Consider the following 57071-nt stretch of genomic DNA (forward strand, 5'->3'; position numbering starts at 1 on the left):
CCCCGAAGAAGCTGGTCTCCGAGTACCTCATCGAGGGCGACGGCGAGGAGGTCGCCGAGGGCGACACCGTCATCGCGCACTACGTGGGCGTCAAGTGGTCCGACGGCGAGACCTTCGACTCCTCCTACGAGAACGGCGCCCCCGCGTCCTTCCCGCTCGACAACGTCATCGAGGGCTGGCAGGAGGGCCTGGAGGGCAAGAAGGAGGGCTCCCGCGTGATCCTCTCCGTGCCCGTCGGCCAGGCCTACGGCACGGAGAAGGACCTGGGCGAGGACTCCGACTACCCGGCCGGCAGCCTGCTCTTCGTCGTCGACATCCTGGCGGCCGTGGACACCCCCGAGGCGCCGGCCGAGGACGAGGCCTCCGCCTCGCCGTCCCCCTCCGCGACCGAGGAGTAGCCCCGGTCGGCTAAGGTGGCCCGGTGGGCCCCCGAGGCCCCTCCGATCCCGACGACCACCGGTCGACGACCCGACGAACAGGAGCACCCATGTCCTTCGGAGAGCGCAAGCTCGACCGCAGCAAGCCCGAGATCGACTTCCCCGAGGGGGAGGCCCCGACCGAGCTCGTCAGCACCGACCTCGTGGAGGGCACCGGCGCCGAGGCGACCCCCGGCAAGCAGATCTCCTGCCACTACGTGGGCGTGACGTTCTCCGCCGGCGAGGAGTTCGACGCCTCCTGGAACCGCGGCCAGCCCCTCGACTTCACCGTGGGCATCGGCCAGGTCATCGAGGGCTGGGACAAGGGCCTGCTGGGCATGAAGGTCGGCGGCCGCCGTCGGCTGGAGATCCCCGCGGACCAGGCCTACGGCTCCAGGGGCGCCGGCGGGGTCATCGGCCCGGACGAGGCCCTGATCTTCGTGGTGGACCTCCTGGACGTGCGCTGAGGACCCACCGGATGGCAGCCCGATCGACGGAGCGGCTCCTCAACCTGCTCATCGCCCTGGTCTCCCGCGAACGCGGGTACACCCGCGCCGAGCTCCGGGAGGCCGTTCCGTCGTACGCGGAGTCCGCGTCCGACGAGGCGTTCGAGCGCATGTTCGAGCGCGACAAGGCGGAGCTGCGCGACCTCGGCTACCCCATCGAGGAGGTCTCCGAGGACCCCCTGTTCCCGGACGACACGCACGGCCACCGCTACCGGATCCCGCGCGGGTCCTTCACGCTGCCGCCGCTGCAGTTCACGGCGGAGGAGTCCGCGGTGCTCGCCCTGGCGGCCAACGCCTGGACCGACGCCTCCCTCGGGGAGCTCGCCCGCCGGGCCCTGCGCAAGCTCGAGCCCGCCATCGGCGGCCTGCCGGAGGACGACGCCCCGCCGCTGCTGCAGCCCACCCTCACCGCCCACGAGCCGTCCTTCGAGCCGCTGCTCTCGGCCGTGGTGCGCCACCGCGAGGTCCGCTTCGACTACCTCGCCCGCAGCACCGACCAGCTCACCACCCGGCGGCTGCGGCCGTGGGGCATCGGCTCCCGCTACGGCAACTGGTACGTGGTCGGCTGGGACCTGGACCGCAAGGACTCCCGCACGTTCCGGCTGTCGCGGATCATGTCCGACGTCACGGTCACCCGCAAGGAGTTCGACCCGCCCGAGGGCTTCTCCATGAACGAGTCCCTGTCCCAGATGGTTTCCCACGCCCCCGCGCGCACCGTGGAGGTGCTGGCCCGGCCCGGCCACGCGCACATGCTGCGCCGGATGGCCGCCCGGCAGGAGCCCGGCGTCGGCGCCGGGGACGGCGTGGACCGGTGGGACCGGCTGCACATCCCCTTCGCGGAGACCGAGATCCTCGCCGAGGAGATCGCCGCGGCGGGCCCCGGCGTCGTCGTGCCCCGGGACGGGGACGGCACCGCCCCCACCATGCAGGCCGAGGTGCGCGCCGCGGTGGTGCGCCGGCTGCGGAGCGCCGAGTCCGCCGTGGCACGGTTCCGCGGCGTGCAGGTCGACTGGAACAACAAGTCCCGCAAGGGCACGCGCAACAAGCTCTCCACCGCGGACCACCTCTCGCGGCTGCTCGAGATCGTCCGCTGGGTCTACGCCCACCAGGGCGCGGAGCTCGAGGAGACCGCCCGCCGGTTCGGGATCACCGACCAGGAGCTGATCGCGGACCTCAACACCCTGTTCGTGTGCGGCAAGCCCGGGCACATGCCGGACCAGCTGATCGACGCGTCCTGGGACGACGGCCACGTCTACCTGTCCAACGCGGACGAGCTCTCCGACCCCGTGCGCCTCACGCAGCCGGAGGCCTCCGCGCTGCTCGTGGGGCTGCAGACGCTGCGCACCGTGCCCGGCGGGGACTCCGAGGCGGTCGCGTCCACGATCGCGAAGGTCGCCGGCGCCGCGGGGGACGCCGGGGTGCTCGCCAACGCGGTGGGCGCCCGCCCCATCACGGACACGCCCGCGCCCGCCCTCGCCGACGTCATGTCCGCGGTGCGCCGCGCCGTGGAGCAGCGCCGCCGGATCCGGATCGGCTACGTGGTCCCGTCCCGCGACGAGCTCACCGAGCGGGTCGTGGACCCCGTCCAGGTGTTCTCCTCCAACACCCACTGGTACGTGCGCGCCTGGTGCCTCGGCTCCGAGGGGATGCGCAACTTCCGGCTGGACCGGATCTCCGCCGTCGAGGACGCCGGGCCGGCGGGGGAGCGCCCCGCCGCCCAGGAGGCCGCCGCCGCGTCCCCGCCCGCCCCCGGCACCCCGGACACCGTGGAGGTCGTGCTCGTCACCGACCGGCGCAGCCGGTGGATCGCCGACCAGTACCACGCCGCCCGCACGGCCGTGGTCCGGGTCCCCGGCGGGGCCCGCACCGGGCCGGCGGCCGACCACGAGGCCGCGCTCATCGGGTTCCAGACGGCCGAGGCCGTGTGCGCGCTCGTCACCCGCTACGGCGGCCAGCTCGCGGTCATCGGGCCCGACGACGTCGTGGCGCAGGTGGAACTCTGGGTGAACTCTGCGCTCGGCGCCTACGGGGCGTCCGAGCCGGCCTGATCCGCCCGCCTATACTGGAGGGCATGCTCTGGTGGTCCTGGGTCCTGCTGTGGACGGTCCTCGTCCTGCTCGGCGCGGCGTTCCTCGGACTGATGCTGTGGCGGCTGGTGAAGACCTTCTTCGTCCTGCTCCGGGACACCGAGACGGTGGCCGGGGAGTTCGCCCAGCGGTGGGACGACGCGGCCGCCGGGGTGCAGCGCCCTGTCCGGGCCGCCCCGGACCCGGCCCTGTTCACACCGGTGGGGCAAGCCGTGGCCGACTACCGGGTCGGCCGTGACCAACGAGAAACCGCCCGTCTGAGACGCCGCATCGAGCGCAAGGACCGGATGGGCCAGCCGCAGCGGATCAGCGACCTCCGCCGGGCTGAACGGAAAGGAATGTTCCATGGGTAGGCTCTTCGACAGCCCCTTCATGATCCTGATCATCCTGCTGGTGATCCTGCTGCTGTTCGGCGCGCCCAAGCTCCCGGGCATGGCCCGCAGCCTCGGCCAGTCGCTGCGCATCTTCAAGTCCGAGGTCAAGGAGATGAAGAAGGACGACCAGGCGGACGGCTCGGACGTGGTCATCGACGGCAAGGCCGTGGCGCCCGGCCGGGACGGCACCGCCGACCGTGACCCCGGCGCCACCGGCACCGCCTCGGGCACGGACACTCCGCGCGACCCCGAGCAGCACCCCGGCCGCCCTCCGGCCTGACCCCCGCCCCGATCCGCCGCACCGGCCGGTCCGCGCCCCCGACCGGGGAGCGGGCCGCCCGACCGGCCCCGCCGCCCCGGGCGGGCCCCGAGTCCCGAAGGTCCCCATGTCCTCGCAGTCCCCCCGCGGTCCGAAGAAGCGCCGGACCGCGCGCAAGGCCAATCCGCAGGCGCAGATGGCCCTGGCCGAGCACCTGCGGGAGCTGCGCAACCGGCTGATCAAGTCCGCGGTGGCCACCGTGGTGGGCATGGTCGGCGGGTTCTTCCTGTACATCCCGTTCATGGCCTACATCACGGAGCCCCTGCAGCGGCTGGCCTCCGCGGAGGGCAGCGAGGCCTCCATCAACTACTCCGCGGTGGGCTCGTCCTTCAACATCATGGTGGAGGTCTCCCTGGTGCTCGGCCTGGTCCTGGCCAGCCCCGTGTGGCTCTACCAGCTCTGGGCGTTCGTCACCCCGGCCCTGCACCGGACCGAACGGCGCTACGCGGTCGGCTTCCTGGCCGCGGCCGTCCCGCTCTTCCTGGGCGGGATCGCGGTCGCCGTGCTCACCCTGCCCACCGCCGTCTACGCCCTCACCGCGTTCACCCCGGCGGGCGGGACCAACTTCATCTCCGCGGACGTGTACCTGCGGTTCTTCCTCCAGCTGATCCTGACCTTCGGCGTCGCCTTCGTGCTGCCCGTGTTCCTGGTGGGCCTGAACATGCTGGGCGTGCTCTCCGGGCGCACGGTGCTCAAGAGCTGGCGGATCGTCGTGGTCCTCGTGATGGTGGTCTCCGCGATGGCCGCCCCGGGCCCTGACCCGATGACGATGTTCTACCTCGCGGTGCCCCTGCTCACGCTCTTCTTCGTGGCCGTCGGGCTGTGCCTGCTCCTGGACCGCCGGCGGGCCCGGAAGGAGGCCCGCCTCGCGGCGGGCACGGGGGCGTCGGCCGACGTCGCGACCCCCGCCGACGAGCTCGGCCGCCTCGGCCACGACCCCGAGGGCGGGTTCCGCACCTGACCCGCTCGGCCCGTCGCGAACGGGCCCCCGGTGGACCCGGCCACGTCCGGGTCGAGCAGTAGGCTGGACGCATGTCCTCCTACGCCGACCGATACCTGGCCGCCAAGCAGCGCGCCGCCCACGCGAGGACCGAGCTCGCCGTGTTCCAGCACCGGCTCGAGTTCGAGATGGACGACTTCCAGACGACCGCCTGCGGGGCCCTCGAGGAGGGCCGCGGGGTGCTCGTCGCCGCGCCGACCGGCGCCGGCAAGACCGTGGTGGGGGAGTTCGCCGTCCACCTGGCCCTGTCCCGCGGGCAGAAGGCCTTCTACACCACGCCCATCAAGGCGCTCAGCAACCAGAAGTTCCACGAGTTCTCCCGGGCCTTCGGCGCCGAGCGGGTCGGCCTGCTCACCGGCGACACCTCGGTGAACTCCGAGGCGGACGTGGTGGTGATGACCACCGAGGTCCTGCGCAACATGCTGTACGCGGACTCGCCCACCCTGCTGAACCTGGGCTTCGTGATCATGGACGAGGTGCACTACCTCGCCGACCGCTTCCGGGGCGCCGTGTGGGAGGAGGTCATCATCCACCTGCCGGACAGCGTCCAGCTGGTCTCCCTGTCCGCGACCGTCTCCAACGCCGAGGAGTTCGGGGCCTGGCTGGACACGGTGCGCGGCGACACGGACGTGGTGGTCTCCGAGCACCGGCCCGTGCCGCTGTGGCAGCACGTCCAGGTGGGCGGGCGGCTGCTCGACCTGTTCCTGGACGACACCACGGTGGAGGAGGCCGCCGAGCGGCTCGAGGGGCCCGGCAGCGACGAGCCCGACGTCAACCCCGAGCTGCTCCAGCTCGCCCGCGCCGAGCACCCCCGCGGGGGCCGCCGGGGTGGCCGCGGGCCCGGGGGACGCTCCCGGGACCGGTTCTCCCGCCGCAACGGCGGCGAGGGCTTCCGGCCCAGCCCCGAGACGCGCCGGGTGTCCCGCCCGCAGCTGATCCGCCGCCTCGACGCCGAGGGCCTGCTGCCCGTCATCACCTTCATCTTCTCCCGGGTCGGGTGCGACGCCGCCGTGCAGCAGTGCGTCGCCGCGGACATCCGGCTGACCGGCGAGAAGGAGCAGCAGACCATCCGCGCCCGGGTGGCCGAGACCGCCGCCTCGCTCGAGGCCGCGGACCTCAACGTCCTCGGCTTCTACGAGTGGCGCGACGGCCTGCTGCGCGGCGTGGCCGCCCACCACGCGGGGATGCTGCCGGCGTTCAAGGAGCTCGTGGAGGAGCTGTTCGCCGAGGGGCTCGTCAAGGCCGTCTTCGCCACGGAGACCCTGGCCCTGGGCATCAACATGCCGGCCCGCTCCGTGGTGCTCGAGAAGCTCGACAAGTTCAACGGCGAGTCCCGGGTGGACATCACGCCGGGGGAGTACACCCAGCTCACCGGGCGCGCGGGGCGCCGGGGGATCGACGTCGAGGGCCACGCCGTGGTGCTGTGGCAGCCCGGGATGGACCCGCACGCCGTCGCCGGTCTCGCCTCCAAGCGCACCTACCCGCTGAACTCGAGCTTCCGGCCCACCTACAACATGTCCGTGAACCTGGTGGCCCAGTTCGGCGCCCACCGCTCCCGCAAGATCCTCGAGTCCTCCTTCGCCCAGTTCCAGGCGGACCGCTCCGTGGTGGGCCTGGCGCGCCGGGTCCGCTCCCAGGAGGAGTCCCTCAAGGGGTACGAGAAGGCCATGACCTGCCACCTCGGGGACTTCTCCGAGTACGCCGCCCTGCGCCGCGAGCTCAAGGACCTGGAGCGTGCCGAGGAGAAGGCCGGCTCCCGGCAGCGGCGCTCGGACGCCGTCGCGTCCCTGCACGACCTGCTGCCCGGGGACGTCGTGGAGATCCCGCGGGGACGCAACGCCGGCTACGCCGTGATCCTGTCCACCGACCCCAACCGGGACGACCCCCGCCCCTCCATCCTCACCCTCGACCACCAGCTGCGCCGGGTGGGGGCCCAGGACCTGGACGGGCCGCTCGAGCCGGTCTCGCGGATCCGGATCCCCAAGCAGTTCACGGGCCGGACCCCCAAGGAGCGGCGCGACCTCGCCTCGTCCGTGCGCAACGCCCTGCACGAGCACCGGCCCCCGCGCGGCGGCGGCCGCGGGCACACCATCCAGTTCGACCGCGGCACCAGCGCCGCCGAGCGGCGCATCACGGAGGTCCGCAAGGCCCTGCGCGGCCACCCCTGCCACGGCTGCTCGGACCGCGAGAGCCACGCCCGCTGGGCCGAGCGCTGGTGGACGCTGCGCCGGGACACCGACGGGCTGCTGCGCCAGATCGAGAGCCGCACCAACACGATCGCCAAGACCTTCGACCGCGTCTCCGAGGTGCTGGGCTCCTTCGGCTACCTCGAGACCCTCCCGGACGGGGAGGTCCGGCCGACCCGCGCCGGCGAGCAGCTGCGGCGGATCTACGGGGACCGGGACCTGCTCCTCGCCCTGAGCCTGCGCGACGGCTTCCTCGACGACCTCGACCCCGCCGCCACCGCGGGGCTCGTGACCCTGCTCGTCTACCAGGCCAAGCGCGAGGAGCAGGGGATCCAGCCGGTCCTGCCGACCGCCGCCATGGACCGGGCCGCACAGACCGTGGTGCGCAACTGGTCCCTGCTCACCGACCGCGAGCAGGAGCACCATCTCCCGGCCACCGCGGAGCCGGAGTTCGGGCTCGTGGAAGCCATGCACCTCTGGGCGCGCGGGGCGACCCTGAGCGCGGCCCTGTCCGGCACGGAGCTCGCCGCCGGCGACTTCGTGCGCTGGACCAAGCAGGTGATCGACATGCTCGACCAGCTCGCCAAGATCGACCTGCTCGACGCCGGCACGCGCGCCCAGTGCCAGCGCGCGATCGCGCTGGTGCGCCGCGGCGTGGTGGCCCACTCCGCGTTCGAGGACTGAGCCGCGCCATCCCGCCCCGCGCCGCCCCGTCCACCGGCACGACCGCCCCGCACGACCCCCGCGCACCACCGCCCCCGAACAGGAGACCCGTGAGCACCACTGTCCCCGCCCGTCCCGTCCTCTACCGCAACGGCTCCGTCTACAGCCCCGCGGACCCGTTCGCCACGGCCCTGCTGGTCGACGGCACCCGCGTGGCCTGGGTCGGCTCCGAGGAGGCGGCGCAGTCCCTGCAGGACTCCTCCATGGACGTGGTCGACCTCGACGGGCGGCTGCTGGCCCCGGGATTCGTGGACTCCCACGTGCACGTGACCGAGACCGCCCTGGCGCTGTCCACCCTGGACCTCACGGCGGCCGGCTCCCTGCACGAGGTGCTCGACGCCGTGGCCGGTGCCGCGCGCACGAGCACGGGCCCGGTCCTCGGCTCCGGCTGGGACGAGTCCGTGTGGCCGGAGCGCCGGGCGCCGACGGCCGAGGAGCTCGACCGGGCCGCCGGCGGGCGCGAGGTCTACCTGACCCGCATCGACGTCCACTCCGGGGTGGTGTCCTCGTCCCTGGCCCGGCGGCTGGGCCTCGCCGGGACCGACGGGTGGCTCGGCGACGGCCGCGTGGAGAACCTGGCCCACGACCGGGTGCGCGCCGCGGCGCTCGACTTCGACGCCGGGCGCCGCGCCCAGCTGCACCGGCTCGCCCTGCGGCACGCCGCGGCCCAGGGCTACGTGGCCCTCGTCGAGGCCAACGCCGAGCAGGTCGCCCCCTTCGAGGACCTCGTGCGGCTGACGGCCCTCGCCAACCACGGGGTCGGAGCCGAGGGCGCCAGTCCCCGCGTGCTGCCCTACCGGGGGGAGCTCGTGGCCACGGCCCAGGAGGCGCTGGCGGTGGCGGAGCGGTTCGACACCGCCCTGGCGGACCTGCTCGGACGCGCCGTGGAGCGGCGGGAGTCGCTCGTGGGGCTCGCCGGGGACCTGTGCGTCGACGGCGCCCTGGGCTCCCGCACCGCCGCGCTGCGCGCCCCCTACGCCGACGCCCCCGGCGACCTGGGGGACCGCTACCTCGACGCCGCGGCCGTGGCCGCCCACCTCGCCGCGACCACGGAGGCCGGTCTGCAGGGCGGCTTCCACGTCATCGGGGACGCCGGGATGGACATCGTCCTCGACGGCCTCGACCGCGCCGAGGCGCTCGTGGGGGAGCGGGCCCTGCACAGCGCCGGCCACCGCCTGGAGCACGCCGAGATGATCGACCCGGTGGGCATCGAGCGGCTCGCCCACCACGCCGTGACCGTGTCCGTGCAGCCGGGCTTCGACGCCGCCTGGGGCGGACCGGGCGGGCTCTACGAGCAGCGCCTCGGGGCCGACCGGGCGGCCGCGATGAACCCGATGGCCTCCTTCTACCGCGCCGGGGTCCCGGTGGCCCTCGGCAGCGACGCCCCCGTGGTGCCGCTGTCCCCGTGGGAGACCGTCCGCGCCTGCCTCCAGCACCACGACCCGGACCAGCGGATCTCCGCGCGGGCCGCGTTCCTCGCCTCCACCCGGGGCGCGTGGCGGGCCGCCCGGCACCCCGACCCCATGCAGGGCCAGCTCGCGCCCGGCACCCCTGCCACGTTCGCCGTCTGGGAGGTCGAGGCCCTCATGGTGCAGCAGGCCGAGGGGACCGGCTCCGCCTGGAGCACCGACCCGCGCGCCCGCACCCCCCTGCTCCCCGCGCTCGACGGCGCGTCCCTGCCCGTGTGCCGCCAGACCGTGCTCGACGGCGTCGAGCTGTACCGCTCCGCCGGGTTCTGAGCCGCGGGGCGCCCGGCCGCGCCGCGCCGGGAGGATCTTGGTCGCAGGCGCGGGGCAGGTTAGGCTGGGCAACTGCTGCCGGGTGGGCTCGCTCGTCCTTAGAAAACAGGCCGGCATCCCCTCAGGGCCGGACTGGTCCGAAGACGAGGGAGCCTGCCCTGTGGTGCGGCAGGCAGACCTCGAAAGGAACCACCCGGTGCGCGTACTGACCGTCATCCCCACCTACAACGAACACGAGTCCCTCCCGACCGTGATGGACCGGCTCCGCCAGGCCGTCCCGGACGGGCACGTGCTGGTGGTGGACGACAACAGCCCGGACGGGACCGGCCGTCTCGCCGACGAGATGGCCGCCGCGGACGGGAACATCCACGTCCTGCACCGCACCAGCAAGGAGGGCCTCGGCGCCGCGTACATCGCCGGCTTCCGCTGGGGCCTGGCCCGGGACTACGACGTCCTGGTCGAGATGGACGCCGACTGCTCCCACCAGCCCGAGCAGCTCCCGCTGCTGCTGGACGCCGTGGAGCGCGGCGCCGACCTGGCCATCGGCTCCCGCTACGTCCCCGGCGGGCGCACCGTGAACTGGCCCCTGCAGCGCCAGCTGCTCTCGCGCGGCGGCAACCTCTACGCCCGGACGCTCCTGGGCTCCCGGATCCACGACATCACCGCCGGCTACCGCGCCTTCCGCCGCGAGACCCTCGAGCGGATCGGCCTCGAGACCGTCGACTCCAAGGGCTACTGCTTCCAGATCGATCTCGGCTGGCGCACGGAGCGGGCCGGCCTGAGCGTCGTCGAGGTGCCGATCACCTTCGTGGAGCGCGCCGAGGGCGAGTCCAAGATGAGCCCGGACGTGACCCGGGAGGCCGTCGTGCGCGTGGCCCAGTGGGGGCTCACCGCCCGCGCCAGGACCCTGGCGGGCAAGCTCACCCGCCGCTGAGCCTCTGGCGGGCGCGCTGCCCGGCACATGCGGAGGGCCCCACCCGGTTCGGGTGGGGCCCTCCGCATGTGCCGGGCGACGGGATCAGATCGCGTGCTTCTCCCGGTAGAACTCGACGCGCTGGGCGAGGATCTCCTCCAGCTCGTCCGTGCTGCGCCGCTCCAGGAGCATGTCCCAGTGCGTGCGCTGGTGCTTCTCGTTGGGGTTCACCGGCTTCTCGCCGTTGACGATGATCGCTTCCTTGCCGGTCTTCGACACCCACACCGGCGGGATCTCGGCCTCCGCCGCGAAGGTGACGGTGACCTTCTCGCCGTCCGCGGTGCGGTACTCGACGCGCTGGCGCGGGGCCGGCTCGACACCGGCCTCGGTCTCCATGGACTGGGAGCCCAGACGCATTCCCCTGAGGCTGCGGTCGCTCATTGTGGTGGTTCCTCCATAACTGACGGTGGCCACGGCAGTGGCGCACGCTCGGGCTGACGGCGGGTCGCACCGACCCGGGATCCGCTGGGTGCAACGCACGGGCCCCCGGGGTTGTTCCCCGGGGCCCGGGCCCGCCGCGTCAGCGGGCGGCCGGGCCGTCCTGCGGCGGCATCGGGTCGTCGAGGCGCACGAGGGCCTCCGGGTCGATGGTCGAGGGCCGGGGGATGGTGAACTCGTCCGGGTCGACGGTGGTGCGCTCCAGGTTGGGCTGCAGGTCCTCCTCCGTCACCCGGACGGCGTCCGGCTTCACGAGGGGCTCGTCCGCGGACTCGGGCTCCGGCATCTCGTCCGCGTCCGACCAGGTCCGGTCCGGGCCGTCCTCGTCCGGCTTGGAGAGGAAGTCGCCCACGCCCCGCAGGGCGTCGCCGAGCTCGGCGGGGATCATCCACACCTTGTTGGCGCTGCCCTCGGCGACCTTGGGCAGGGTCTGGATGTACTGGTAGGCCAGCAGCTTCTGGGTCGGCCGGGCCCGGTGGATCGAGTCGAAGACCTTCCGGATGGCCTGGGCCTCGCCGTCCGCGCGCAGGATCGCGGCCTTCGCCTCGCCCTCCGCGGACAGGATGGCCGCCTGCCGCTGACCCTCGGCCATGAGGATCCGCGACTGCTTGTCGCCCTCGGCCGTGAGGATCACCGCGCGGCGCTCCCGCTCGGCGCGCATCTGCTTCTCCATCGAGTCCTGGATGGACGGCGGGGGAGTGATCTCCTTGATGTCCACCCGCGACACCCGGATGCCCCAGCGTCCCGTGGTGGAGTCCAGGACCCCGCGCAGCTCGGCGTTGATCTTGTCGCGGGAGGTCAGCGCCTCCTCGAGATTCAGACCGCCCACCACGTTGCGCAGGGTCGCCGACGTCAGCTGGTCGGCGGCCTGGATGTAGTCGACGATCTCGTAGGTGGCGGCCCGCGGATCCATGACCTGGAAGTAGACGACCGTGTCGATGCCGACCACGAGGTTGTCCTCCGTGATCACGGACTGCGCCGGGAAGGACTGGACCTGCTCGCGCAGGTCGATGAGGGGCAGGAGACGGTCCACGAACGGGATGAGGAAGTGCAGACCGGGGGTGAGGGTGCTCTGGTACTTGCCGAGTCGCTCGACGATCCCGGCCCGGGCCTGCGGGATGATCCGCACCGACCTCAGCAGGATGATGAAGACCAGGACGACCAGGATGGCGAGCAGGACGATGACGGCTAGGTCCACGGGTGCCTCTCTCGGTGGTGCCGCTCCGGGCGGCGTTCCCGCCGGGCCGGTGCGGTCTTGGGGGTCAGAAGGACGGGCGCGGCGCCGGCCCGCCGTCGGCGGCCGGAGCGGGGTACGGGGCCACGAGAACGGTCGCGCCCTCGATGTCGTGGACGAAGACGTCGGTGCCGGGGGGCAGCTGCTCGCCGGTGACCGAGCGGGCGCTCCAGGTGTCGCCCTCCAGGCGCACCAGCCCGCTGCGGCCGGTCACGGGGTCCAGGACCTGGCACGGGAGGCCGATGAGCCGGGCGGCGTTGGACGCGGTCCCGGGCGTGGACCGGTTGAGGCGGCGCAGGGCCACCGGCCGCACCACAAAGATGAGCAGCACCGAGGCGAGGGCGAACGTCACCACCTGGAGCACGAAGTTGTCCGTCACCCAGCTCACCCCGAACGCCAGCAGCGCGGCGGCGGACATCATCAGGAAGAGGAAGTCCAGGGTGAGCATCTCGACGGCGGCCAGAGCGATCACGACGATCAGCCACAGGACCCACGAGTTCTCGACCAGCCACTCCCACATGTCCGTCCCCGGCCTTCCGAATCCGCGTCCGCGAGGGCACCCTCGCCTTGGACCCATTCTGCCCCACGGGCCTGACAGGACGCTGGAGCGGCGTGGCGGCAGGGCTGCGGCCGGCGTCCCCGGAATAGGCGCTGTTCCGGGGGCGTTGGGATCTCTACGGTGGTCGCACCGGACTCTCCGGGGGCTGCGGGACGCCACCGTCCGTCGGTCCGGCCCGGTGCCGGTCCGCCCCCACAGACCCCGGCACGCGGGAGGAGGAGATCCATGAAGCTCATCACCTCGGTGGCGGTCTCCGCCGCCGGCGCCTGGCTCGCCGGGACGGCGACCGCCGTGGTCGGCCTCTCCGCGCTGCAGTCCCGGCTGCCCGCCCTGATCGCGCGGGGCGTTCCCGCCGAGCCCGACTTCGAGCGCGCGTTCGTCCTGCTCGGCACGGGCCGCTGCGCGCCCGGCGACGACCGGGCGGAGGTGCTGCGGGCCCGGCTCGAGGAGTCCTGCGGCCGGCCCGTCGTCTACGTGGACCTCACCGTCAAACCGGAGGCCTCCGCGCGCCGGGCCGCCCGCGCCCGGGAGCTGGCGCGGGACTTCCACGCCGACCTCGTGCTGGACCACGACGTCGAGGACCCGGCCGGCCGGTCCTGAACGGCGCCGGTCACCCGCCGGTAGTCGTCACCGGCAGGGGCGCTGTGGCGTCGAGCAGGTGGAAGGCCTCCGCGCTGAAGTCGATGGCCACCTCGTCCCCGGCGGCCGCCTCCGGCACCTCGGACAGGTCGAGGGTCAGGACCGTGCCGTGGTCGAGCAGCACCGGGACCTGCTTGCCGCCGACCGTGTAGGTCAGCTCGTTCTCCCGGGACGGGATGTGGTTGACGAGACCCACCTTCTTGGGCTCGGTGGTCGGCTCGGTGCACCCGTAGTCGATGCACCAGCCCGCGGGGAGCGTCTTGACCTGGCTCAGCTCCGTGGTCCAGGAGTAGAGGGTCGTCTCCGGCGGGCTGCTGGCGAAGAACATGCCGCCGACACGCAGCAGGTCGTAGTAGAGGGAGTCGATCTCCTGGTCCAGCACGTCGCTGGCCCCCGCGTGGATCAGGGCGTCCTGCCCGAGGCCGGCGTCCCGGATCGCGGCCACCGCACTGTCGAAGCGGTTCTTCTGGGCCACCGTGGTGTTGGCCGTGTCGTTGCGCTCGATGGCGTCCTTGTCCTCCGCCGTGACGGTGGAGAAGTGCGTGGCGATGCCGGCGAGCTCCAGGTGCGGGGCGTCCTCGACGGCTCGGGCCAGGGGGAGCGCCTCCTCGGGCACGACGCCCTCGCGCCCCATCCCCGTGTCGACCCACAGGTGGACCTTCAGCGTCCCTCCCGTGGTGGACAGCACCTGCTCCGCCGCCTCGACCCAGGCGCGGTCCGTGGCGGCGACCTCCACGTCGTAGTGCATCAGCAGCGGGATGTCCTCGATCTGGGCGACGTAGAGCACCGCGATCTTCGCCTCGACGCCGGCCTCGCGCAGGGCGATGGCGTCGTCGAGCTTCGGCACGAAGATGTAGTCGACCTCGGCGGCGTCCTCGATGACCTTGCCGAACACGTCCACGGGCTCGCCGTTCTTGAGCACGGCGCCGAGCTGGACGTTCGACGGGAAGTCGGCCCGGATCGCCTCGGCGTTGCTGCGCACGGTCTCCGTGTTCACCGTGAGGAGGGGGACGTCCTGCGTGCCCTGCGTCGTGTAGGTGTAGGCGGTCTTCTCCCCGACGTCGCTCCCGCCGGAGGCGAAGGAGACCTCGACCGTGCCCGGGGTCCCGCGGGCCGGGGCCACGCAGGCGTGGCGCGCGGAGCGGTCGTCGAACTCGCACTCGACCTCCGCCTCGCCGAAGCGGACGGTGACCGGGCCGTCGGTGCCCCCGCCGGTGTCCGCCAGGACCAGGTTCCCGCCCTGCAGGCCGCCGTGCGACGGGGAGAGGGCGACCGATCCGGAGGCGGTCGCGGGGGGCGCGTCCGAGCCCTCGTCCTGTCCGCAGCCGGCCAGGGCCAGCACCGACAGGGCCAGCACGGAGGTCACCAGCCGGCGCCCCCGGCCGTCCGTCACGATCACAGTGTTCCGTCGTCCCACGGATGTCCTCCCTTGAACCAAGAATTTGCCGACGCGAATTCAGGTCGGCCACGGCGAGCGTATCGGCGGCCGGCCCCCGAGGCCGGGTCGTCGGGGGAATCTCCCCACAAGTGGCCACAAAAGGAGGGCCGGGCGGCGCAACACGAGGACATCGGCACGCTGACGGCGTCGACAGGGGAGAGGCGCCGGTCTGTTCGGAGCGGGACGGTCAGTCCGCCGCGTCGTGGCGGTGCTGCGGCCCTGTACGTCTCGTGCGTCCAGTGCGGGAACACGAACTCGCCGAACAGCAGGGACAGCGCCAGCAGCGCGGGCAGCACGCCCAGGAGGATCAGCACCGACCGCTCACCGTGGCGGAACCATGCGACCATCGCGGTGACGCCCCCGGCGATCATCGCGCCCAGCGCGAGGAGCACCGGTGCGACGACGACGAGCGCGGGCTCGGTGCCGCTGTCCTGCCGGACGACTGTCAGGACGGGCCCGACCGCGCCCAGCACGAGCCCGGCGCCGGAGAGGCCCACGGCCCACCGGAACGACGGCGTGCGCGGACACGGATGCCGAGCCCTGCGACCCCTGACAGCTTGCTCCGTAAAGCGCCGATAATCGACATTATGTAAAGTAGCGCGGAGCGGAGCCTCCCCTCCGGTCCGTTCCACCCGCTATGTACCACCCGCGCGCATCCGTGCTCCCGCATGCCTCCGCTGCTCGTCGCACCGGCCGCTCCATCCGGGACGCCGCGCCGCACGAGAACGCATCCCTCTTCGATCGCCCCGCCGTCCGACCCGCACTCCGCCACGAGTCCGGCACCCGAGGCCGTCCGGCGGCCCTCCGCGGCCTCCGGGCCCGGACCATCGACCCCTGGTGGAAGGTTGAGACTTTTTTCCCCGCAGCCCTCAACTCTCAAGGTGCACCTGAGGCTTCGGGATTCCCGGATCGCGACCCGGGGACGTCGCACTAGATGTGATGTCCAGGGAGATTGTCCCGCCGCAAGGCGGTGAGTCGGGCTGACACGGGAAGGCCTCCGGTAGTGAAGTGGAGCTGTCTAGTTCACCGCTTCACCCACCGGAGGCCTTCATGTCCCACGTTAACGCCGTCCTGACCCCTCGTACACGCCTACGCCTGGCCCGGCTGATCGTCGAGGATCAGTGGACCTACGCCGCGGCGGCCAAGATGTTCATGGTCTCTGCCCGCACGGCCAAGAAATGGGCCGACCGCTACCGGGCCGAAGGCCAAGCCGGGATGGCTGATCGCAGCTCTCGCCCGCGCACCAGCCCGACCAAGACCGCCCCCGGGGTGGTCCGGAGGATCGTGGCCCTGCGGTGGCGACACCGACTGGGCCCAGTGCAGATCGCCGGCCGACTCGGAATGCCGGCCTCGACCGTGCATGCGGTGCTGGTGCGCTGCCGGATCAACCGGCTCTCCCGCATCGACCGGGTCACCGGCGAACCCCTGCGCCGCTACGAACACGACCATCCCGGATCACTGATCCACGTCGACGTCACCAAGTTCGGCAACATCCCCGACGGAGGTGGCTGGCGCTACCTCGGTAAGCAGCAAGGCGACCGCAACCGCGCCACCACCGATACTCAACGCCGCAAAGGCCCAGTACGTGGCCCCCTGATCGGGACCGCCTTCGTGCATACCGTGATCGATGACCACTCCCGGATGGCGTACGCGGAGATCTGCACCGATGAGAAGGCTGCCACCGCGATCGGGGTGCTGCGCCGAGCCAGGGCGTGGTTCGCCGACCAGGGCGTCACCGTGGAGCGGGTGCTCTCGGACAACGGGTCCTGCTACCGCTCCCATGCCTGGGCCCAGGTCTGCGCCGAGCTGAGCATCAAGACCAAACGCACCCGCCCCTACCGGCCCCAGACCAACGGCAAGATCGAACGCTTCCACCGCACCCTGGCCGATGGCTGGGCCTACGCCCGGTTCTACCCCTCCACGGCAGAGCGCGACGATGCCCTACCGGGCTGGCTGCACTTCTACAATCATCATCGAGCCCACTCCGCACTTGGAGGCCAGCCACCGGTCACCCGCCTGACCAACCTCCCTGGACATCACAACTAGACTGCCAGCATGCACACGTCCGCCCCCCTCACCGCCCGCCCCGAGGAACGCACCACGCACTCCGGTCCCTGGGTCGCGGCGCTGACCGTGGACGTGCTGCTCGTTCTGCTGTTCGCCGGCCTGGGTCGCAGCACCCACGCCCTGGACGCCGCCGGCCTCATCATCACGGCGTGGCCGTTCCTGGCCGGGCTCCTGCTGGGGTGGATCGGGTGGCGGGTGCACCGCGCCCCGTTCGCCGTCTGGCCGAGGGGCGTCGCGCTGTGGTCGACGACCGTGGCCGTGGGCATGGGTCTGCGCCTGCTCGTCGGCGAGGGCACGGCACCGAGCTTCGTCCTCGTCACGCTCGCGGTGCTCGGCGTCTTCCTGCTGGGCCCCCGCGCCCTGGTCTCGGGGCTGCGCGCGGCCCGCTCCCGCCGTCCGCGCTGACCCCTCCGTCCCGCCGGTCCTGCCGGCCCCGCTCCCGCGAAAGGTGCTCCATGCTCACCGCCATCGTCCTCATCAAGACCTCCGCCGACCGGATCCCCGAGGTCGCCGAGGAGATCTCCGACATCCCCGGCATCAGCGAGGTGTACTCCGTGACCGGCGACTGGGACCTCATCGCGATGGTGCGCGTGCACCGGCACGAGGACCTCGCGGACGTCATCGCCGATCGGCTCTCCAAGGTCGAGGGCGTCGTGGGCACGAACACCAACATCGCGTTCCGGACCTACAGCAAGCACGACCTGGAGGCGGCCTTCTCGCTCGGCATCGACTGACGGGCACCGGTCGCCCGGCCTCGTGCCGCCGGGCCGGAGCCCGCGCGGCGGTCGGGCGCACGGACAGCAGGAGGCCGGCGGGGGAACGCCCCGCCGGCCTCCGTCGTCGTCGGCCCTCCGCCGGCGCGGCGCCTCAGCGCGCGGTGTGGGCGATCCAGCGGTCCAGGACGGCGCGGGCCGCGCCGCTGTCCACCGACTCCTCCGCGCGCCGCACCGCCGCGGCCATGCGGTCCTGGAAGGACCCCTCGGCGCCGGTGTCGAAGGCCACGAGGCCGGCGGCGGAGTTGAGCAGCACGGCGTTGCGCACGTGCCCCTTCTCCCCCGCCAGGACCCGCTCGACCACGCCCGCGTTGTACCGGGCGTCCTGGCCCCGGAGGTCCTCGATCGTGGCCCGGGGCATGCCGAGGTCGAGCGGCTCGAGGTCGTGGTGGTCGACCCGCCCGTCCCGGACCTCCCAGACCTCGGAGGGCGCCGTCACGGTGAGCTCGTCGAGGCCGTCGCCGCCCCGGAAGACGAGGGCCCGGTCGCCGCGGGCCGCGAAGACGCCCGCGATCAGCGGCGCCAGCGAGCGGTCGGCCACACCGACGGCCGAGGCCTCGACCCGCGCCGGGTTCGTGATCGGCCCCAGGAAGTTGAAGGCGGTGGCCACGCGCAGCTGCGCCCGGGCCGCCGCGGCGAAGCGCATCGACGGGTGGAAGGTCTGGGCGAAGAGGAACGTGATGCCCACGTGCCGGGCCGCGGACTCCACCATCTCGACCGGCAGGTCCAGCCGCACCCCGAGCGCCTCCAGGACGTCGGCGGAGCCGGACTTCGAGGACGACGCACGGTTGCCGTGCTTGACGACCTTGGCCCCGGCGCCCGCGCACACGAGGGCGGACATCGTGGAGATGTTGACGCTGGAGAGCCGGTCGCCGCCGGTCCCCACGATGTCCAGGGCCGGGCCGGGGATGTCGACCGGCCGGGCGTTGCCCACCATGGCGTCGGCCAGCCCGGTCAGCTCCTCGACCGTCTCCCCCTTCGCCCGCAGGGCCACGAGGAAACCGGCGATGACGACGTCGGACACCTCGCCCGACATGATCGTGTCCATGGCCCAGTAGGCCTGGTCGCGGGTCAGATCGGTGCCGGAGATCAGGGCGGTGATCAGGTCCGGCCACTCGAAGTGCGGGGCGGTCGTCGGTGTCGTCGTGTTCACGCCCCCGATCGTATCGCCCGCCGCCGGACCGGCCCGAACGCGCTCCCGGGCGGAGGATGCCCCTCGCCGAGGACTTGTGACACGGATCGCATCCCGGGCTCGGAGGCCCCTTGATCCCCGGCCTCCCGCGCCCGGACGCGCGAGGAGACGGCACGCCTCGTCAGCGGGGGCCCCCGCCACCCGGACACGCGAACCGCCCGACCCCGCCCCTGGTTGGTCCACCGGGAGTTTTGGCGACATAATGTCTCTGTGACGACTGCAACCCATACCCCAGCCAAGCCGGTAGGCGGGTCGATCAACCGACCCAACCTCACCTCAGTGGGCACCATCGTGTGGCTCGCTTCCGAGCTGATGTTCTTCGCCGGCCTCTTTGCCATGTACTTCACCCTGCGCTCCACCGCACCGGAGCTCTGGGCCGAGGAGACCGCCAAGCTGAACGTCTGGCTTGCGCTCGCCAACACCATCGTCCTGGTGCTGAGCTCAGTGACCTGCCAGTTCGGCGTCTTCGCGGCCGAGCGCCTCCAGCCACGTAGGACCGGCGGGATCTTCCAGGTCACGCGCTGGGGCATGATCGAGTGGTTCGCCCTGACCTTCATCATGGGCGCGATCTTCGTGGCGGTGCAGTCCTTCGAGTACGCGGAGCTGGTCGCCCACGGCATCAGCATCCCGGCCAACTCCTACGGCTCCGCCTTCTACATCACCACGGGCTTCCACGCCCTGCACGTGACGGGCGGTCTCATCGCGTTCCTGTTCATCATGGGGCGTGCCTTCATCGCCAAGCGCTTCGGGCACTTCGAGGCCACCTCGGCGATCGTCGTGTCCTACTACTGGCACTTCGTGGACGTCGTCTGGATCGTGCTGTTCCTCGTGATCTATTTCCTCAAGTAGGCCACGCGGTCCGGAGGACGCACCAAGCAAACCAACACCGAGTTAAAGGAACGTTTGACGTGAAGGCACTTTCGCAGCAGCGACGCCACCCTCTGGCCGTCCTGGTCCTGATGGTCCTGGCCCTGCTCCTCAGCGGTGGGCTCTACGCAGTCGCCACCACCACCAACGAGGCCAAGGCCCAGACCGAGTCCTACACCGCGCAGGACATCGAGGAGGGCGAGAAGCTGTTCGTCGCGAACTGCTCCACCTGCCACGGCCTCGACGGCGCCGGGACCCCCTCCGGCCCGTCGCTCGTCGGCGTCGGTGCCGCCGCCGTCGACTTCCAGGTCGGCACCGGCCGCATGCCCATGCAGGCCAACGGGCCCCAGGCCGAGCAGAAGGCGGTCCAGTTCAACGACGAGCAGGTCCGCCAGTTCGCCGCCTACGTGGCGACCCTCGGCGCCGGCCCGGGCATCCCCGAGGAGCAGTACCTGGACGTCTCCCAGGGCAACGCCGCCAACGGTGCGAAGGTGTTCCTCGCGAACTGCGCCATGTGCCACAACGCCGCCGGTGCCGGCGGCGCGCTGACCCGCGGCAAGTACGCCCCCTCGGTGATGGACGTCGAGGAGAAGCACATCTACGAGGCCATGCAGACCGGCCCGCAGAACATGCCGGTGTTCAACGACGCGAACATCACCCCCGAGGAGAAGCGGGACGTCATCACCTACCTGAAGACCCTCGAGGACAACCCCAACCCCGGTGGATTCGGGCTCGGCGCCCTCGGCCCGGTGTCGGAGGGCCTGTTCGTCTGGACCATCGGGCTCGCCGTCATCATCGGGTTCACCGTCTGGCTCACCTCGCGCTCCGCCTGACGGGCCGTGCCGGCAGCGGATGTCGGACCCCGAAGCTACGATCAACTGCACCAAGAGAAGAATGAGGGACCACATGGGAAGCCACAGTGACGGCACTCCCCACCAGTCGGGAACCGTTGCCACCACGGGCACCACGGCAATGGAGCGTTTCCCCGACCCCGGACTGCCCCCGCACCGCCCGCGCCTGACGGACATCGACTCCACGGCCGCCAAGCGCGCCGAACGGCAGGTCGTCCTGCTGTTCCTGATCTCGATCATCGGATCGATCCTGTTCTTCGTCGGGTACTTCGGCGTCCGCGTCGACGGACCCATCTACGACGTCACGAACACCGCGCCCACGCAGGCCCTCCAGCTGCAGAACCTGCTGCTCGGCCTCGGCGTCGCCCTGGGCATGTTCGGCATCGGTCTCGGCGTGGTCCACTGGGCCCGCACGCTCATGCCGGACCACGAGCTGGTCGAGAACCGGCACGCGGTGCGCACGGAGGAGCAGCGCGCCGAGGCGCAGAGCATCCTGACCACGATCTACGACGAGTCCGGGATCAAGCGCCGGCCGCTGCTGCGCAACACCCTCATCGGCGCGGCCGTGCTCGCTCCCCTGCCGTTCGTCGGCCTGCTGCGGGACCTCGGCCCGACCGATCTGGACGTCCTCAAGGAGACCCTCTGGGACGAGGGGATCCGTCTGGTGCGCGATCCCTCCGGCACGCCCATCAAGGCCTCCGACGTCACCCTCGGCTCCACGTTCCACGTGGTCCCCGAGAACCTGAGCGCCATCGGGCACAACGAGGGCTATCTCGACGAGAAGGCCAAGGCCGTGGTGCTGCTCATGCGCCTCGACCCGGGCACCGTCAACGTCTCCCCCGAGCGGGCCGACTGGAACGTCGACGGCATCTTCGCCTACTCGAAGGTCTGCACCCACGTCGGCTGCCCGGTCGCGCTCTACGAGCAGCAGACCCACCACCTGCTGTGCCCGTGCCACCAGTCCACGTTCGACCTCGCGAACGAGTGCGAGGTCATCTTCGGGCCGGCTGCCCGGCCCCTTCCCCAGCTGCCGATCACTGTGGACGACGAGGGCTACCTCGTGGCCCGCAGCGACTTCCAGGAGCCGGTCGGTCCGACCTACTCGCAGCGCGGTACCCATGTCGAGGAGATGCAGGGTGAGGCGAACTGATGTCAACGTCCACTGATTACGAGTACAAGCCCCAGACGGGCACCGGTCGGATCGCGAACTTCGTCGACACCCGTGTCGGCATGTCGCCGATCGTCAAGGAGTTCGGCCGGAAGATCTTCCCGGACCACTGGTCCTTCATGTTCGGCGAGGTGGCGCTGTACACCTTCGTCATCCTGCTCCTCTCCGGCACGTTCCTGGCCCTCTGGTTCGAGCCGTCGATGGCGGCCCTGGAGTACGAGGGCTCCTACGTCCCGATGCAGGGCGTCGAGATGTCCGCGGCCTACGCGTCCTCGCTCGACATCTCGTTCGACATCCGCGGCGGTCTCTTCCTGCGCCAGATCCACCACTGGTCCGCGCTGGTCTTCGCCGCCGCCGTGTCCGTGCACATGCTGCGAGTGTTCTTCACGGGCGCCTTCCGCCGGCCGCGCGAGCTCAACTGGCTCGTCGGCGTCGCGCTCTTCCTGCTCGCGATCGTCGCCGGCTTCACCGGCTACTCGCTCCCCGACGACGTGCTCTCCGGCAACGGTCTGCGCATCGCCGACGCGATCCTGAAGGCACTCCCCATCGTGGGCGCCTACCTGTCGATGTTCCTGTTCGGCGGAGAGTTCCCCGGCCACGACATCATCGCGCGCCTCTACATCCTCCACGTGCTCGTGATCCCGGCGATCATCCTGATGCTGATCGTCGTCCACCTCTTCATGGTCGTGGTGCACAAGCACACCCAGTTCCCCGGCCCGGGCCGCACCGAGAACAACGTCGTCGGCTTCCCCGTGGGCCCGATCTACGCGGCGAAGGCCGGCGGGTTCTTCTTCATCGTGTTCGGCATCATGGCGCTCATGGCGGGCACCACCACCATCAACGCGATCTGGAACTACGGCCCGTACGACCCCTCCCCGGTGCAGGCCGGTTCCCAGCCCGACTGGTACATGGGCTTCACCGACGGCGCCGTGCGCCTCATGCCCGGCACCTGGCCGATCAACTGGGAGTGGACGTTCTGGGGCATGTCGGTCCCGATGAACGTGCTGCTGCCGATGGCCCCCCTCGGCCTGCTGTTCGGCCTGATGGCCGCGTGGCCGTGGATCGAGCGGTGGGTGACGAAGGACGACCGGGAGCACCACATCCTGGACCGTCCCCGCAACGCCCCGTTCCGCACGGCCATGGGCGCCGCCGGCGTGACGTTCTACACGGTCCAGCTGGTCGCGGCCAGCGGTGACCTCATCGCCACGCACTTCAACCTGGCCGTCAACGACGTCCTGTACTGGCTGCGCGCCCTGTACTTCCTCGGCCCGATCCTGGCGTTCGCGATCACCCGCCGGATCTGCCTGGCGCTGCAGCGCAAGGACCGGGAGATCGTCCTCCACGGCCGTGAGACCGGACGGGTGCAGCAGCTCCCCCACGGTGAGTTCATCGAGGTGCACGAGCCCCTCGACGAGTACAAGCGGTACCGTTTGGTCAACATGCCCGACTACCAGATCGAGCCGGCCCAGCCGAACGCGAAGGGCAAGATCACGGCCACCGAGAAGACGCGGGAGCGGATCAGCCGCTTCTTCTTCGAGGACCGTGTCGCCCCCGTCACCCCCGCCGAGCTCGAGGCGGCGCACCACCACCACGAGGCAGATGCCCTCACCACGGGTTCCCAGGACCGGGAGCTCGTGCGCTGAGCCGGCAGCACGCCTGACAGGGCCCCGAGAGGATCACTCCTTTCGGGGCCCTGTCGCATCTGTGGACCCGTCGCCGGCGCTCGGACACGGCGGAGACACGACCGCCGGACTCCACCGACGGCCCTCAGTGCCGTTCCGGCGGCACGGAACCGGCGAACCGCATTCTCCCGGCTCTGCCGTCCCGGAGGCCCGCAGGACCGCGTCCGGGCCCTCCTGCCGGGGCGCTGCGACCGCGAGTGGCCGCTGGAGCCCGGGACTCCGCCGGAACCCACGTCCGGACCGGCACCGGTCTGTCGATGCACTGGGCCGGACCCGGAACCGTGCCACGGCTGGCACGCAGCTGAGGCGAATTCGTGCCAGAGCGGCGCAGACGACCAAGGAATGGTCCCTGCCGTGCTCGCCGACGTCTCCGGCGGCCCCCACGTGGGGCGGGCTGGTCCGGCACTGGACGGACGCGGGAGGACGCTCCGTGTCCTCTGGCATCGCGCGGCCAGCGGTGCGGCGGTGACGACCCGGTCAACGTCGAGAACGGTCCCGCGCGGAACACCGAGTCGCTGGAGGCGCACCATGACCAGACCGAGGACGTAGTAAGGGCGGTTGCCAGGGTGCACCGCCCGGGGATGGTCCTGCGCCTCAAGTTGTGCCCGGTGCAACAGGTGCCATCCCTGCATCGCCCGTCCGGTCGCGCCGGAACCCCTGAACGACGTGCCGGAGCCTCTGGACGACGCGCCGGGCCGCACGGAGCGGAGGCGCGGGCCGCTGCCCCGGACCGCGTCGTCGAGGCCGCGGACGGCCGTCGGCGCCGGTTCCCGAGGACTCCGGCTTTACCCGGGCCTCTGGAGCACCAGGTACCCCTCACACCGAGCGTCATCGCCGGCCACCCAGGGCCTTCCAGCGGCTGCCCCGCCGTCGGCCCCCTTCCCCAGGGCCCGCTGTGGCTGCCCAGGTCTCTCCCGTCGTCAGCCCCGTCCCTCGGGATCGCTGTGGCCGCCCCGGTCTCCCCCGTGCCGCGGGCGACCGCCGGCCGCCCGCGGCACGGGGACGCGAAAGGCCCCGGACACCAGGGTGTCCGGGGCCTTGTCGACGGTCGGCGTTCAGCCGCCCGTGTCAGTGGGCGTGGTCGCCGCGGGAGTACTCGAAGATCAGACCGACCAGGCCGAGCACCGCCAGGGGGGCGGCGAGGCCGAGGATCCACCAGCCCATGGCCAGCGCGGTGAACGCAAGGGCGCAGCCGGTGCCGAGCAGCAAGGGCCACCAGCTCCACGGGGAGAAGTGACCGTACTCGCCGGCGGACTCGACGATCTCGCCGTCGAGCTTGTCCTCGGGGAGGACGCCACCGGTGTTGCGGTTCACGAGCCACAGGTAGACGGCCAGCATGAAGGACATGGCGCCGACGGCCAGCAGCGCCGGGAACCCGACGAGCTCGTCGAACCGCGTGAGGAAGCCGTAGACCACGGCCACCAGGAAGCTGAAGCCACCGATGAGGATGAACAGTTTGATGGAGAGTTTCATGCTCAGCCCTTCCGCGTGGCGATGGCGCCGTCGTCGACCGGGGACTGCTGCGGGGACTCCGCGGCCAGCTCCGGGTGGTGCAGGTCCAGCGCCGGCCGCTCGGAGCGGATGCGCGGCAGCGAGGTGAAGTTGTGCCGCGGCGGCGGGCAGGACGTCGCCCACTCCAGCGATCCGCCGAAGCCCCAGGGGTCGTCGACCTCGACCTTGGTGCCGTTGCGCCAGGTCGTGTAGACGTTCCAGAACCACGGGATCATCGAGACGCCGAGGAGCATCGCCCCGACGGTGGAGATCTGGTTCATCCAGGTGAAGTTGTCCTCCGGCAGGTAGTCCGCGTAGCGGCGCGGCATGCCGTCCACGCCCAGCCAGTGCTGGATCAGGAAGGTCATGTGGAAGCCGAGGAACAGCAGCCAGAAGTGGATCTTGCCGATCCGCTCGTTGAGCATCTTGCCGGTGAACTTGGGCCACCAGAAGTAGAACCCGGCGAACATGCCGAACACCACGGTGCCGAAGATGACGTAGTGGAAGTGGGCGACCACGAAGTACGAGTCGGAGACGTGGAAGTCCAGCGGCGGGGTGGCCAGGATGACGCCGGTCAGGCCACCGAAGAGGAACGTGAACATGAAGCCCAGGACCCACAGCATGGGGGTCTCGAAGGTGATCGAGCCCTGCCACATGGTGCCGATCCAGTTGAAGAACTTCACGCCGGTGGGTACCGCGATCATCATGGTCATGAACGCGAAGAAGCTCAGCATCACGGCCCCGGTGACGTACATGTGGTGCGCCCACACGGTCACCGACAGGGCGGCGATCGCGATGGTCGCGAACACGAGGCCCTTGTAGCCGAACAGCGGCTTGCGGGAGAACACCGGGATGATCTCGGAGACGATGCCGAAGAACGGCAGCGCGAGCACGTACACCTCGGGGTGGCCGAAGAACCAGAAGAGGTGCTGCCACAGCACCGCTCCCCCGTTGGCCGGGTCGAAGATGTGCCCGCCCAGGGTCCGGTCCATGCCGAGTGCGAACAGCGCGGCGGCAAGCGGCGGGAAGACCATGATCACGAGCAGCGAGGTGATGAGCGTGTTCCAGGTGAACAGGCCCATCCGCCACACGGTCATGCCGGGGGCGCGCATCGCGATGATCGTGGTGATGAAGTTGACGCCGCCCATGATCGTGCCGAAGCCGGACAGGGCGAGGCCGAAGACCCAGAGGTCACCACCGGCGCCGGGCGAGAACGAGGAGTTGCTCAACGGCGTGTACGCGAACCAGCCGAAGGAGGCCGCGCCCTGCGGGGTGAGGAACCCGGCGGTCGCGATCAGCGAACCGAACAGGAAGAACCAGAACGCCAGGGCGTTGAGCCGCGGGAACGCGACGTCGGGGGCGCCGATCTGCAGCGGGACGATGACGTTGGCGAAGCCGACGAACAGCGGGGTGCCGAACATCAGCAGCATCAGCGTGCCGTGCATGGTGAACAGCTGGTTGTACTGCTCCTTGGTCTCCAGGATCTGCATGCCCGGCTCGAAGAGCTCGGCGCGGATCAGCAGCGCCATGACGCCGGCGATGCAGAAGAAGGCGAAGGAGGAGATCAGGTACATGTACCCGATCGTCTTGTGGTCGGTGGACGTGATCCAGTTGACGACCATCCGTCCCTTGGACCGGGGCACCACGCGCGGAGCGACAGTGGCTGCCTCGTCCCGTGAATACTCGAGTGTGGACACCGGTACTCCTTAGTTGTTAAAAGATTCTTGCTGCTGGTCGTCCGCGCCCGGGTAGGAGTCGCGGCTGTACTCCTCGCCCAGGGCCCCGGTCTGGCCGGCGTCGCGCAAGGACTGGATGTGGGCGTCGTACTCGGCCTGGCTGACCACGTTGACGTTGAACAGCATCTCCGAGTGGTACTCGCCGCAGAACTCGGCGCACTTGCCGAAGTACTCGCCCTCACGGCCCGTGGTGATGCTGATGTTGTTGGTGCGTCCCGGGAACATGTCCGCCTTCTCGAGGAACGCGGGGACCCAGAAGGAGTGGATGACGTCGCGGGAGGTGACCTGCAGCTCGACGTCGCTGTCGACGGGCAGGTACAGGGTGGGCACCCGCTCGGGGACGCCCTCCTCGCCGTCGAGGTGGCCCTGGATGCCGGTGTCCCAGACGTCGTCGGTCAGGTAGTTGAAGTCCCAGGCCCACTGCTTGCCGTAGACCTGGACGGTCACGTCCGGGTTGTCGTGCTGGGCCGTGATCTCGGCCTGGGTCCGCTCGGTGAAGAAGAACAGGGACATGATCAGGGCGATCGGGACGATCGTGTAGAAGACCTCGAGAGGGGCGTGGTAGGCGACCTGGCGCGGGTAGCCGGTCTCGTTCTTGCGCCGGCGGTAGGCGATCATGCACCAGAGCATGAGGCCCCAGGTCACCAGTCCCACGACGAGGGCCGCGATCCAGGAGCCGACCCACAGGTCGAGGATCATGTCGGCGTTGTCGGTGGTGCCACGCTCGGTGGGCATCCAGCCGAGCTTCGCCTCTTCCGAGCAACCCGTCAGCGCGGTTGCTGCCAGGACTGCTACCGCAGACACCTTCGCCGTGCGGCGCCGGAGGCTGTCGGTTCGTGTGTGCGAACTCACAGACGGCCCTTCCTCTTCTTCTCGTGCTCGTCGTCTGCGCGCCGAAGGCCCCGATTCGAAGAGCCCGGACACAGTCAGGTGGAATGTTTCCCTCCGAGCTTACCCCGTGTCGCTGACATCTGGTGACACAGTGTCAGCTTCCGCGCGGCGCTCGGAGGCCCCTCCTGGAGCTGTCCGCGGCACCCCCTGGGAACGCCGGGAGGCCCGCCGTCCGGACGGACGACGGGCCTCTCGGGAGGAGCAGACGGACTCAGTGGAAGGAGTCGCCGCAGGCGCAGGATCCCCCCGCGTTGGGGTTGTCGATCGAGAACCCCTGCTTGGAGATCGTGTCCTCGAAGTCGACCGTGGAGCCCTCGAGGTAGGGCACGCTCATCTTGTCCACGATGACCTCGACGCCGCCGAAGTCCCGCACGGAGTCCCCGTCCAGGATGCGCTCGTCGAAGTACAGCTGGTAGATGAGGCCCGAGCAGCCGCCGGGCTGGACCGCCACGCGCAGCCGGAGGTCGGTGCGACCCTCCTGCTCGAGCAGGGCGCGGACCTTCTGGGACGCGACGTCGGTCAGCTGGACGCCGTGGGTGGGCAGGCCGTCCACTGCGGCGCCGTTCTCGGTCGTGACGCTCATGATGCTCACTTTCTGTGGAGGGGTGCCGCACGGGGTCGGACCGGCGGCGGGTCTGTCACGGGCACAACGGATGGGCGATCGGGTTCATTCCCGGATCCGCTCCCCGGGGCGGGCGGCGTCGTCGAGGGCGAGCAGCATCAGCGTCTCCGCGACCACCGCGCGCTCGAACTCCGCCAGGTGCAGCGACTCGTTGGCGCTGTGCGCCCGGGAGTCCGGGTCCTCGACGCCCGTGATGAGGATGCCAGCCTCAGGATAGACCTCCATGAGGTCCGCGGTGAAGGGGATGGAGCCGCCGATCCCCGTCTCCACGGCGGGCCGGCCCCACGCCTCCCCCAGCGCCCACCGGGCGATCCGCGCGGACTCCGAGCTCATGTCGGTGCGAAATGACTGTCCCGTCTCCTCGAGCTCGAAGCGCACGTGCGCCCCGAACGGGACGTACTCCTCCACGTGGCGCCGCAGGGCCTCCGCGGCCTCGGCGGGGTCCTGGCCCGGCGCCGTGCGCAGGCTCAGCTTCGCGCGGGCGGATGCGGCGATGGTGTTGGCGGCGGTGTCCACGGGCGTGACGTCCATGCCCGTGACCGACAGCGCGGGCTGCGTCCAGAGCCGGGAGGCGATCGAACCGCGCCCGGCCAGCCGGACGCCCTCCAGGACCGCCGCGTCGGCCCTGAACCGCTCCTCGTCGTAGACCAGGTCGGTGCGGTCCTCGGCGAGCAGCCCCTCGACGGCGACAGCGCCGTCGTCGTCGTGCAGGGTCGCGATGAGCCGGGCCAGCAGCGTGGGTGCGTCCAGGACCGGGCCGCCGTACATGCCCGAGTGCACGGCGTGCTCGAGCACGGACAGCTCCACGACGGCGCCGACCATCCCGCGCAGGCTCGTGGTCAGGGCGGGCACGCCGACTTCCCAGTTGGCGGAGTCCGCGATGACGATGACGTCCGCGGCCAGCCGTTCCCGGTGGGCCTCCAGGAAGTCCCGGAAGGACGGGGAGCCGGCCTCCTCCTCCCCCTCCACGAAGACGGTCACGCCGAGGCCGAAGTCGTCGCCGCGGTGGGCGGTCGCGGCGCGCAGGGCGGCGGCGTGGGCCATCACCCCGGCCTTGTCGTCGGCCGCGCCCCGCCCGTAGAGGCGGCCGTCGCGCTCCTCGGCGACGAACGGTTCGGAGTCCCACAGCTCGCGCCGGCCCGGGGGCTGGACGTCGTGGTGGGCGTAGAGCAGCACGGTCGGCCGGCCGGGCGCGGGCCGGCGGTGGGCGACGACGGCGGGGTGTCCCGGCCCGTCGCCCAGGGGCACGCGCAGGATCTCCACCTCCTCCAGCCCGGCGTCCGCGAGCACGCCGGCCACGGCCACCGCACTGCGCTCGAGCTGCGCGGCGTCGAAGGACTCCCAGGCGATACCGGGGATCGCGACCAGCTCGACGAGCTGCTCGAGGGTCCGCGGCATGTCCGCGCGCACGGCCGCGCGCACGGTGTCGACGGGGACGGGGACGGTCGGGGCACAGGGCTCGCTCATGGCACCCACCCTATGTCCGGGGCCCGGCGGGGACCGGCAGGTCCGTCGGCTATCCTTGACGGGTGTTTGGACGCAAGAAGGAAGCAGACCGCGCAGGGTCCACGTCGGTGACCGCTGCGGCCGCCCCCACGGAACCGGTGGCCGCCCCGCGGCAGACCCCGGGCAAGGGCCGGCCCACGCCCAGCCGCCGGCAGCAGGAGGCGGCCCGGCGCCGGCCCCTGGTCCCGGAGGACCGCAAGGCCGCGAAGGCGCAGTCCCGCGACGCCGCGCGCGAGCAGCGGATGCGGGCGCAGGCCGGCATGGCGGCCGGGGACGAGCGGTTCCTCGGGCCGCGGGACCGCGGCCCGCAGCGCCGGTTCGCGCGGGACTGGGTGGACTCCCGGATCAACGTGGGCGAGTACCTCATGGTCGTGGCGCTGCTCGCGCTCGTCATCCTGTTCTTCCCCGTCCAGGACGTGGCCACCTACGGCGTCTACGTCATCTGGGCGCTGATGATCCTGGGCATCGTGGACGCCGTGCTGTCGACGGCCCGGATGAAGAAGGCCATGCAGGCGAAGTTCGGGACCGTGGAGCGCGGCGTGCGCTGGTACGCCGCGATGCGCTCCTTCACGATGCGCCGCCTCCGCCTGCCCAAGCCCCAGGTCGCCCGCGGGGAGCGCCCCTCCTGAGCCCCGGCCGGCCCGCGCCCGGTGCAGGGCCCGGCCGCGACAGGACTGCCCCCGGACCGCACGGTCCGGGGGCAGTCCTGTTCCCGCCGACGGGACGGCCGTCGGCGGCGCCCCGTCGGGACGGGAGCCGTCAGCCCCGGTGAGCCGTCAGCTCCAGGCGCGTCCCGCCCGGCGCGCCAGGCCCTGGTTGATGCGGCGCGCCCAGAAGGGACCCTCGTAGAGGAAGGCGGTGTAGCCCTGCACGAGGGTCGCGCCGGCGTCGAGGCGCTCCTGGACGTCCTCCGCCGTGGTCACCCCGCCCACGGAGACCAGCACCAGCCGGTCCCCCACGCGCTCGCGCAGCAGCCGCAGCACCTCGAGGGAGCGCCGCCGCAGCGGGGCCCCGGAGAGCCCGCCGGCCCCGTGGGCCTCGATCTCGGCGGGATCGGAGGCCAGCCCGAGCCCGGTGCGGGCGATGGTCGTGTTGGTGGCCACGATGCCGTCCAGGCCCAGGTCGAGGGCCAGGTCCGCGACGGCCAGCACGTCCTCGTCCGACAGGTCCGGGGCGATCTTCACGAGCAGCGGGACGTGCCGGTCCGCGGCCTCGTCGGCCGTGCGGCCCACCGCGCCGAGCAGCGGCCGCAGGCTCTCGATCTCCTGCAGCTGGCGCAGGCCCGGGGTGTTGGGCGATGACACGTTGACCACGAGATAGTCCGCGAGGGGAGCGAGGACCCGGGCGCTCTGCAGGTAGTCGTCCACCGCGTCCTCCAGCGGCACCGCCTTGGTCTTGCCGATGTTGACGCCGAGCACCGGACGGGCGCGGCCGCGGTGGTCCGCCTCGAGCTCGCGGCGCGCCTGCGCGAGGCGCGGGGCCACGGCCGCCGCACCCTCGTTGTTGAAGCCCATCCGGTTGATCACGGCCCGGTCCCGGACGAGCCGGAACAGACGGGGCCGGGGGTTGCCCGGCTGCGCCTGGGCGGTCACGGTGCCGATCTCGACGTGCCCGAAGCCGAGGTCGGTGAGGGCGCCGATCCCCTCGCCGCCCTTGTCGAAACCGGCCGCCAGCCCGAACGGGGACGGGAACCGCAGGCCCAGCGCCTCCACCTCGAGCGCGGGATCGGGCCGGGTGTAGACCCGCAGCGCGGTGCTGATCCGGGCGGCGCGCGCCGCCCGGATGCCGAGGAAGCCGACCCGGTGGGCCCGTTCGGGGTCCATCCGGGAGAAGACAGCCGTGAAGAACGTAGGGTAGAAGCGCATGGTCCCAGTCTTCCACAGGGCACTCCTCCGGCCGGGCGGCCGCGGAGGGGCTTGACGGACCGGCGCCCCGACGGGCCGCCCGCACGAGGAGAGGGCATGGGCGCTCCCCCGGACCCGTGGGTCCCCGACGTGCTGGGACCCGGCTTCCGCGCGCGGACCGTGGACCTGGACCCCGGCTCCGCCCCCCACTCCACCGCCACGGTGGTCCGCTACCGGCCGGGGGACGTCCCGCCCGTGCCGGGCCGGCTGCGCGGGGCCGTGCTGTACCTGCACGGGTGGTCCGACTACTTCTTCAACGCCGAGCTGGCCCGGACGTGCGCGGCCGCGGGCTACGCGTTCTACGCCCTGGACCTGCACGGCTACGGCCGGAACCTCACCGACGAGGTGCTCGCCGTGGAGGAGGGCCGCCCGGGCCACACCACGGACCTCGCGGACTACGACGACGACATCGCCGCGGCGCTCGACGTGATGGCCGAGGACGGTCTGCCCGGTCCGCGGGGGCGGCTCGTGCTGATGGGCCACTCGACCGGGGGGCTCACCGCGGCGATGTGGGCCTCACGGCACCCCGACCGGCTCGACGGACTGGCCCTCAACGCCCCCTGGATCGGCAGCCACGGCTCCGACGCCGTGGGCGCCGCCCTGCGCCCCCTGGTGGCCCGGCTCGCCGAGCAGCGCCCGGACTTCCCGGTGCGGGCCCGGCTGCGCAGCCACTACTACCGGGTGATCAGCGAACACGCGGAGGGCGAGTGGCCGATCGACGCCCGGTGGCGGCCCGAGACCAGCTTCGACATCACCCCGGGGTGGCTCAACGCTGTCCTTCAGGCTCAGGGTGAAGTTGCGAAGGGCTTGAACCTTCACCTTCCAGTGCTGGTGCAGACCTCGGCCCGCTCGTGCATCCGCCCCTGGTGGAGCGAGCGGATGCGCTCGGCCGACACCGTGCTGGACGTCCGGCAGATCCGCCGGCACGCGCCCGATCTGGGCACCGACGTGACGCTGCGCTCCTACGAGGGCGCCGTCCACGACGTGCACCTCTCCCGGCAGGCCGTGCGCCGGGCCGCGCAGACGGATCTCGCCGCCTGGCTGCGCGGTCTGCGACGGCGCCGGCCTCAGGCGGAGGCGCCGGGGCCGGCGACGCGGTCGACGGCTCCGCCGTAGCGCCGGTCCCGCCGGGCATAGACCTCGACGGCCTCCCACAGGGTGCGGCGGTCGACGTCCGGCCAGAGCACGTCCTGGAAGACGAGCTCGGCGTAGGCGGACTGCCACAGGAGGAAGTTGGAGATCCGCTGCTCCCCGGAGGAGCGCAGGAAGAGGTCGACGTCCGGCAGGTCGGGCTCGTCGAGGTAGCGCTGGACGGTCTTCTCGTCGATGCTGCGCGGGTTCAGGACGCCCGCCCGGGCGTCGGCGGCGATGGCGGCCGCGGCGTCGGCGATCTCGGCCCGCCCCCCGTAGTTCACGCACATGGTGAGGGTGACGACGTCGTTGTCGCGGGTGGCCCGCTCCGCCTCCTCCAGGCGGTTGATGACCGAGCGCCACAGGCGGGGCTTGCGCCCGGCCCACCGGATCCGGATGCCCCACTCCTGGAAGGTGGGCAGCTGGCGCTCCATGACGTCGGCGGTGTAGTTCATCAGGAACGTCACCTCGTCCAGGGAGCGCTTCCAGTTCTCGGTGGAGAACGCGTAGGCGCTGACGTACGGGATGCCCATCTCGATGGCCCCGGCCATCACCTCGATCAGGGCCGCCTCCCCCGCCTTGTGGCCCTCGTTGCGCGGCAGCCCGCGCTGGTTCGCCCAGCGCCCGTTCCCGTCCATGACCACGGCCACGTGCTGCGGCACGAACTGCCGCGGGATCGGCGGGGCGCTGGCGCCGCTGGGATGGGCGGGCGGGGCGGCAAAGCCGGGCATGGTCAGCTCCGTTCCACGAGGTTCAGGGACCGGACGGCCCTCTCCAGGTGCCACTGTACGTAGGTGGCCACGATCCCGGCGGCGGCCCGGGCCGTGCGGGGCTCCACGGCGTCGATCCGCTCCCACGCCCCGGTGAGCAGGGCGGAGAGGTGCTCGACGGTCGCGGGGTCGGGGGCGGCGGCCCCCGGCGGGCGGCAGGCCGGGCAGACGGCGCCGCCGAGCGGGGCCGAGAACGCCTCGTGCGGTCCGGGGGCGCCGCACCGGGCGCAGTCGGTGAAGCTCGGGGCCCACCCGGCCGTGGACACGGCGCGCAGCAGGTAGGAGTCCAGGACGGCCCCGGGTTCGTGCAGCCCGCGGGCCAGGGCGGACAGGGCGCCGACGAGCAGCCGGTACTGCTGGGCCGCGGACTCGTCGTCGTTCTCCGTGAACTTCTCCGCGGCCTCGGTCATCGCCGCGGCGGCGGTGTACTTGGCGTAGTCGGCGGCGATGACCGACCCGTAGCCGCGCTTTCCCAGCGCCTGGGAGACGATGTCGAGGTTGCGACCGGTGACCAGCTGCAGCTCGGCGACGTTGAACGGCTCGAGCCGGGAGCCGAAGCGGGAGGTCGTGCGCCGCACGCCCTTGGCCACGGCCCGGACCTGCCCGTGGTCCCGGGTCAGGAGCACGACGATCCGGTCGGCCTCGCCGAGCTTGTAGGTGCGCAGCACGACGGCGTCGTCCCGGTAGCTGCGTGATGCGAACGTCGTCCTGGCCACCGCATCATTGTCCCACGCGGGGCGGACGGCGCAGGCCGACGGCGCAGCGGGACGGGCCGGGCGGGACGACGACGGCGGGCCGCCCCACGTCCGGGGCGGCCCGCCGTCGCACGGTCCGGTGGGCGCTCAGCCCTGGGCGTCCCGCACGGCCCGGTTGACCGCCGAGACGAGGGCCTTCAGGGACGCGCGGGTGGTGTTCGCGTCGATGCCGACGCCCCACAGGACGCGGTCCCCCACGGCGGCCTCGACGTAGCTGGCCGCCTGGGCGTCGCCGCCGGCCGAGAGGGCGTGCTCGCTGTAGTCGAGCACGCGCACGTCCACGCCCTCGGACGCGAGGATCGTCTGCAGCGCCTCGATGGGGCCGTTGCCCTGCGCCGTGCGGTGGTGCTGGACGCCGTCGACGTCCAGGCCGATCTCGAGGGTGCTCTCCCCGTCCTCCTCGGAGGTCGTGGTGATGTTGGTGATCCGGTACCGGCCCCAGCGCCCGGCGTCCCCGTCCTGGACGGTGGGCAGGTACTCGTCCGCGAACACCTTCCACAGCTCCGCGCCGGAGACCTCCCCGCCGGAGGTGTCGGTGTGCTCCTGCACCACGCGGGAGAACTCGATCTGCGCCCGCCGCGGCAGGTCCAGCCCGTGCTCGTTGGCGAGCAGGTAGGCGACCCCGCCCTTGCCGGACTGCGAGTTCACCCGGATGACGGCCTCGTAGGTGCGGCCCAGGTCCTTGGGGTCGATGGGCAGGTAGGGCACGGCCCACACCAGCTCGTCGACGCCCCGGCCCTGCTCCTGCGCGTCCCGGGCCATCCGGTCGAAGCCCTTCTTGATGGCGTCCTGGTGGGAGCCGGAGAACGCCGTGAACACGAGGTCCCCGCCGTAGGGGGCCCGCTCGGGGACGGGCAGCTGGTTGCAGTACTCCACGGTCCGGCGGATGTCGTCGATGTCGGAGAAGTCGATCTGCGGGTCCACGCCCTGGGTCAGCAGGTTCAGGCCCAGGGTCACCAGGTCCACGTTGCCGGTCCGCTCACCGTTGCCGAACAGGCAGCCCTCGATGCGGTCGGCGCCGGCCAGGTAGCCCAGCTCGGCCGCCGCCACGCCGGTGCCGCGGTCGTTGTGGGGGTGCAGGGAGACCACGGTGGCGTCCCGGTTGTAGAGGTTGCGGCACATCCACTCGATGGAGTCGGCGTAGACGTTGGGGGTGGCCATCTCCACGGTGGCGGGCAGGTTGAGGATCATCTCCCGGTCCCCGCCGATCTCGAAGGTCTCGGCCACGGCGTTGGCGATGCGCGCCGCGAACTCGAGCTCGGTGCCGGTGTAGGACTCCGGGGAGTACTCGTAGGTCACGGACGTGTTCTTCAGCTGCTCCTCGTACTTCAGGCACAGCCGCGCCCCGGTGAGGGCGATGTCCACGATCCCGTCCATGTCCTGGTCGAAGACCACGCGCCGCTGCAGGGTGGAGGTCGCGTTGTAGAGGTGCACGATCGCCTTGTCGGCGCCGTCGATGGCCTCGTAGGTGCGCTCGATGAGGTGCTCACGGGACTGCGTCAGGACCTGGATCGTGACGTCGTCGGGGATCCGGTCCTCCTCGATGAGCCGGCGCACGAAGTCGAAGTCGGTCTGGGAGGCGGAGGGGAACCCGACCTCGATCTCCTTGTAGCCCATCCGCACGAGCAGCTCGAACATCTTGAGCTTGCGGTCGGAGTTCATGGGGTCGATCAGCGCCTGGTTGCCGTCCCGCAGGTCCACGGCGCACCACCGGGGCGCCTCGGTGATCACCCGGTCCGGCCAGGTGCGGTCGGAGAGGTCGAACGGGAACTGCTGCTGGTACGGCACGTACTTGTGGATCGGCATGCCGGAGGGCTGCTGGTAGTTGCGCATGGAAGGGGCCTGTTCTGCTCGAGACGTCTGCGGGTGGCCGGGCATCAGGAACTCCGCAACGGGAGGCCGGCCATGCAGTCGTCGGGTCAGGCCCCGTTGCGGCACGTAAGGAGGAGGAGCGTCCCGGTCCGCATGTGTTCAACCTATCACGGGGCGTCCGGCGCGCCGGGTCGCGTCCTCACCAGTCGCCGGCCGCCTGCTGGCAGGTGTACTGCTCCGCGGTCTGGCCGTTGAGCTCCCCGGGCAGCCCCGCTCCGAGCTCGAGCCGGTCCCCCTCGCGGAAGTCCTGGCCCACCGAGACGAACACCCCCACCACGTCGGTGGTCGGCACGATCTGCGAGGAGGGGACGCCGAGCAGCTCGGCGACCTCGACGGCCGCCTCGTACCAGCCCGCGCCGAAGAAGATCTGCGTGCCCGGCAGCTCGGTGGCCTGCGGGCCGGACTCGACGGCCGTGTAGCCCTCGTCCTCGAGCACGTCGGCGATGTCCGCGTCCCGGCCGTCGACGCCGGAGACGTTGGCGACCGTGAGCGGGACCGTGGCCGGGTCGACCGTGGGGGCTGGGACGGCGGCGTCGGGCGACGGGGTCGCGGAGGAGGTCGGCTCGTCGGCCGGCTCCGCGGAGGGCGACGTGAGCGGCCGGTCCGCGCGCAGCGCCTCGAAGAGGTGCTCGGCCGGGTCCGCGTCGAGCTGGAGCCGGTTGGGGTCCAGCGCGTAGGGCTCGGTGGGCGCCGTCACGAAGACCATGCTGCCCAGGTCGATCCCCCGGACGGCCGTGCCGAGGCCGACCACCGTCGGGACGGAGCCGAGCCCCTCGTCGACGTGCAGGTTGCGGGTGGCGACGTCGGCGATCTCGTAGAGCTTCGGCAGGTCCGACAGCGTCCCCTCGTCCTTGATCTTGCGGGCCATGGACGCGAGGAACGACTGCTGGGAGCGGATCCGGCTCGTGTCCCCGCCGTCGCCGAAGGCGGCGCGGCTGCGCAGGAACGCCAGGGCCTGCTCGCCCTCCACGGAGGAGACGCCGGCGGGCAGCTTCAGCCCCGACTTCGGGTCGTCGACGGCGTCGTTGACGCACACCTCGACGCCGCCCACGGTCGAGGACAGCTCCTTGACGGCGTTGAAGTCGGCGAGCATGAAGTGGTCGATCCTGAGGCCGGTCATCTGGTTGACGGTCGCGACCGTGCACCCGGGGCCGCCGTTGGCGATCGCCGAGTTCAGCATTGCGTCCTCCTCCGCCGGGTGGACCTCGCCGGACTCGGGGTCCGTGCAGCGCGGGATGTCCGCGACCAGGTCGCGCGGCAGGGACACCACGGTCACGCCGCTGCGGTCCTCGCTCACGTGCACCAGCATCATGACGTCGGTCAGGCCGGCGCCGGCGCTGTCCTCGTCGTCGCCGTACCGGTCGTTGCCCTCGCCGTCACGGGTGTCGGTGCCCATCACGAGGATGTCCAGCGGGCCGGCCTCGGGCCCGGTCCCGTCGCCGAGGTCGAGCGGGGAGGTGTCCAGGTTGGACTGCAGCCGCCAGGTCGCGGCCACGCCGGCCCCGAGGACCGCGAGCAGGACGACGACCAGCCCGACGGCGGCCCAGCGCTTCCGGGACCATCGGCGGGCGCGGTGGCGTCCGTGGGCGGCGGGGGGCGTAGAGGACACGGTGACTCTCTCCTGGCAGGCCCCGGGCGCGGGGTCCGGGGTCGGGGGGACGGCGCCCGGCCGGGGCGCCGGGTGTCATGGTAGTCGCCCGCCCCGGGACTCGGGGCGGGCGACGCGGCGGGGTGGGGGCGCGATCCGGGGGCGCGGGGTGGCTCAGAAGCCCAGGCGGGACAGCTGCTTGGGGTCGCGCTGCCACTCCTTGGCGATCTTCACGTGCAGGTCGAGGTAGACCTTCGTGCCCAGCAGCGCCTCGATGGCGATCCGGGACCGGGTGCCGATCTCGCGCAGCCGCGCGCCGCCCTTGCCGATGATGATGGCCTTCTGCGACGACCGCTCGACGTAGACGTTGACCCGCACGTCGAGCAGCGGCCGGTCCGCGGGGCGGCCCTCGCGGGGCACCATCTCCTCGACCACGACCGCGAGGGAGTGCGGCAGCTCGTCCCGCACGCCCTCCAGGGCGGCCTCCCGGACGAGCTCGGCGACCATCGTCATCTCGGGCTCGTCGGTCAGCTCGCCGTCGGGGTACAGGGCCGGGGACTCCGGCATCAGGCCGATGAGCAGCCCGGCGAGGGCGTCGACCTGGAAGCCGTCCACGGCGGAGACGGGGATGACGTCGGCCCAGCCCGGGTCGTCGGCGTCGGGCCGGGGCGCGTGCGCGGCCGCGGAGCGGTGGCGGGGCTTGCGGGCGGCCCGTTCGGCGCGCTCGGCGCGGACCCGGTGCTCGGCCTCCATGACGGAGCGGCCCAGCTCGGTGACCGCCAGCAGCTGCTCGGCGAGCTCGGCGCGGGAGACGGTGTCCGTCTTCGTGACGATCGCCACGACCGGCTTGTTGCCGGAGGCCGCGAGCTGCTGGGCGATGAACCGGTCCCCGGGGCCGATCTTCTCGTCGGCGGGCACGCAGATGCCGATGACGTCGACCTCGGCGAGGGTGTCCGCCACGAGGTCGTTGAGCCGCTCCCCGAGCAGCGTCCGCGGCCGGTGCAGGCCCGGGGTGTCCACGAGCACGAGCTGGCCCTCGGGCCGGTGCACGATGCCCCGGATGGTGTGCCGCGTGGTCTGCGGCCGGCTCGAGGTGATCGCGACCTTCTGCCCGACCAGGGCGTTGGTGAGCGTGGACTTCCCGGCGTTGGGGCGGCCGACCAGCACGGCGAAGCCGGCGCGGAACGGGACCGGCTCCCCGGTGGTGGGCTCGCCGGCCCCGGGGGGCACGGCGGGTGTGGGCTCAGACATGGTGGTGGGTCTCCTCCTCGGACTCCTGGGCGGCGGGCTCCACGGCCGTGGAGCCCGGGGGGACCCAGTCGGGGTCCCGGCGGACCTCGAGCTGGCCCACCCGGTTGCGCCGGCCCTCCAGGGTGACGGCCTCGAGGACGATGCCCTCGACGGTGGCGCGGGAGCCCACGATGGGCACCCGGCCGATGGACTTGGCGAGCAGGCCGCCGGCCGTGTCCACCTCGTCGTCCTCGAGGTCGAGGCCGAACAGGTCGCCCAGGTCCTCGACGCTCAGCCGGGCGGAGATGCGGTAGCGTCCGTCGCCGAGCTCGGCGACCTCGGGCTTCTCGCGGTCGTACTCGTCGACGATCTCGCCGAGCAGCTCCTCGATGAGGTCCTCGAGGGTCACCAGCCCGGCGGTGCCGCCGTACTCGTCGACGACGATCGCCACGTGGATCGACTCGAGCTGCATCTCGCGCAGCAGCTCGTTGACCTTCTTCGACTCGGGCACGTAGCGGACCTCGCGGGCGAGCTCGGAGAGCCCCGTGAGCCGCAGCCCGGTGCCCAGCCGGTGCACCCGCTCCGCGAGGTCCTTCTGGTACAGGATGCCGAGGACGTCGTCGGCGCTCTCGCCGATCACCGGGATGCGGGAGTAGCCGGAGCGGAAGAAGAGGTTCAGGGCGTTGTCCACGGTGTCGTCGTCGTCGACGGAGACCATGTCGGTGCGGGGCACCATGACGGCCCGGACGTTGGTGTCGTCGAGGTCGAAGACCGAGTGCAGCAGCTCCGCCTCGTTGTCCTCGATGAGGGCCTGGCCCGTGGACCGGTCCACGAACTCCAGCAGCTCCTCCTCGGTGAGGTAGCCGGGGGCGATGTTCCCCGCGTCCCGGGTGCCCGAGGAGCCCAGCCGCACGAGCATCCCGGGGACCGGCCCGAGCACGATGCGCAGCAGGCGCACCAGGCCGGCGGTCGCCCGGAGAGTGCCGGCGGCGTGGCTGCGCCCGACCTGGCGCGGGGAGACCCCGGTGAGGACGAAGCCCACGGCGGCCATCACCACGGTGGCCAGGAGACCGGCGAGCCAGACGTCGTCGAGGCCGTCGAACATCGCGAGGGCCACCGCCACGGCGGAGGCCGTCTCGAACCACACGCTCCAGAAGCGCAGGGCCTGCAGGTGCGCGGTGGGCGTGGCCAGGATCCTGGCGGCGGAGGAGTCGGGGGCGTCCCGGGCGATGGCCTCGGCGTCCGCGCGGGGCAGGTAGGTCAGGCCCGTCTCGGCGGCCGTGAGGACGAACGCCGTGCCCAGGAACACGATCGCCGCGACGACCAGGACGGCAGTGGTCATCATGGGGCGCTACTCCATGGTCTCGACCGGCGCGGGCCGGCCGAGGAAGTCGGTGAGCAGGTCCCGCTGGAGGGCGAACATGATCTGCCGCTCCTCGGGCTCGGCGTGGTCGTGCCCCAGCAGGTGCAGGATCCCGTGGGTGGTGAGCAGGCACAGCTCGTCCGCGACGGAGTGACCGCCGGCCTCGGCCTGCCGGCGGGCGACCGGGGGGCACAGCACGATGTCGCCCAGGGTGCCCTCCGCGGGCTCCTCCGGGGTCCCCGGGCGCATCTCGTCCATGGGGAAGGAGAGCACGTCCGTGGGGCCGGGCAGGTCCATCCACTCGACGTGCAGGCGGGCCATCTCGTCCTCGTCGACCACCGCGATGGACAGCTCCGCGTCGGGGTGGACGTGCAGGCGCTCCAGGACGTGGTCCGCGAGCCGGCCCAGCAGCTCGACGTCGACCGCCTCCCAGGCCGCGCGGTCCCCGGCGGGGACGTCCTGCGGGTCGACCTGCAGGTCGAACTCGACGGCCATCAGGCCTCCGCCCCGTCCGCGTCCGGGGCCGCCGGCGCGGCGTCGCGGGCGGCGCGGGCGTCGTCCTTGCGCCGGCGCCGTTCGTTGCGGTGCCGGTTGGTCGTGTCGAAGGCGTCGTAGGCGCTGACGATCCGGCCCACCAGCTCGTGGCGCACCACGTCCTCCGCGGTCATCTCCGTGAACGCGACGTCCGGGACGCCGCTGAGCACGTGCTGGACCTGGCGCAGCCCCGAGGACGCGCTGCCCGGCAGGTCCACCTGGGTGACGTCCCCGGTGACGACCATCTTGGAGCCGAAGCCGAGCCGGGTGAGGAACATCTTCATCTGCTCGGGCGTGGTGTTCTGCGCCTCGTCGAGGATGATGAACGCGTCGTTGAGGGTGCGGCCGCGCATGTAGGCGAGGGGGGCGACCTCGATGGTGCCCGCCTCCAGGAGGCGGGGGATCGAGTCCGGGTCCATCATGTCGTGCAGCGCGTCGTAGAGCGGGCGCAGGTACGGGTCGATCTTCTCGCTGAGCGTCCCGGGCAGGAAGCCCAGCCGCTCCCCCGCCTCCACGGCGGGGCGCGTGAGGATGATCCGGGAGACCTCCTTGGCCTGCAGCGCCTGGACGGCCTTGGCCATGGCCAGGTAGGTCTTGCCGGTGCCGGCGGGACCGATGCCGAAGACCACGGTGTGCTCGTCGATGGCGTCCACGTAGGTCTTCTGGTGCAGCGTCTTGGGGCGGATCTTGCGGCCGCGGCCGGAGAGGATGTTCTGGGTCAGGGCGCCGCTGGGGCGGGCGGTGAGGTCCCTGCCGATCAGCTCGAGCAGCTGGGTGATGACCTGGGGGGTGACCGCGGTCTCGCGGCCGGCCAGGACCTTCAGCTCGTCGAAGAGGGTGGCGACGATCTGCACGGGCCCGCTGGGGCCCTCGATGCCGAGCTCGAGACCGCGCGGGCTGGTCGTGAGGCCGGGGAACGCCGTCTCCACCTGGCGCAGGGTGTCGTCCCCGGAGCCGAGGCACCGGACCATCGTCTCGCGGTCGGGGAAGGTGATGACGGTGCGGGCCGTCAGGGGGTGCGTGGTGCCGGGCAGCGTCTCAGTCATGGGTCCGGCCGCGCGGGCCGTGCTCTCGCTCTCTCGTGGGTCGCCGTGGTAGGGGCGGCGGACGGGACTCGTCCTCTCCCCAGGGTACCGCGCGGCTCCGGCGCCGGAGCTCGCCGGCCGCACATTGCGATTTGGTATCGGTCACGCCCGCCGGGGCTCCTCGGCTGGGGGCGTCCACGGGCCCTGTGCTGGAATGGTTCGGTCCTCCGGCAGGGGGACGGGTGCGGCCTCCCCCGGTGCCGGCACCGCCCCCCACCCGATCCCGGAAAGCCGAGGTGCGCGTCCCCCCATGGCCACTGCCCGCTCCCGGCCCCGGTCCGCCCGCGGCCGGCTCCCCGTGCTCGCCCTGTCCGCCGTGGGCGCCCTGGTCCTCGGGGCGTGCGGCACCGGCCCGGAGCCCGCCCTCGAGGGCACGGTCAGCGCGTCGGGCGCCGCGCCGGCCTCGTCCACCACGGCGAGCACCGCGGACGGCCGGGTGGCCACCACGAAGCTGCCCGTCTACTGGGTGGGCCGAGCGGACGGCGAGGAGCGGCTGTTCCGCGAGTTCCGGGACGCCTCCGAGGCGGCCGCGGCCGTGGACCCCATCGCGGCGGCGGCGGCGCTGATGACCGGGGCGACCCCGGAGGACCCGGACTACCGGACGCTGTGGTCCCCGGTGGACCGGGTGGGCGCCTCGACGTCCCCGGGCGGGACCATCACCGTGGACCTGCCGTCCGAGGCCTTCCGCACGGACCTGGACGACCGCGAGGTTCGGCTGGCCCTCCAGCAGCTCGCGCACACCGTGACCGCCACGGCGGCCACGGCGGGCCTGCTGCCGGAGGGCTCCGCGGCCGAGGTCGTGGTGCTCGTGGACGGCCGGCCCGACGAGGAGGTCTTCGGCTCCGTGCGCCTCGACGGCCCCCTCCGCCCCGACGAGGCGCTGGAGGCCCCGCTCTGGCTCGACGAGCCCCGGCAGGACGAGCGGTCCGAGGGGACCCTCACCCTCTCGGGACGCGCGCTGGACGAGGTGCGGGACTGCCGGTGGACCGTGGCCGGACCCGACGGGGAGCGCGTCTCGAGCGGCGCGGCGGACGAGGTCCCGCGGGGCGACGGGACCGCCGGGTTCCGGGCCGAGCTCGAGCTGGAGCCGGGCCCCTACGTGGTGACGGTCGTCGGGCGGGACGCCGAGGGCGGGACCGTGCGCGACGACAAGGACGTGGAGGTCGTCCCCGGCTGAACCGGCCGCCCGGGATTCAGGAGGTCCCGGACGCCCAGCGGCCGAGCGCGGCGCTGAGCACCGCCAGCGCGGCCGGTCCCGCCGTGGAGCTGCGCAGCACCTCCGGGCCGAGCCGGACCGCGAGGGCTCCCGCCCCGGCCAGGACCTCGAGCTCCGCCGGCGCGACGCCCCCCTCGGGGCCCACCACCAGGACGATCCGCTCGGTCCCCGCCCACGGGGCGCCGGCGGCGCCGGCCAGGTCGGCGAGGGAGTCGTGCGCCTCCTCGTGCAGGACGAGGCCGCGGGTCCCCGGCTCCCCGAGCAGGCGGGCGAGCTCGCGGGTGGTGGACAGGGGCAGCACCTCGGGCCAGGCGGCCCGCCGCGACTGCTTGGCGGCCGCCGCGACGGTGTGCACCCACTTCTCGTGGCTCTTGGCGGCGCGCTCCTTCTTCCACCGCACGATCGAGCGGTCGGCCTGCCAGGGCACCACGGCGTCGACGCCCAGCTCGGTGGCCGTCTCCACGGCCAGCAGGTCCCGGTCGCCCTTCGCGAGGGCCTGGGCGAGGACCAGCCGGGGCGTGCGGGCGGGCTCGGTGGTCACCGAGACCACGCCGACCTCCATGCTGTCCCGGTCCCCCGCGCGCAGCTCCCCGGTGGCCCGGGTCCCCGCGCCGTCGACGAGCTCGAGCCGCTCACCGGGCACGAGCCGGCGCACGGTGACGGCGTGCCGGGCCTCCGGGCCGGTGACGGTGAGCGCCGCCCCGGGGCCGAGACCGGCGAGCCGGCCCGGCTCGACCTTGAAGACCGGCAGGCTCACAGGTCGGAGAACCGGTCCTTGAGCCGGGAGAAGAAGCCGCCGGAGCCGGCCGGGGAGTTCAGGGTGGTGCCGGTGGACTGGTCCTCGCCGCGCAGCCGGGACAGCTGCTCGAGCAGCTCGCGCTGCTCGTCGTCGAGCGCCGTGGGGGTCTCGACCTCGAGGTGGACGAACAGCTCGCCCCGGCCGCCGCCGCGCAGCCGGGTGGCCCCGAGCTCGTGCAGGGTCACGGTGTGGCCGGTCTGCGTGCCGGGGGCGACGGGCACCTCGCGCTCGCCGTCGAAGGTCTCGAGGGTCACGGTGGTGCCGAGGGCCGCGGAGGTCATGGGCACCCGGACGCGGGCGTGCAGGTCGTCGCCCTGGCGCTCGAACGTGGGGTCGGGATCGACCTTGAGCTCGACGTAGAGGTCGCCGTTCGGCCCGCCGGCGGTGCCGGCCTCGCCCTGACCCGAGAGGCGGATCCGGTTGCCGGTCGAGACGCCGGCGGGGATCTTGACGGTCAGCGGGCGGCGGTCGCGCACGCGGCCCTCGCCGTAGCACTCGTGGCACGGGTGCTTGATGACCGTGCCGAAGCCCTGGCAGGTGGCGCACGGCGCCGCCGTGACCACGGTGCCGAGGATCGACTGGACCTGGCGCTGCACCTGGCCGGATCCGTGGCAGACGTCGCAGGTCTCGGGCTGGGTGCCCGCCTGGCAGCAGGTGCCGTCGCAGGTGGGGCAGACCACGGCGGTGTCCACGGTGATCTTCTTCTCCGTGCCGAAGACCGCGTCCCGGAGGGTGACCCGGACGTTGATCAGGGCGTCCTGGCCCTGGCGGGTGCGGGAGGCGGGTCCGCGCCGGCCGGAGCCGGCGCCGCCGGCGCCCTGGAAGAAGGTGTCGAAGATGTCGGCGAAGCCGAACCCCGTGCCGGGGAAGCCCCCGCCGAAGCCGGTGTCGGTGCCGTTCTCGTTGCCGGTCGCGTCGTAGACGCGCCGCTTCTCGGGGTCGGAGAGGACGTCGTTGGCGTGGGAGAGGCGCTTGAAGTCCTCGGCGGCCTCCGGGCCGGGGTTGACGTCGGGGTGCAGCCGGCGGGCCTTCTTGCGGTAGGCCTTCTTGATCTCTTCCTGGCTGGCGTCCCGGGACACGCCCAGGGTCTCGTAGTGATCGCTCACCGTGGTCCGTTCTGTCGAGAGGTCTGTGGTGGGTTTCGCTGGTGGGCCCCGGGGGACGGGGCCCGCGGGGGCTCAGCCCCCGAGGATACGGGAGAGGTAGCGGGCGACGGCGCGCACGGCGGCCATCGTGGACGGGTAGTCCATGCGCATGGGGCCCACGACCCCCACCTTGGACTGCGGCCCGTAGCCGGTGGCGACGACGGCGGCCTCGGACAGGGGGCCCTCGGCGTTCTCCGTGCCGATCCGCACGGCCACCCCGCGGGCGTCCTGCTCCATCTCGGAGAGCAGCCGGAGCATCACCACCTGCTCCTCGAGGGCCTCGAGGACCGGGCCGATGCTCAGGTGGAAGTCCCCGGTGGAGCGGGCGAGGTTGGCGGTGCCGGCCATGACCATGCGGTGCTCGGCCCCGCCCGCCGCGAGGGCGCCGACGGCCTCCGCCACGGCGGCGGCGGCCGGCTGCAGCGGCGGGGCGGTGGCCGCGGTCATCACGGCGAGGGCGTCCGGCACCGCGGTCAGGGAGCGCCCGACCACGGCGGCCAGCACCCGGGCGCGCAGCTCGAGCAGCTGGGACTCCTCGAGCGGCGCCCGCAGCACGGCGACGCGCTGCGCCACCCGGCCGTTGGTCGGGATGAGCACCACCAGCACCCGGCCGGCGCCGAGGTCCACGACCTCGACGTGGCGCACGGTGACCCCGGAGGCGTGCGGGTACTGCACGACCGCGACCTGCTGGGTGAGCTGCGCGAGCAGCCGCACGGTGCGCTCCATGACGTCGTCGATGTCCGCGGCGTCGTCCAGCAGCCGCTGGATGGCCCGCCGTTCCGGGCCCGAGAGCGGCTTGACGGCCGCGATCTGGTCGACGAACGTGCGGTAGCCCTTGTCCGTGGGGATCCGGCCCGAGCTCGTGTGAGGGGCTGTGATCAGGCCCTCCTCCTCGAGCGCGGCCATGTCGTTGCGCACGGTGGCCGAGGAGACGCCGAGCCGGTGCCGGTCCACGAGGGCCTTGGAGCCGACCGGCTCGCGGAAGTGCACGTAGTCCTCCACGATGGCCTGCAGGATCTGCAGTCGTCTCGGATGGTTCACGTCGCTCCTCCCCGGTTCGTCCACGCCCCCGAAGATGCCCTGGCACTCGGGTGGCCACAGTGCCAACGGCGTCCAGTGTAGCCCCCGTGTCCGACGGCCGGTCGCCCCCGCGGTTTGGTACGCTTCCGGCTGATCCGCGCCGGACGCGCGGCACCGCGACCCGGGAGGACGACCATGAGCCACCACGGCTGGGGGCCGCGCAGCCTCGACGACGACGCCCTCGCCCGCCGCCGGCCGGTCTCCGCGGAGGTCCCGGTCGCCCCGGGGATGCTCCTGGAGGACGTCACGACCGGCTGGGTCGGCGCGGTCGTGTCCCTGGAGACCATCGGCGGGATGCGCGTGCTGGGGCTCGAGGACCGGAGGGGGCGGGTCAAGGCGTTCCCCCTGGGACCGGGGTTCCTGCTCGAGGGCGAGCCCGTGGTCGTCGTCGAGCCCCGCCGGGCCCCCGCGGCGCGCAAGCCCTCCCGCACGCGCTCGGGCTCCGTGGCCGTCGAGGGGCTGCGCGCGAGCACCGCGAAGGCCTCCCGGGTGTGGGTCGAGGGCTACCACGACGCCGAGCTGGTGGCCAAGGTGTGGGGCCACGACCTGGCGGTCGAGGGCATCGTCGTGGAGCCCCTGCACGGCATCGACGACCTGCCCGCCGCCGTGCGGGAGTTCGGGCCGGGCCCCGGGCGGCGGCTCGGCATCCTCGTCGACCACCTCGTGGCCGGCTCCAAGGAGTCGAGGATCGCCGCGGAGACCATGCGCCTGCCCGGCGCCGCGGGCAACGTCCTGGTGCTGGGCCACCCCTACGTCGACATCTGGCAGGCGGTCAGGCCGCGCACCCTCGGCATCGACGCCTGGCCGGTGGTCCCGCGCGGCACGGACTGGAAGACCGGCACCGCCGCCGCCCTCGGGTGGCCGCACCGCACCCCCGGCGACCTCGGCCGGGCCTGGCAGCACATCCTGTCCCGCGTGGACAGCTACGCCGACCTCGAGCCGTCCCTGCTGGGCCGGGTCGAGGAGCTCATCGACTTCCTCACCGCCCCCGGCGCCTGACCCGCCGCCCCCGCGCACGGGCAACGCCCAGCAGATCGTCACAAAGGCACACGGGCGCGGGGCCGAGCCTCCGCCCTCCGGGCCGGTCGGTAGGATGGTCGTGTCCCACCCACCCTCCGCGGCCCTGCCGCGGTCCCACCGCCGAAGGACATCCGTGCCCGTGCAGACCGACCCCCGATCGAGCCGCGACAACGCCGGGGCCCCGTTCGAGGGCCTCTCCCCCGTGGCCCAGCCGCTGACCGTCACCGAGGACCACCAGTGGGCGACCCTGGCACACTTCGGCGGCGTCATCGGCTTCCTCCCCTCGTTCCTCGTCCACCGCGTCTTCCGCGGGCGCGGCCCGTTCACGGAGCAGGAGTCGATGGAGGCCATGAACTTCACGCTGCTGCCGACCCTGGTGGTGGTCACCGGGATCCTGCTCGCCCCGGTGCCGTTCATCGGCTGGTTCTTCGCGCTCGCCGCCGCCGCCGCGTGGCTGCTGCTCGCCGTCGGCTCCCTGATCGGCGGGGTCCGGGTCAACCGCGGCGAACCGCACCTCTACCGCTTCAACACCCGGCTCTACGACCGGCTCGTCGAGCGCCTCCGCGAGCGGTCCCGGGGGCGCGCCGCGCGCGGCTGACGCCGGTCCGCGCCGGGGACGTCCCTGACGGACGCATCCGTTCCCGGCGGGTGCGTCCGTTCCTCGTGCGGCCGCCCCGGCCGGGGTGACCCGTCAGGCGAGCAGCCGCCGCACCACGGCGTCGCCGAGGAGGCGGCCCCGCAGGGTCAGCACCAGCGAGCCGCGCAGCGCCGCCGCGGGCTCCACCAGCCCGTCGGCGATCAGCCCGGCCACCGCGGTCCGCCCGCCGCCGGCCAGGGCGGTCGTGGGCAGGCCGTCGCGGATCCTGGCCTCCAGCATCACCCGCTCGAGGTGGCGGGTGTCCGCGTCGAGGATCTCGCGCCCGGCCGCCGGCGACTGCCGGGCCCGCACCCGGTTCGTGTAGGGCACGGGGTGCTTGAGGTTCCACCAGCGCGTCCCGCCCACGTGCGAGTGCGCCCCGGGGCCGATCCCCCACCAGTCCTGGTTGCGCCAGTAGGCGAGGTTGTGCCGGCTGCGGTGGGCGCCGGCGTCCGCGCCCTCGGCGGGCCGGGCCCAGTTGCTCACCTCGTACCACTCGAAGCCGGCCTCGGCGAGGACCCGGTCCGCGAGCTTGTACTTGTCGGCCTGGTCGTCCTCGTCGATCGGCGGGACCTCCCCGCGCCGCATCCGCGCCGCGAGCTTCGTGCCGTCCTCGATGATCAGCGAGTACGCGGAGACGTGGTCGGGCTCGTAGCCCACCGCCGTGCGCACCGAGTGCTCCCAGTCGGCCAGGGACTCCCCCGGGGTGCCGTAGATGAGGTCCACGCTGACGCCCAGGCCGGCCTCGCGCGCCCACCGCACGGCCCGCGGCACGTTGTCCGGGTCGTGCGTGCGGTCCAGGACGGCGAGCACGTGCGGGACGGCCGACTGCATCCCGAAGGACACCCGGGTCACCCCCGCCGCCGCGAGCACCGCGAGGGACTCCGGCGTCACGGAGTCCGGGTTGGCCTCGGTGGTCACCTCCGCGCCCGCCGCGAGCCCGAAGCTCTCCGCGGCCTGCGCCAGGACCGCGGCGAGGTCCTCGGCGGGCAGCAGCGTGGGGGTGCCGCCGCCGAAGAACACGCTGTGCAGCGGGCGGGGGGCCACCCCGGAGTCCTCCAGCACCCGGCGCGCCCAGTGGACCTCCGCCGCGGCGTCCCCGGCGTAGGCGTCCTGGGACACCCCCGCCCCGAGCTCCACGGCCGTGTAGGTGTTGAAGTCGCAGTAGCCGCACCGGACCGCGCAGAACGGCACGTGCACGTAGAGGCTGAGCGTGCGGTCGGCGGAGCCCACCGCGGCGGAGGGCGGCAGCAGTCCGTCGAGCGGGCCCGGCAGGCCCTCCGGCTGGGCGGGGGCCACTACTTCTTCTTGTCCTTCGCCCCGGACTCGTCGGAGGACAGCGCCGCGACGAACGCCTCCTGGGGGACCTCCACCCGGCCGACCATCTTCATCCGCTTCTTGCCCTCCTTCTGCTTCTCGAGCAGCTTGCGCTTGCGCGAGATGTCGCCGCCGTAGCACTTGGAGAGCACGTCCTTGCGGATCGCCCGGATGTTCTCGCGGGCGATCACCCGGGAGCCGATGGCCGCCTGGATGGGCACCTCGAACTGCTGCCGCGGGATGAGCTCGCGCAGCTTGCCGGTCATCATCACCCCGTAGGCGTACGCCTTGTCCCGGTGGGTGATCGCGCTGAAGGCGTCCACCGGCTCGCCCTGCAGGAGGATGTCGACCTTCACGAGGTCCGCGGCCTCCTCGCCCTCGGCCTTCCAGTCCAGGGACGCGTAGCCCTTGGTGCGGGACTTGAGCTGGTCGAAGAAGTCGAAGACGATCTCGGCCAGGGGCAGCCGGTAGCGCAGCTCCACCCGGTCCTCGGAGAGGTAGTCCATGCCCTTGAGCTGACCGCGCTTGGACTGGCACAGCTCCATGATCGCGCCGATGAACTCGGACGGGGCCAGCACCGTCGCGGCCACCATGGGCTCGCGGATCTCGGCGATCTTCCCCTCGGGGAACTCGGAGGGGTTCGTGACCGCGCGCTCGGAGCGGTCCTCGAGGGTGACGTTGTAGCTCACGGAGGGCGCCGTGGAGATCAGGTCCAGGTTGAACTCGCGCTCGAGGCGCTCCCGGACGATCTCGAGGTGGAGCAGGCCCAGGAACCCGCACCGGAAGCCGAAGCCCAGGGCCGCGGAGTTCTCGGGCTCGTAGACCAGGGCGGCGTCGTTGAGCTGGAGCTTGTCCAGGGCGTCGCGCAGGACCGGGTAGTCGGAGCCGTCGATGGGGAACAGCCCCGAGAAGACCATCGGCTTGGGGTCCTCGTAGCCGCCCAGGTTCTCGGCCGCCGGCCGCTGGTGGTTGGTCACGGTGTCCCCCACCCGGGACTGGCGCACGTCCTTGACCCCGGTGATGAGGTAGCCCACCTCGCCCACGCCGAGCCCCTCTGTGGGCTTCGGCTCGGGCGAGATGACCCCGATCTCCAGCAGCTCGTGCTGCGCGCCGGTGGACATCATCCGGATCCGCTCCCGCGGGGTCAGCTTGCCGTCGACCACGCGGATGTAGGTGACCACGCCGCGGTAGGTGTCGTAGACGGAGTCGAAGATCATGGCCCGCGAGGGCGCGTCCGCGGCCCCCTGCGGGGCGGGGACCAGCTCCACGATCCGGTCGAGCAGCGCCTCGACGCCCTCACCGGTCTTCCCGGAGACCCGCAGCACGTCCTCGGGGTCCACGCCGATGAGGTTGCCGAGCTCCTGGGCGTACTTCTCCGGCTGGGCCGCGGGCAGGTCGATCTTGTTCAGCACCGGGATGATCGTGAGGTCGTTCTCCATGGCCAGGTACAGGTTCGCCAGGGTCTGCGCCTCGATGCCCTGCGCGGCGTCCACCAGCAGCAGCGCGCCCTCGCAGGCGGCCAGGGAGCGGGAGACCTCGTAGGTGAAGTCCACGTGCCCCGGGGTGTCGATCATGTTCAGCGCGTAGTCCGTGCCCCCCACGTTCCAGGGCATCCGCACCGCCTGGGACTTGATGGTGATGCCGCGCTCGCGCTCGATGTCCATCCGGTCCAGGTACTGGGCCTTCATCTCCCGCGTGGTGACCACGCCGGTGGCCTGCAGCATCCGGTCCGCGAGCGTGGACTTCCCGTGGTCGATGTGGGCGATGATGCAGAAGTTTCGGAGGATCGACGGGTCGGTCGAGGCGGGAACCGGGGCATTGACGGCCAGCGGTGACACGGGCGGTCCTTTCTCCGGGAGAACGTCGCTTCCGGCAGGTCCTGGGGCTACCGGCGGGTGGACCGCGCCGGGGATTCAACTGTCCAGTTTCCCACGTTCGGTCATGGAGAGCCATTTCGGCCCGCGGGGGCCCCGGCCGCGCCGGAGGGCCCCTGGCTAGAGTGGTCGCATGAAGCTCAACCTCGGCACCCTGGCCCGGCTCGCCGCCCGCGCCGTGGACGCCTACCAGCGCTCCGGGCGGCGCCGCCCGGAGCCCTCCCGGCCGGGCCGGCGCACCGCCTCGCCGTCCGCGCGGCCCCGGTCCACCGTGCCGTCCCGGGCCGGCGACGGCCGCCCCGCGGGGCTCTCCCGCCCCTACCCCGGGGACTGGACGGGTCCGGTGCGGCCCGTCTACCGGCCGCTGTCCGACGGCGAGGCCGACCCCGGCGAGATCGTGTGGACCTGGGTGCCCTTCGAAGAGGACCACCGCCGCGGCAAGGACCGGCCCGTGCTGGTCGTGGACCGGGCCGGGGACCACCTGCTGTGCCTGATGCTCACCTCCCGGGACCGCAGCAATGGGCTGGAGCAGGACCCGGACTACGTGGACGTCGGGACGGGGCCGTGGGACCCGCGGGGCCGGCCGTCCGAGGTCAAGCTCGACCGCGTGGTCCAGGTGCTGCCCGCCGACGTCCGGCGCGAGGGCGCGGTCCTGCCCGAGCCCCTCTTCGACCGGGTGGCCGGGCGGCTCCACGGCCTGCGCGGCTGAGCGGGCGGCCCGGGACGGCCCGTGTCGGCGCCGCCCGGCGGCGGGGCGCGGTCTGCTAGACTTTTCTGCTGTGTGTCCGCGCTGGTCGTCGGGCACTGCAGGACGGTCGCCACACGGGCGTCCCCACTCCCACTCAGTCACATGGCTGTCCTGTTTGCCCTCACTGACCGAATTCCGCACCCATCGCCAAGGAGTTATACGTGGCCAACATCAAGTCCCAGAAGAAGCGCAACCTCACCAACGAGAAGTCGCGCCTGCGCAACAACGCGTACAAGTCCGAGCTGAAGACGCTGGTCCGCCGCGTCGACGAGGCCGTCGGCGCCTCCGACAAGGAGACCGCCCAGGACGCCCTGCGCGTCGTCTCCCGCAAGCTCGACAAGGCCGTCAGCAAGGGCGTCCTGCACAAGAACAACGCGGCCAACAAGAAGTCCGGCCTGGCCAAGCTGGTCGCCAAGATCTGATCCCGGTTCCCCGCGGACCGCGCCCGCCGCTCCGGCGGGCCGCACGGAGGCCCCGTCCCGCTCAGGGACGGGGCCTCCGTCGTCCCCCGGGCCCGTCCGGCCCGGGGACCGCCGCTCAGCGGCGGCCGGACAGGGCGATGGTGGTGATCGCCCGCTCCACCGCGTAGGCGGGGTCCCGCCCCTCGCCCTTGACCTGGGCGTCGGCCTCGGCCAGCGCCCGCAGCGCCCGCACGAGGTCCTCCTCGGAGAAGCGCCGCGACTCCTCCTGCGCCCGCTCCACCATCCACGGGGCCGCCCCGATCCGCTGGGCGAGCTGACCCGCACCACCGCGGGTCCCGTGCACCTGGGCGATCGTGCGCAGCTTCGCGGCCAGCGCCCCGACCATCGGGACGGGGTCCACCCCGGTGTCGAGGGCCTGGCGCCACAGCTTGAGGGCGCTCTCGGCGCGTCCGGCCAGCGCGGCGTCCGCGACCTTGAACGCGGTGGCCTCCACGCGCCCGCCGTAGTACTTCTCCACGTCGTCGAAGCTGATGCTCTCGGGCCCGTCGGACAGCAGCTGGGCGCACGCGGCGGCCAGCTCGGCCGTGCTGCTGCCCACGGCGGCGGCGAGCGCGCGGGCGGCGTCGGGGTCGATGCGGCGCCGGTGGGTGCGGAACTCGGTGACGATGAAGTCGGTCTTGTCGCGGTCGTTCTTGAGGGGCTTGCACTCCACGACGGCGGCGCCGGCGGCCTTGAGGGCGTCGAGGAGCTTCTTGCCGCGGTTGCCGCCGCTGTGCTCCCAGAGCACGACGACGTCCGGGTCGGGGGCCTGGACGTAGGCGAGGCCGTCGGCGAGGCAGTCGTCGTTCATGGCGGCGAGATTGCTGACGTGGATGAGTTTCGCGTCGTCGAACAGGGAGGGGCTGGCGAGCGCGGCGAGCTGTCCGGGCGCGTAGGCGGCGGCGTCGACGGTGGAGAGCTCGACGGGGCCGCGCCGGTCCTTGAGGGCGGTGCGGACGCGGTCGCGGGCGCGGGCGGCGAGGTAGTCCTCGGGGCCGGTGAGCAGGATGAGCGGGGTGGGCTCGACGTCGCGCCAGGTGGGTCCGGCGGTGGGTGCGGGGCGCCTCGGTGGGGTCATGGCCGCGTCCTCCTGTGGTGGCGGCCGGACGGGGCCGCCTGCTGGGTGGGGTGGTCACCAGCTTCCCACGTCCGGGCGACATGTGGTGGCGTGGTCCCGGGTGGTGGGGTCATGATCGTGGCATGCGGAGGGGTCGCGGGGAACGGGTGGCCGGGCGGGTGCTGACGGGGGCCGCCGTCGTGTTCCTGGTGGCGTGGGCGTGGCCCATCCTCGATCCGGGGCTGGATCCGCGGCTCGTGCTGGCGTGCCGGGTGGTGCTGGGCGCGGTGTGGGCGCTGTTCGTCGGGGACTACGTGGTGCGCCTGGTGCGGGCCGGGGACCGGCGGGAGTTCGTCTCCCGCCATCTGCTGGACCTGCTGGTGCTGGTCTTCCCGGTGCTCCGGCAGCTGGAGCTGGTGCGGCTGGTCGCCCTGGTGCTCGTCGTCAACCGGCGGGCCTCGGCGGACCTGCGGGGGCGGGTGGCCGTGCACCTGGCCGGCGGGGCGCTGCTGCTGGGCGTGGTCGGCTCGCTGGCCGTGCTGGACGCCGAGCGGGGCGCTCCCGGGGCGGGCATCACGAGCTTCGGGGACGCCGCCTGGTGGACGGTCACGACCATGAGCACGGTGGGCTACGGGGACCTGTACCCGGTCACCGTGCTGGGCCGGGGTGTGGCGGTGGTCCTGATGCTGGGCGGTGTGGGGGTGCTGGGTCTGGTCACGGCTCTGCTGGCCTCCTGGCTGGTGGAGGCGGTGGCCGCCCGCGGGGGCCGTGACCCGTCCGCGGAGGTCGCGGCGCTGCGGGCGCAGGTGGCGGAGCTGACCGAGCAGCTGCGCCGGCGGGAGGATCGCGGGCCGGGTCCCCCGGACCGGGGGGCGGGGGGCGAGGACCCGCCGGGACCCGGTCCGGTGGTCCGGGGGCCGGCGGCCTAAGGGTCGGCGGGGACGGCACGGATTCGGTCGCCCTCGCGCAGGATATAGGCGCTGCCGTGCTCGTCCGTGCGCACGAGGGGGATCCCCCGGGTGCGCAGGTGGTCGAGGATCCGGGGGTGGGGGTGGCCGTAGTCGTTGTCCCGGCCGGCGGAGACGACGGCCAGCCGGGGAGCGGCCGCGTCGATGACGGCGGTGCCGCCGTTGCGGGCGCCGTGGTGGGAGACCTTGAGCACGTCGACGTCGACGAGCGGCCCGGCGGTGCGCAGGAGGGCGCGTGCGCCCTCCTCCTCGAGGTCCCCGGTGAGCAGCCAGGAGGTGGACCCGCCGTCCTCGCCGGTGAGCTCGGCGCGCAGCACGAGGGAGGCGTTGTTCTCGTCGGCGGAGGACGGGTCGCTCCAACGCCCCGGGGCGGTCGGTGCCGGGGCGAGGACGGTCAGGCGCAGTCCGCCCAGCGTCCGGGTCTCCCCCGGGGCCGGCCGGCGGGCCGGGGTGCCGGGCAGGGCGTCGGTCAGCCGGTCCGGCGGGGCCGCGGCCGCCGTGGCGTACCAGACCTCGCCGATCCGCCCGTGCCGGGCGAGGGCGGGAAGGCCTCCGGTGTGGTCGGCGTGGGCGTGGCTGAGGACCACGAGGTCCAGGTGCTCCACCCCGCTGCGCCGCAGGCACCGTGCCAGGGCCTGCGGGTCGGGGCCGGTGTCCACGAGGACGGCACGGCCCGGCGCGGTGCGCAGGAGGACGGCGTCCCCCTGGCCCACGTCGCACAGCACGGCCTCCCAGGCCGGCGGCGGACGTCGGGCGTCCACGGCGGCGCGCAGGGCCAGCGCCGCGAGGACGAGCAGCACGGCCGCGGCGGCCGCGATCCGCCGCCGCCGGCGCCGGCGGGACCGCTCCCGCCAGTGCCCCTCCGGGACGGGGACCGGCGCGGGGCCCTCGTGCACGGTCCCGGACGTCGACCGGGGGCGCCGGCGGCGCACGTCGAGGGCGTGCACGGCGAGCAGGAGCGCCGCGCTCGCCAGGGTCATCAGCAGCACGCCCGGCAGGCCCTGGGGCCACGGGGCCAGTGCCCCGGGGGCCCCGGCCAGCACCCTGGCGGTGCCGGCGACGACACGCGCCCCCAGTGCGCCGACGCCCAGGGGCAGCACGGCCGCCGCGGCGCCCGCCCCGTCGGGCAGGTTCAGCAGCGGCAGTCCCGCGAGGCCGCAGACGGTCACCACCGGCACCAGCGGGGCGGCGAGGACGTTGGCCGGCAGCGAGTACACGGGCACGGCGGGCTGGAGGAGCACGAGCACCGGGGCGCACCACAGCTGGGCGGCCGCGGGGATCGCGACCGCCACGGCGAGCACCTCCGGGACCCGGGTGCCCAGCCACCGGGTCAGGGGCCGCCCACTCACCACGATCCCCGCGGTGGCCAGCACCGAGAGGACGAAGCCGTACTCGGCGGCGAGCGCCGGCCGGACGACGACGAGGGCGATCACGGCGCCCGAGAGGGTGGCCAGGGAGACGGCGGTGCGCCCCGTGAGGAGGCTGAGGGCTGCGAGTCCGCCCATCACGGCGGCGCGCAGCACGGACGGGTCGGGACCGACGAGGAGCACGAACGCGGCCAGGGCGCCGAGGCCGACGGTCAGGCAGGTGCGCCGCCCGGCGCCGAGGGACAGCGCGGCGTGCCCGGCCAGGGCCGTGACGAGGGCGCAGTTGGCGCCGGAGACGGCCGTCAGGTGGGTCAGTCCGGTGTCCCGCATGGCCTGGTCGAGCTCCGGGCCGATCCCGGAGCGCTCGCCGAAGGTCATCCCGGGCAGCAGCCCCGCGGCGTCGGGGCCCAGTCCTGCGGTGCCGGCCACGAAGCGCTCCCGGACCTGCTCCCGCCGGCCGGGCTCCCGTGCCGGGAGGTCCGCCGGCGGGGCGGCGGCGCGCAGCACCGGGGGTCCGGGGGACGGGGGCCCGGCGGCGAGCACGGCGGTGATCCGCTGCCCCGGGACCAGCCCGGCCCAGGCGGGCCCGTCCGCGAAGACCGTGACGTCGACGTCGGCGGGTCCGCCGCGGCCCTCGTGGGTGACCTGTTCGAGGCGCAGCCCGAGGACCACGCCGGTGCGGTCCTCGTCCTCGTGGCCGGTCCCGGGGGCGGGCGCCGTCCACCGCCGGGGCGGCTCGACCACCTCCGCCGTGACGGCCACGGTCCCGGCCCCGGCGAGTGCCGCCCCGAGCGGGCCGTGGGCGGTCTCGCGCTGGGCGGCCGTGGTGCTCAGCAGCACGGCCGTGACGGCGAGGGCGCTCAGAGCCACGGCCGACCACGGCAGGGCCCGCCACAGCCCGGGGGCGCGGGGCCGCCCGGGCGGGGGCTCCTCCCGCCGGAGGGTGCGGGCCACGACGAGGACCAGGGCGGCGCCGAGCACCAGCGCCGCCAGGTAGAGGGCCCCGGCGGCCGCGACCCGTGCCGGGGGCAGGTGCGCGGCGAGCAGACCGGTGAGCCACGCGCCCAGCGCGGCGGGGACGAGCCGCAGGTCCCAGGTGCGGCCCGGCGCGCGGGCGTCGCGGTGCTCCTGGTGCTCCAGGGCCCCGGCCCACCACTCGGCGGGGCGCCTCACACGCTCACCAGCGGGCCGAGCGACTCCATCAGGGCGGGGCCGATCCCCGGCACGGCGTCGAGGTCGGCGACGGAGGCGAATCCGCCGTGCTGCTGCCGGAACTCCACGATCCGTCCGGCCAGCACGGGCCCGACCCGCGGGAGGGTGTCGAGCTCGGCCGCGGTGGCCGTGTTGAGGTTCAGCGTCCCGCCCGGGGCGGCGCCCTCCGGTGCCCCGGTCCCGGGCGGTGCTCCCGGGACCCCGGGCGGCGCCGCCGCTCCCGGCGCCGCTGCGGCTCCGGGCGCCGGACCGCCGGGAGCAGGGGGTGCGGTCTCGGTGTCCGGGACGAGCACCTGCTGGCCGTCCGTGACGGGGGCGGCCAGGTTCACGGACTCCGTCACGGCGGCATCGGTGAGGCCTCCGGCGGCCTCGACCGCGTCGACGACCCGGGCCCCGGCCTCGAGGGACACGACGCCGGGGCGGGCCACCTCCCCGGTCACGTGCACGTGCAGCGTCGACCC

Annotated in this window: 53 protein-coding genes (2 of these 53 only partly in view); 25 read left to right on the forward strand and 28 right to left on the reverse strand. The window is 73.0% G+C overall.

What is annotated here, in order from left to right; genetic code table 11:
* From RF644_RS06440 to RF644_RS06480, 9 genes are all read left to right on the forward strand, one after another.
* A protein-coding gene (locus RF644_RS06440; RefSeq protein WP_368795902.1) for an FKBP-type peptidyl-prolyl cis-trans isomerase crosses the window boundary here: on the forward strand, positions 1–398 show its final stretch. 562 nt of this gene lie to the left of the window's left edge; only the last 398 of its 960 coding nucleotides appear in the window; its start codon lies beyond the left edge, outside the window; it ends in the stop codon at positions 396–398.
* Between the two features lie 89 nt (positions 399–487).
* Complete coding sequence (locus RF644_RS06445; RefSeq protein ID WP_017833513.1) at positions 488–883, forward strand: FKBP-type peptidyl-prolyl cis-trans isomerase; 396 nt, start codon at positions 488–490, stop codon at positions 881–883.
* Between the two features lie 11 nt (positions 884–894).
* On the forward strand, positions 895–2970 hold the full coding sequence (locus RF644_RS06450) for a helix-turn-helix transcriptional regulator (RefSeq protein ID WP_368795903.1): 2076 nt from the start codon (positions 895–897) through the stop codon (positions 2968–2970).
* A 23-nt stretch (positions 2971–2993) separates the two neighbouring features.
* Positions 2994–3362, forward strand: coding sequence for a hypothetical protein (locus tag RF644_RS06455; RefSeq protein ID WP_017833515.1), 369 nt, complete (start codon positions 2994–2996; stop codon positions 3360–3362).
* The gene (gene tatA, locus RF644_RS06460) at positions 3355–3663 is read left to right on the forward strand and encodes a Sec-independent protein translocase subunit TatA (protein WP_368795904.1); all 309 of its coding nucleotides are present in this window, start codon (positions 3355–3357) and stop codon (positions 3661–3663) included. Before RF644_RS06455 ends, tatA begins: the two co-directional genes overlap by 8 nt.
* Before the next feature lie 175 nt (positions 3664–3838).
* Positions 3839–4663 carry a twin-arginine translocase subunit TatC gene (gene tatC / locus RF644_RS06465; protein WP_043738970.1) on the forward strand — a complete coding sequence of 275 codons (825 nt, stop codon included), beginning with the start codon at positions 3839–3841 and terminating at the stop codon, positions 4661–4663.
* A gap of 71 nt (positions 4664–4734) precedes the next feature.
* The gene (locus RF644_RS06470) at positions 4735–7572 is read left to right on the forward strand and encodes a DEAD/DEAH box helicase (RefSeq protein ID WP_368795905.1); all 2838 of its coding nucleotides are present in this window, start codon (positions 4735–4737) and stop codon (positions 7570–7572) included.
* Between the two features lie 89 nt (positions 7573–7661).
* Positions 7662–9350, forward strand: coding sequence for an amidohydrolase (locus RF644_RS06475; protein ID WP_368795906.1), 1689 nt, complete (start codon positions 7662–7664; stop codon positions 9348–9350).
* 196 nt (positions 9351–9546) lie between these two features.
* The gene (locus RF644_RS06480; RefSeq protein ID WP_109222708.1) at positions 9547–10284 is read left to right on the forward strand and encodes a polyprenol monophosphomannose synthase; all 738 of its coding nucleotides are present in this window, start codon (positions 9547–9549) and stop codon (positions 10282–10284) included.
* A gap of 84 nt (positions 10285–10368) precedes the next feature.
* Here RF644_RS06480 and RF644_RS06485 read toward each other — a convergent pair whose 3' ends face one another.
* The 3 genes from RF644_RS06485 to RF644_RS06495 all read right to left on the reverse strand — a co-directional run bounded on the left by RF644_RS06485 (position 10369) and on the right by RF644_RS06495 (position 12515).
* Positions 10369–10704, reverse strand: coding sequence for an RNA polymerase-binding protein RbpA (locus RF644_RS06485; protein ID WP_031283042.1), 336 nt, complete (start codon positions 10702–10704; stop codon positions 10369–10371).
* A gap of 139 nt (positions 10705–10843) precedes the next feature.
* Entirely contained in the window at positions 10844–11959 is a 1116-nt protein-coding gene (locus RF644_RS06490) for an SPFH domain-containing protein (RefSeq protein WP_368795907.1), read from the reverse strand.
* Positions 11960–12023: 64 nt separating this feature from the next.
* Positions 12024–12515, reverse strand: coding sequence for an NfeD family protein (locus RF644_RS06495; RefSeq protein ID WP_368795908.1), 492 nt, complete (start codon positions 12513–12515; stop codon positions 12024–12026).
* Positions 12516–12779: 264 nt separating this feature from the next.
* Here RF644_RS06495 and RF644_RS06500 point away from each other — a divergent pair, with 264 nt between their 5' ends.
* Positions 12780–13154 carry a hypothetical protein gene (locus RF644_RS06500; protein ID WP_368795909.1) on the forward strand — a complete coding sequence of 125 codons (375 nt, stop codon included), beginning with the start codon at positions 12780–12782 and terminating at the stop codon, positions 13152–13154.
* Between the two features lie 10 nt (positions 13155–13164).
* Here RF644_RS06500 and RF644_RS06505 read toward each other — a convergent pair whose 3' ends face one another.
* Together RF644_RS06505 and RF644_RS06510 are read right to left on the reverse strand one after the other, a co-directional pair.
* Positions 13165–14610 carry an alanine racemase gene (locus tag RF644_RS06505; protein WP_368795910.1) on the reverse strand — a complete coding sequence of 482 codons (1446 nt, stop codon included), beginning with the start codon at positions 14608–14610 and terminating at the stop codon, positions 13165–13167.
* Positions 14589–15128: a hypothetical protein gene (locus RF644_RS06510; RefSeq protein WP_368795911.1), complete on the reverse strand. Its 540-nt coding sequence runs from the start codon at positions 15126–15128 to the stop codon at positions 14589–14591. Before RF644_RS06510 ends, RF644_RS06505 begins: the two co-directional genes overlap by 22 nt.
* 553 nt (positions 15129–15681) lie before the next feature.
* On the opposite strand from RF644_RS06510, the gene RF644_RS06515 reads away from it, so the two are divergent.
* Genes RF644_RS06515 through RF644_RS06525 form a run of 3 tightly spaced genes read left to right on the forward strand, consistent with a single transcriptional unit; the run spans position 15682 to position 17432 of the window.
* The gene (locus RF644_RS06515; RefSeq protein WP_323632900.1) at positions 15682–16677 is read left to right on the forward strand and encodes an IS481 family transposase; all 996 of its coding nucleotides are present in this window, start codon (positions 15682–15684) and stop codon (positions 16675–16677) included.
* 9 nt (positions 16678–16686) lie between these two features.
* Positions 16687–17103 (forward strand): DUF3054 domain-containing protein, encoded by a 417-nt coding sequence (locus tag RF644_RS06520; RefSeq protein ID WP_368795912.1) that lies wholly within the window; start codon positions 16687–16689, stop codon positions 17101–17103.
* A 50-nt stretch (positions 17104–17153) separates the two neighbouring features.
* On the forward strand, positions 17154–17432 hold the full coding sequence (locus RF644_RS06525) for an Lrp/AsnC family transcriptional regulator (protein WP_368795913.1): 279 nt from the start codon (positions 17154–17156) through the stop codon (positions 17430–17432).
* A 133-nt stretch (positions 17433–17565) separates the two neighbouring features.
* Here RF644_RS06525 and trpD read toward each other — a convergent pair whose 3' ends face one another.
* Positions 17566–18624, reverse strand: coding sequence for an anthranilate phosphoribosyltransferase (gene trpD, locus RF644_RS06530; RefSeq protein ID WP_109269382.1), 1059 nt, complete (start codon positions 18622–18624; stop codon positions 17566–17568).
* A gap of 249 nt (positions 18625–18873) precedes the next feature.
* On the opposite strand from trpD, the gene RF644_RS06535 reads away from it, so the two are divergent.
* The 4 genes from RF644_RS06535 to RF644_RS06550 all read left to right on the forward strand — a co-directional run bounded on the left by RF644_RS06535 (position 18874) and on the right by RF644_RS06550 (position 23192).
* A complete protein-coding gene (locus tag RF644_RS06535; protein WP_368795914.1) occupies positions 18874–19512 on the forward strand; it encodes a heme-copper oxidase subunit III in 639 nt (212 codons plus the stop codon).
* A 59-nt stretch (positions 19513–19571) separates the two neighbouring features.
* Positions 19572–20363 carry a c-type cytochrome gene (locus RF644_RS06540; RefSeq protein WP_017833530.1) on the forward strand — a complete coding sequence of 264 codons (792 nt, stop codon included), beginning with the start codon at positions 19572–19574 and terminating at the stop codon, positions 20361–20363.
* 73 nt (positions 20364–20436) lie between these two features.
* The gene (locus RF644_RS06545) at positions 20437–21531 is read left to right on the forward strand and encodes a Rieske 2Fe-2S domain-containing protein (RefSeq protein WP_368795915.1); all 1095 of its coding nucleotides are present in this window, start codon (positions 20437–20439) and stop codon (positions 21529–21531) included.
* Positions 21531–23192 (forward strand): cytochrome bc complex cytochrome b subunit, encoded by a 1662-nt coding sequence (locus RF644_RS06550; protein WP_368795916.1) that lies wholly within the window; start codon positions 21531–21533, stop codon positions 23190–23192. The genes RF644_RS06545 and RF644_RS06550 overlap by 1 nt, the downstream gene beginning before the upstream one ends.
* Before the next feature lie 1107 nt (positions 23193–24299).
* On the opposite strand, the gene RF644_RS06555 is transcribed toward RF644_RS06550, so the two are convergent.
* The 5 genes from RF644_RS06555 to RF644_RS06575 form a co-directional block, all read right to left on the reverse strand.
* A complete protein-coding gene (locus RF644_RS06555; RefSeq protein ID WP_368795917.1) occupies positions 24300–24704 on the reverse strand; it encodes a cytochrome c oxidase subunit 4 in 405 nt (134 codons plus the stop codon).
* Between the two features lie 2 nt (positions 24705–24706).
* Positions 24707–26419, reverse strand: a complete 1713-nt coding sequence (gene ctaD / locus RF644_RS06560; protein WP_095651087.1) for a cytochrome c oxidase subunit I — start codon at positions 26417–26419, stop codon at positions 24707–24709.
* Between the two features lie 9 nt (positions 26420–26428).
* Positions 26429–27310 (reverse strand): cytochrome c oxidase subunit II, encoded by an 882-nt coding sequence (coxB, locus tag RF644_RS06565; protein WP_031283271.1) that lies wholly within the window; start codon positions 27308–27310, stop codon positions 26429–26431.
* A 250-nt stretch (positions 27311–27560) separates the two neighbouring features.
* Positions 27561–27932, reverse strand: coding sequence for an iron-sulfur cluster assembly accessory protein (locus tag RF644_RS06570; protein ID WP_017833990.1), 372 nt, complete (start codon positions 27930–27932; stop codon positions 27561–27563).
* 84 nt (positions 27933–28016) lie between these two features.
* Entirely contained in the window at positions 28017–29438 is a 1422-nt protein-coding gene (locus RF644_RS06575; RefSeq protein WP_368795918.1) for a dipeptidase, read from the reverse strand.
* Positions 29439–29545: 107 nt separating this feature from the next.
* Between RF644_RS06575 and RF644_RS06580 the strand changes: the two genes are divergently transcribed.
* Complete coding sequence (locus RF644_RS06580; protein ID WP_133410178.1) at positions 29546–30106, forward strand: DUF3043 domain-containing protein; 561 nt, start codon at positions 29546–29548, stop codon at positions 30104–30106.
* 147 nt (positions 30107–30253) lie between these two features.
* Here RF644_RS06580 and RF644_RS06585 read toward each other — a convergent pair whose 3' ends face one another.
* Positions 30254–31342: a quinone-dependent dihydroorotate dehydrogenase gene (locus RF644_RS06585; RefSeq protein ID WP_368795919.1), complete on the reverse strand. Its 1089-nt coding sequence runs from the start codon at positions 31340–31342 to the stop codon at positions 30254–30256.
* Positions 31343–31438: 96 nt separating this feature from the next.
* On the opposite strand from RF644_RS06585, the gene RF644_RS06590 reads away from it, so the two are divergent.
* Positions 31439–32497, forward strand: coding sequence for an alpha/beta hydrolase (locus tag RF644_RS06590; RefSeq protein ID WP_368795920.1), 1059 nt, complete (start codon positions 31439–31441; stop codon positions 32495–32497).
* Here the strand turns inward: RF644_RS06590 and RF644_RS06595 are convergent.
* From RF644_RS06595 to RF644_RS06630, 8 genes are all read right to left on the reverse strand, one after another.
* A complete protein-coding gene (locus tag RF644_RS06595) occupies positions 32449–33243 on the reverse strand; it encodes an isoprenyl transferase (RefSeq protein WP_017833985.1) in 795 nt (264 codons plus the stop codon). The two genes, RF644_RS06590 and RF644_RS06595, sit on opposite strands and share 49 nt — an antisense overlap.
* 2 nt (positions 33244–33245) lie before the next feature.
* On the reverse strand, positions 33246–33998 hold the full coding sequence (recO, locus tag RF644_RS06600; RefSeq protein WP_017833984.1) for a DNA repair protein RecO: 753 nt from the start codon (positions 33996–33998) through the stop codon (positions 33246–33248).
* A 126-nt stretch (positions 33999–34124) separates the two neighbouring features.
* Complete coding sequence (gene leuA, locus RF644_RS06605) at positions 34125–35870, reverse strand: 2-isopropylmalate synthase (RefSeq protein WP_017833983.1); 1746 nt, start codon at positions 35868–35870, stop codon at positions 34125–34127.
* Positions 35871–36048: 178 nt separating this feature from the next.
* Positions 36049–37518: an LCP family protein gene (locus RF644_RS06610; RefSeq protein WP_368795921.1), complete on the reverse strand. Its 1470-nt coding sequence runs from the start codon at positions 37516–37518 to the stop codon at positions 36049–36051.
* Between the two features lie 153 nt (positions 37519–37671).
* Positions 37672–38748 carry a GTPase Era gene (locus RF644_RS06615; RefSeq protein WP_368795922.1) on the reverse strand — a complete coding sequence of 359 codons (1077 nt, stop codon included), beginning with the start codon at positions 38746–38748 and terminating at the stop codon, positions 37672–37674.
* Complete coding sequence (locus RF644_RS06620) at positions 38741–40072, reverse strand: hemolysin family protein (protein ID WP_368795923.1); 1332 nt, start codon at positions 40070–40072, stop codon at positions 38741–38743. Before RF644_RS06620 ends, RF644_RS06615 begins: the two co-directional genes overlap by 8 nt.
* 6 nt (positions 40073–40078) lie before the next feature.
* Entirely contained in the window at positions 40079–40585 is a 507-nt protein-coding gene (gene ybeY, locus RF644_RS06625) for an rRNA maturation RNase YbeY (protein WP_109222625.1), read from the reverse strand.
* Positions 40585–41670: a PhoH family protein gene (locus RF644_RS06630; RefSeq protein ID WP_017833978.1), complete on the reverse strand. Its 1086-nt coding sequence runs from the start codon at positions 41668–41670 to the stop codon at positions 40585–40587. The genes ybeY and RF644_RS06630 overlap by 1 nt, the downstream gene beginning before the upstream one ends.
* 289 nt (positions 41671–41959) lie before the next feature.
* Here RF644_RS06630 and RF644_RS06635 point away from each other — a divergent pair, with 289 nt between their 5' ends.
* Positions 41960–42886 carry a GerMN domain-containing protein gene (locus tag RF644_RS06635; protein ID WP_368795924.1) on the forward strand — a complete coding sequence of 309 codons (927 nt, stop codon included), beginning with the start codon at positions 41960–41962 and terminating at the stop codon, positions 42884–42886.
* Between the two features lie 16 nt (positions 42887–42902).
* On the opposite strand, the gene RF644_RS06640 is transcribed toward RF644_RS06635, so the two are convergent.
* From RF644_RS06640 to hrcA, 3 genes are all read right to left on the reverse strand, one after another.
* Positions 42903–43682, reverse strand: a complete 780-nt coding sequence (locus RF644_RS06640; RefSeq protein WP_368795925.1) for a 16S rRNA (uracil(1498)-N(3))-methyltransferase — start codon at positions 43680–43682, stop codon at positions 42903–42905.
* Positions 43679–44830: a molecular chaperone DnaJ gene (gene dnaJ / locus RF644_RS06645; protein ID WP_017833975.1), complete on the reverse strand. Its 1152-nt coding sequence runs from the start codon at positions 44828–44830 to the stop codon at positions 43679–43681. The genes RF644_RS06640 and dnaJ overlap by 4 nt, the downstream gene beginning before the upstream one ends.
* Before the next feature lie 72 nt (positions 44831–44902).
* On the reverse strand, positions 44903–45910 hold the full coding sequence (gene hrcA, locus RF644_RS06650; RefSeq protein WP_095651078.1) for a heat-inducible transcriptional repressor HrcA: 1008 nt from the start codon (positions 45908–45910) through the stop codon (positions 44903–44905).
* 174 nt (positions 45911–46084) lie between these two features.
* Here hrcA and RF644_RS06655 point away from each other — a divergent pair, with 174 nt between their 5' ends.
* Both RF644_RS06655 and RF644_RS06660 read left to right on the forward strand, forming a co-directional pair.
* The gene (locus tag RF644_RS06655) at positions 46085–46948 is read left to right on the forward strand and encodes a DUF3097 domain-containing protein (protein ID WP_017833973.1); all 864 of its coding nucleotides are present in this window, start codon (positions 46085–46087) and stop codon (positions 46946–46948) included.
* A gap of 154 nt (positions 46949–47102) precedes the next feature.
* Positions 47103–47567, forward strand: a complete 465-nt coding sequence (locus RF644_RS06660; RefSeq protein WP_017833972.1) for a DUF4870 domain-containing protein — start codon at positions 47103–47105, stop codon at positions 47565–47567.
* A 93-nt stretch (positions 47568–47660) separates the two neighbouring features.
* Here RF644_RS06660 and hemW read toward each other — a convergent pair whose 3' ends face one another.
* Together hemW and lepA are read right to left on the reverse strand one after the other, a co-directional pair.
* Entirely contained in the window at positions 47661–48905 is a 1245-nt protein-coding gene (gene hemW / locus RF644_RS06665; protein WP_368795926.1) for a radical SAM family heme chaperone HemW, read from the reverse strand.
* Positions 48905–50761, reverse strand: a complete 1857-nt coding sequence (gene lepA, locus RF644_RS06670) for a translation elongation factor 4 (RefSeq protein ID WP_368795927.1) — start codon at positions 50759–50761, stop codon at positions 48905–48907. Before lepA ends, hemW begins: the two co-directional genes overlap by 1 nt.
* A gap of 169 nt (positions 50762–50930) precedes the next feature.
* Between lepA and RF644_RS06675 the strand changes: the two genes are divergently transcribed.
* Both RF644_RS06675 and rpsT read left to right on the forward strand, forming a co-directional pair.
* Complete coding sequence (locus RF644_RS06675) at positions 50931–51506, forward strand: type II toxin-antitoxin system PemK/MazF family toxin (protein WP_368795928.1); 576 nt, start codon at positions 50931–50933, stop codon at positions 51504–51506.
* Positions 51507–51706: 200 nt separating this feature from the next.
* Positions 51707–51967 (forward strand): 30S ribosomal protein S20, encoded by a 261-nt coding sequence (gene rpsT / locus RF644_RS06680; protein WP_017833968.1) that lies wholly within the window; start codon positions 51707–51709, stop codon positions 51965–51967.
* 115 nt (positions 51968–52082) lie between these two features.
* Here the strand turns inward: rpsT and holA are convergent, their stop codons facing one another.
* On the reverse strand, positions 52083–53084 hold the full coding sequence (gene holA, locus RF644_RS06685) for a DNA polymerase III subunit delta (protein WP_017833967.1): 1002 nt from the start codon (positions 53082–53084) through the stop codon (positions 52083–52085).
* Between the two features lie 122 nt (positions 53085–53206).
* Here holA and RF644_RS06690 point away from each other — a divergent pair, with 122 nt between their 5' ends.
* Positions 53207–53992 carry a potassium channel family protein gene (locus RF644_RS06690; RefSeq protein WP_368795929.1) on the forward strand — a complete coding sequence of 262 codons (786 nt, stop codon included), beginning with the start codon at positions 53207–53209 and terminating at the stop codon, positions 53990–53992.
* On the opposite strand, the gene RF644_RS06695 is transcribed toward RF644_RS06690, so the two are convergent.
* Complete coding sequence (locus tag RF644_RS06695) at positions 53989–56571, reverse strand: ComEC/Rec2 family competence protein (RefSeq protein WP_368795930.1); 2583 nt, start codon at positions 56569–56571, stop codon at positions 53989–53991. The genes RF644_RS06690 and RF644_RS06695 overlap by 4 nt on opposite strands.
* Positions 56568–57071: the 3' portion of a helix-hairpin-helix domain-containing protein gene (locus RF644_RS06700; RefSeq protein WP_368795931.1), read on the reverse strand. Its footprint extends 324 nt past the window's final position; only the last 504 of its 828 coding nucleotides appear in the window; the start codon falls outside the window, past its right edge; it ends in the stop codon at positions 56568–56570. Before RF644_RS06700 ends, RF644_RS06695 begins: the two co-directional genes overlap by 4 nt.

Origin of the sequence: Kocuria sp. CPCC 205258 (genome assembly GCF_040981005.1) — a bacterium.
In the GTDB taxonomy this organism is placed as follows: Bacteria; Actinomycetota; Actinomycetes; order Actinomycetales; family Micrococcaceae; genus Kocuria; species Kocuria rosea.

What these genes read in the sequence shown, in the direction of transcription:
- RF644_RS06445 (WP_017833513.1), top strand. Translation starts at nt 488, where the DNA reads ATGTCCTTCGGAGAGCGCAAGCTCGACCGCAGCAAGCCCGAGATCGAC.
- RF644_RS06450 (WP_368795903.1), top strand. Translation starts at nt 895, where the DNA reads ATGGCAGCCCGATCGACGGAGCGGCTCCTCAACCTGCTCATCGCCCTG.
- RF644_RS06455 (WP_017833515.1), top strand. Translation starts at nt 2,994, where the DNA reads ATGCTCTGGTGGTCCTGGGTCCTGCTGTGGACGGTCCTCGTCCTGCTC.
- tatA (WP_368795904.1), top strand. Translation starts at nt 3,355, where the DNA reads ATGGGTAGGCTCTTCGACAGCCCCTTCATGATCCTGATCATCCTGCTG.
- tatC (WP_043738970.1), top strand. Translation starts at nt 3,839, where the DNA reads ATGGCCCTGGCCGAGCACCTGCGGGAGCTGCGCAACCGGCTGATCAAG.
- RF644_RS06470 (WP_368795905.1), top strand. Translation starts at nt 4,735, where the DNA reads ATGTCCTCCTACGCCGACCGATACCTGGCCGCCAAGCAGCGCGCCGCC.
- RF644_RS06485 (WP_031283042.1), bottom strand. Translation starts at nt 10,704, where the DNA reads ATGAGCGACCGCAGCCTCAGGGGAATGCGTCTGGGCTCCCAGTCCATG.
- RF644_RS06495 (WP_368795908.1), bottom strand. Translation starts at nt 12,515, where the DNA reads ATGTGGGAGTGGCTGGTCGAGAACTCGTGGGTCCTGTGGCTGATCGTC.
- RF644_RS06500 (WP_368795909.1), top strand. Translation starts at nt 12,780, where the DNA reads ATGAAGCTCATCACCTCGGTGGCGGTCTCCGCCGCCGGCGCCTGGCTC.
- RF644_RS06515 (WP_323632900.1), top strand. Translation starts at nt 15,682, where the DNA reads ATGTCCCACGTTAACGCCGTCCTGACCCCTCGTACACGCCTACGCCTG.
- RF644_RS06520 (WP_368795912.1), top strand. Translation starts at nt 16,687, where the DNA reads ATGCACACGTCCGCCCCCCTCACCGCCCGCCCCGAGGAACGCACCACG.
- RF644_RS06525 (WP_368795913.1), top strand. Translation starts at nt 17,154, where the DNA reads ATGCTCACCGCCATCGTCCTCATCAAGACCTCCGCCGACCGGATCCCC.
- RF644_RS06545 (WP_368795915.1), top strand. Translation starts at nt 20,437, where the DNA reads ATGGGAAGCCACAGTGACGGCACTCCCCACCAGTCGGGAACCGTTGCC.
- RF644_RS06550 (WP_368795916.1), top strand. Translation starts at nt 21,531, where the DNA reads ATGTCAACGTCCACTGATTACGAGTACAAGCCCCAGACGGGCACCGGT.
- RF644_RS06555 (WP_368795917.1), bottom strand. Translation starts at nt 24,704, where the DNA reads ATGAAACTCTCCATCAAACTGTTCATCCTCATCGGTGGCTTCAGCTTC.
- RF644_RS06570 (WP_017833990.1), bottom strand. Translation starts at nt 27,932, where the DNA reads ATGAGCGTCACGACCGAGAACGGCGCCGCAGTGGACGGCCTGCCCACC.
- RF644_RS06575 (WP_368795918.1), bottom strand. Translation starts at nt 29,438, where the DNA reads ATGAGCGAGCCCTGTGCCCCGACCGTCCCCGTCCCCGTCGACACCGTG.
- RF644_RS06585 (WP_368795919.1), bottom strand. Translation starts at nt 31,342, where the DNA reads ATGCGCTTCTACCCTACGTTCTTCACGGCTGTCTTCTCCCGGATGGAC.
- RF644_RS06590 (WP_368795920.1), top strand. Translation starts at nt 31,439, where the DNA reads ATGGGCGCTCCCCCGGACCCGTGGGTCCCCGACGTGCTGGGACCCGGC.
- RF644_RS06595 (WP_017833985.1), bottom strand. Translation starts at nt 33,243, where the DNA reads ATGCCCGGCTTTGCCGCCCCGCCCGCCCATCCCAGCGGCGCCAGCGCC.
- leuA (WP_017833983.1), bottom strand. Translation starts at nt 35,870, where the DNA reads ATGCGCAACTACCAGCAGCCCTCCGGCATGCCGATCCACAAGTACGTG.
- RF644_RS06615 (WP_368795922.1), bottom strand. Translation starts at nt 38,748, where the DNA reads ATGTCTGAGCCCACACCCGCCGTGCCCCCCGGGGCCGGCGAGCCCACC.
- RF644_RS06620 (WP_368795923.1), bottom strand. Translation starts at nt 40,072, where the DNA reads ATGATGACCACTGCCGTCCTGGTCGTCGCGGCGATCGTGTTCCTGGGC.
- ybeY (WP_109222625.1), bottom strand. Translation starts at nt 40,585, where the DNA reads ATGGCCGTCGAGTTCGACCTGCAGGTCGACCCGCAGGACGTCCCCGCC.
- RF644_RS06630 (WP_017833978.1), bottom strand. Translation starts at nt 41,670, where the DNA reads ATGACTGAGACGCTGCCCGGCACCACGCACCCCCTGACGGCCCGCACC.
- RF644_RS06635 (WP_368795924.1), top strand. Translation starts at nt 41,960, where the DNA reads ATGGCCACTGCCCGCTCCCGGCCCCGGTCCGCCCGCGGCCGGCTCCCC.
- RF644_RS06655 (WP_017833973.1), top strand. Translation starts at nt 46,085, where the DNA reads ATGAGCCACCACGGCTGGGGGCCGCGCAGCCTCGACGACGACGCCCTC.
- RF644_RS06675 (WP_368795928.1), top strand. Translation starts at nt 50,931, where the DNA reads ATGAAGCTCAACCTCGGCACCCTGGCCCGGCTCGCCGCCCGCGCCGTG.
- holA (WP_017833967.1), bottom strand. Translation starts at nt 53,084, where the DNA reads ATGACCCCACCGAGGCGCCCCGCACCCACCGCCGGACCCACCTGGCGC.
- RF644_RS06690 (WP_368795929.1), top strand. Translation starts at nt 53,207, where the DNA reads ATGCGGAGGGGTCGCGGGGAACGGGTGGCCGGGCGGGTGCTGACGGGG.